The organism is Rhizobium beringeri (assembly GCF_004306515.1).
Classification (GTDB): Bacteria; Pseudomonadota; Alphaproteobacteria; order Rhizobiales; family Rhizobiaceae; genus Rhizobium; species Rhizobium beringeri.
On record NZ_SILG01000001.1, the window covers coordinates 766717 to 819253 of the forward strand.

Here is a 52537-nt window from a genome sequence, read left to right on the forward strand (position 1 = left end):
GCGGGCTGCTGGCAGCAGTTGTCGATCAGATCGACACTGAGATGGCGGTGCGCGCTCAAGAGATTGGCGCGCGCGCAGGGACCGATTGGCAGGGCCTGCTCGCCGAGGGGGCGGCCTATATCGAGATGGCGCTCAATCCGGAAGTCCAGCGCATCGTTCTGCTCGACGGACCTGCCGTGCTGGGCGATCCCTCGCAGTGGCCGAGCCAGAACAATTGTCTGCAGGTGACCAAGAGCACGGTGGAGCGCCTGATCGCCCAAGGCATCCTCAAGCCGCTTGACCCGGAGGCGGCGGCCCGATTGCTGAGCGGCGCGGCTCTCAATGCGGCGCTCTGGATCGCCGCCAGCGAAGATCCGCAGAGCGTGCTGCCAAAGGCGGTCGAGGCTTTTCATGCCTTGGCGGCAGGTCTGCTGGTGCAGCGTGTGTGATCCGCGAGCTGGGCGGCAAGCCTTACGGTGAGGACTTCGATATGGAATGATCCCATACAGGGACGGGCGCGAAATTCGCCGGTATCCCATCCGCTGTTGCTGCGTCAGGGGGCGGCAGCGCCGGGACCGCCTGCAACGCGGGTACCCTTGGTGCAGTTGATGGGAATCGAACGACAAGTGCGGCCACCTGCGCTTCCGCCACATTGGCAGAGTTCTTCGTCGCGCGACCCACATACGGACTCACCGCATAATCCCCTCGCGGGGCATTGGTCACTTGCCGTGCCGAATCCGCCGCGCCACATCACTTTTCGCAGAGCCGTCGGCCGCCGGAATATGGCTGATAGGTGCAATCAGACGGCCGAAAGGAGCGGTAACTGCGCGAGCAGGCGGTGATATTGCAGGATTGCGGTGCGCCTTGATCATCGCTTGAGGCTTCTGTCGATCGCACTCCGTTCAGCGTCGGTTCGGTCGCCGCCTCGCGCATGAAATCCCGCCAGATGTGCGCTGGCAGGGCGCCGCCCGTCACCCCCTTCATCGGCGCTTCATCATCATTGCCAACCCAGACACCAACGACGAGCGCTTCCGTGAAACCGACGAACCAGGCATCGCGATTGTTCTGGCTCGTGCCGGTCTTACCGGCCGCGAACGTGCCGGGATCTGCTCCACGTCCAGTACCGCGCTCGACCACCAACTGCAGGAGGCCGAGGAGATCGGACTGGTAGGGCGAAAGATCGACATTCGGCTTTGATTGTAAGCCAACTCGAAACGTCTTGGGCTGCCCTGCCGCTTGAAAGTCGATAATGCCCCAAGGCTTAACAGGTGCCCTGCCGAGCTGGACGGACGCGTAGGCGCTGGTGAGGTTGAGCAGGTTTACTTCGGATGTGCCAAGCGCCAAAGACGGCGTGTTGGCCAGCGGTGCATCGATGCCGAGTTCGCGCGCTGCGGCAATCACATTGTCTAGACCAACCTCTTCGGCAAGCGCCACAGACGCGGCATTGAGCGATCGCGCGAACGCCTCGGCAAGCGTTACCCAACCGCGATAGTCGCCACCGGAATTTTCTGGCGACCAGCCGTTGATGTCAATGGGCGCGTCCAGAACCCGGTCAGACAAGGTGAGCCCAGCCTTCAATGCCGCGTAATAGACGAATAGCTTGAAGGTGGAACCCGGCTGGCGCATCGCAGTGACGGCGCGGTTGAACTGGCTTACCTTGTAGTCGTGGCCCCCAACCATCGCAACGACCGCGCCGTCGGGCGTCATCGCAACCAACGCGGCCTGCGATGCTCCGACCGTCTTTCCTTCACTGTCGAGGGCTCTTTTCACAACCTTTTCGGCGAGCCGCTGCAACTGCGGCACCAGCGTCGTGCGCACCGTAGTCGAACCTGGGGAGGAGCCGGCGATTTCGCTCGCTTGCGGCGAAATCCAGTCGGCAAACCAGCTTCCGGAGCGCGGCGTGGGCGTCGTGGGTTGCAGCCTGGCAAAGCTCGTCTTGGCCTCCGCCGCTTGTGGTGCGGTGATCTTGCCATTGGCAGCCATCGCGTCGAGAACAACCATCGTGCGCTGCCGGGCGCCATCGAAATTGTCGATGGGATTCCATTGGCTCGGCGCCCGCAGCAACCCCGCCAGCATAGCCGACTCCGGCAGGTTAAGAGCGCCGATGTCCTTATTGAAATAGATGCGCGCGGCGGCGGGCATGCCGGTAGCGCCCGCGCCAAGATAGACGGTATTGAGATAGCGCGTCAGGATTTCCCGCTTGCCGAGCTTCCACTCCAGCCAAACCGCGATGACAACCTCCTGAATCTTTCGTTTTATTGTTCGGTCGCTGTCGAGGTATTGCAGCTTGATGAGTTGCTGGGTGATCGTGCTGCCACCCTCCACCACCGAGCCAGCCTCCAGGTTCCGCAGAAGCGCCCTTCCGATGCCTTTGGGATCGATGCCGAAATGATTCATGAATCGGCGATCCTCGATTGAAAGGACGGCATCGATCAGATTGGTTGGAAACTGGTCGTATCGAGCATAGGGCCCTTGATAAGGGCCCTGTCTTACCAAGGGCGCGCCGTCAGCAGTTTCCAGCACCACGACCGGCTTCAACGTTCCATCGCGGATTTCGCTCCAAGGCACATCCTTGAGTGCCCACACCAGCACGCTTCCCGCGAGAAGGCAGACAAGAAGGGCCAAACCCATGGCGAATTTCCACCAGGCCGCGACGCGCGGCGCGCTCTGGCGACTTTCACGGGTTTTTGAACGCTGATCGCGAATACCGCGCCAGGCTCTGACCAAAGCGGTCGTCATCCGGGGAGCCGACGTGACCCTCAACCGCGTCGACCTCAGCTTCGTCATCGATGACACGGCGGCCGTCTTGATCTTTGCCCAAGCAGAGCTTGCCTGCAAATCTTGGCGCAGCGCACCTAAAAGCGCCCTGGCGGCCCCTCGAGTTTGGCCGAAGGATCCGTGCGGCGGTTGCGAGTCCTCGACCTGGGTGATTCCTGGTGAATCCGAGGCGGCCACTTGCGCTGCCGAATCTGCTGTCTGATTGCCGCCCGTGCTTGAGCTGCCAACGTTTTCGCCTGAGGATTCGCGAGAATTGGGCATCGGTTACCGCTAAAATGCAAACGCAGCATGTTTATAGCCGGGCGATGCAGTGTGTTCTACCGCAAAAGGCGCCCAGGACAGAAGTCCTCGAGCGGATGTAACATGGCGCGGAGATCGACTCGAAAGACGTCACCGCCGCTCAGCTCAGCCAACAACAAGGACGAGGGACTGAAGCAGTACACCGTCTAAGTGCCATTTGGGATGCCGGCGGCGCGCAAGACGCCGCCGGGACATGCCTGTTAGGCCTCGATAACGTAGACAATCGTGAGTGCACCGGGATCGACGATGACGATCCGGCCATCTGCAAGGATGAAGAAGCGGTAGCCTTCATACTGCGGAACGATCTTCACGATGCGTGGCGGCAGTGGTTCAAGGCGAACCTTCTTCGGGATCGTCGTTCCGATAGAGACCGTGAAATTCACTTCCTTCACTGGCTCGACATGGACCTCCTTCACCACTGTGCGAATTTCGGTCTGCTGCTCGACGGAAATGTTGACGTTGGTTTTGGTGTCTGATGTCTGATTTTTCGTTGTAGCGTTGTTGTTGACGTTGGTTTCGGAAGAGCTTTTGTTGGTCGTCGACGAGTTCTGATCGGTCGACTGTTTGGATGCGTCGCCGCTCTGCGTGGTGGTGCCGCCGTTCGTGCCTTCTGTAGGTTTGGCATTTTGCGTGCTGCTCTTCGTGCCTGAGGTGGCGGAGCCGCTTGTATCGGTGCTGCCGGACTTGGCTGCGGGCTTCTGTTCGGTCGTGGTGCCACCGCTCGCGCCTTGCGATCCAGGTTTAGTTTCCGTCGAAGACTTGCCGGAGGCGCTTCCGCTCGTCGAAGACTTATCATCCGAGGGCTGCTCGGCGCTCTTTTTCATGTCTGAACCCTGGCCGGGTTTCTGCTGCGATGACTGGCCCTTGCCTTGAGGGCATGCTCCCGACGCGTCGGGGGTACAGTCGGTTCCGGAGGGATTGGAGCCGGACTGCGAACCGGCGTCCGCGCCCGTCTGAGAACCGGACCGTGCCTGGCCACTGCTCTTGGTGTCCTGCTGGGCTGCTGCGGGCAGTGTGGCAAGTGGCGATACGCTGAGTGACAACGCTGCCAAGAGCATGGTGAGATGGTTGCTTTTCATGATCAATCTCCGAGGTTTCGGGCACGCGATGCCGCCACGCATTCTCATGCGTCGCATGCGCGCCCTGATGGTTGGAAAGGGCGGCTGCAGCCGCCCGTCGGTCACTGGATGACCTGGATGACCTTCCGGGAGGAAGGTTCGACGATCACACGCTGATCGTTGACGATCGCGTATGCATATTTCGGATCGTCGGGAATTGGCGTGACGACCACGGTCTCCGGCAGAGGCTGTCCGACGACGACCTTCTCCTTCACCACGACGCGTTCGGCCGGAGCCGGAGCCTGTTGAACATAGGTCACCACCTTCTGCGGCGGCGGATCGATGACGCTGCCTGCCACGCCGCCGACGATGCCGCCGACAGCCGCACCGACCGGGCCGCCGACGATTGCGCCCGTTGCAGCACCACCTGCTGCTCCTGTCACAGTCGACGATTGCGCGAAGGCTGACGTCGATGCCAACAGGATGCTAGCGGCAATTCCTACTACTTTGATATTCATCTGTTTTCCTCCTTGTGTGCGGTTGGTTCCGCTGCGGAGCCAAACCGAGAGATGGAGGAAGTGTTCCTGACGTGGGACTTCATGCCGGGGCTTAGCCAGACCTTGGTCCTAGCGTAGGATTCGCCTGCCTACTGCGTGGGAAAACGGCTCAGCATCCGGTCCTGGACGTTCTCCTCGCCGACGATCATCGCAGCAAGCGAGATGGCTTTCTCGCGGTCTGCGGCGTTGGTTATAAAGCCTTCGAGCAGGACGACAGGACCGAGCATCCTGATCTCGATGGCACTGCTGTCGATATCCGGATCGGCGGAAAGGGCTGCTTCGATCGTCGCGATGGTGGACGCGGAACTGTGGCCTTGCGAGCAGCACTCTTCGTGATTGTAGTTGTCGGGGCCGAACTTCATAATCTCCTCCTGTTCCGCCCCTCCACGGACCTTCACGTTACCTCGCATTAGATATGAGCAGCGTGTCCTGACGTCGCCAGCCGGACTTAAGTCCGGCTTTCCCTCGGCACGATCCGGCTTAGATTCTCCTGATCCTTGCAAGGACGTCAGGCTCGTAATCCTTGCGAGGACATCAGGGAAGTTTTAGCGATGTTGCTGAATTCCAGTCAGAACCTCCCTGATGATTTACCGACCAATGCCAGCGGATGGAAAACGTGTCTTGCGAGGTAAAAGGGAGGTGATGTGCTGCTCGCACCTTGACGGTAATCTTGTGTTCGGGTCGAGGATCGGGGCACCCTCGCTTTTAGTTAAGCCTGTCTGATATCGATGAATTTGCCGCCTGAGGCGCTTCTGCGGCTCCCTGGATCGCCACCAGCGAAGATCCGCAGAGCGTGCTGCCAAAGGCGGTCGAGGCTTTTCATGCCTTGGCGGCAGGACTGCTGGTGCAGCGTTTGTGATCTGCCAAGGGCGAAAGTCGCGCGAAGGGACGTTCACGGTGTAACGGCAAAGGTATTTCCGCGACGGTATGATGCCGGCTTATTCCCTAAGCATAGGCTAGACACCAGCCGGAAGCGCGAACCCAACATCGTTCGGCCGGCACCTCATCATTGCGGTACAGCCGCGTCACCCTCTTGTGCTCCCCGCTCTCGAACGCCGCCGCAAGCGCTTTTTCCGATTCCGCGTCGCGCATTCCTTCACAGGGGAAGATGGCCACCGGCGAAATCCATTGCGCGTGAAATTCCTCACCGCTGCGCGTCACGAGGAACACCGCTCCGCGAAGGTGCATGTTGCTCCAATTGCTGCTGGTAAACCCAAGATCGGTCGTAAGCGGTAGGACAAGCCTTCCGCCATCATTGAGCCGGTCCAACCAGATATCCGCCGGTCGGGTTGCTCCAGCATTACATAGATCACATCGGCTGCATCGAAAGCCACGGAACTGCCATCGCCCGGAACTACGGAAACATTCCGATAGGCAGTGAGATTTGCTTTTGCCCGCGCAGCAAGCTCCGGCTCGAACTCGATCGCCGTCACCTTGCCGGATGCGGCAACGAGTTTCGCCATGATCGCAGAATAGTAGCCGGCACCAGCCCCAACATGCACGATATGCTCGCCTGCTCGCGGCGCAGCCTGCGAAAGCAGGAAGGCATGAAGTGACGGTTGTCCGTTGTTGATGTGGCGCTCAGGGACGATACCAACAATGTCATCCGTGTAGAGGTAAACCGGGTCGGCGGCCGGGGTCGGAACATAGGCTTTTCGCATTCGGAAGATCGGCCACGGACCGTGACCAAGGAAATCTTCTCGCGGCACTTCGGCAAAAGCTGTTTCAACACGCTCATCGACAACTCTCACAGCCGCCGTGATCTGCTTCGCATAAGCTCGACGCACGATCTTCAATTCGTCCGGTGTCATCAGCAGATCAACTCCGATGAATAGTTCCCTGTCAAAAAACCCGAAACCTGCGACACATTTTGCGACTAAAATCTGTGACCTAACAAGTCTTAGGATTTGTGCGGCGAACCATCCTCGTGGAAGGGCAACACCGGTCTACAGTGGCTTTCGGAAGAACACGACGCGCTGTGTCTCCTCAAATCCTAAAGCTGTATGGAGCGCATGGCTGGCTGAATTCTCAAGCCGCGCGTCAGAGCCAAACTCAACACACCCAAGCGACTTTCCCCAATCGGCAACGGCCTTGCAAAGCAATCGTGCGATACCCTTTCGCCTGTCAACGGGCCTGACATAAATCCCTTCGAGGAATAGAACGGGCGAGCTGCTGCATCCATTCACATAATCATGTCGCAAAGTGGCCTCAGCAAACCCGACAGCTTCATTCTCAGCATTTCGAGCGATGAACGCGACGGCTTCTCCACTTGCTGAAAGAAACACCCGGCCCAACTCAGCTCGATGATCTTCGAGCGAGTGATGCGGCCACAGCGCAACGCGAAGCTCCGCCCACGACTCAACATCTTTTATGGTCCCAATCTCGACAATCGATTCCATATTGTGGCTCTCTTTTGTCGCGAAATTCCCGATTAGAGCGACACTCGTTTTCCTGACTTTTGCAACCTCGCAGAATAGACGGTTTTGCGATGCCGGCAGGCAGATTGAATACCCACCTTGCTCCTCGCTCATGGCCGCTCGATCACAAGCAGTTTAGTCTAACAGAGGGTAGCGGTCGATCCATATGCGACCGTGTATTGGAGTCCTACCAGCACCTTCATCGTTTGAGAGAATCGAAGATCGCTCGGGCGTTGGTCGCGACAGCCACCGATTGTTGCATGAAAAGCTCGGCTGTGGTTCTGAATTTGTACGAGATGGCGAGCCGGTCTGATAGCTCCTCTTTGGCCGTGCAGTAGAGCCAAGGTTGGCTGTTGGAACGATAGTCCCGGCATTGGGCGAAATATCCGTCCGGCCGCTGCAGGTAGAAGTCATTTTGGGAGCGATAGGTTCTAAGACCGTCGGAGGCTACAGCGGGCTGGTTCTTCAACATTGCCTCACGTTCGCGTGCCGAGGGATCGAAACCTACGGCCCTGATGGAAACTGTCATTCCGACAGGCTTGTCCGGAATAGCGTCAGTCGGGATCAGGTGACAGGCCATCTCCGCCCAAGGATATTCGGGATGCGGACGCGAGCAAAACGGGCGTTTAAGCTCCATCTCTCTCCGCGAGGGGCTGCCATCCAGCATGAAGACCACTGACTTCAAGGTCGCGTTGCCTCCATCCGCCTCGCCACAGAAGGCGCGTGCATCTGGATTGCTCCAAAGAATGTAATGGTCGTCGTTCATTCCCTCGCCGTAGAGGAAGATACCAGGCGCGATTGGAATCGCGATGTCGACATCAGCGATCCGGGCCGGATGAAGGTTGTCGAGGCATGCGGCAGAGGGCGGCGCATAGCGCGCCTCCCTGGTTTTCTGCTGGGTCCAGGTGACAGCGAAATAACTTCCGAAGCCTAAAATGAAAACGACGGGAAGCACATATACGGCCCGCAGCGCCTGCAATCGGGTCGTGCGGCCGATCAACACAACTCCACTCGCGATGAAACCACTAGCGGCACCAATCATCGCGAAGATCACGAGGATGATCCCCAATGCTGCGCCAGCCCCGTCCGAGGCATTGACACTCGCGTATTCAATTTTGGCCAGAACTGCAGCCACGATCCCAGCCGGAACAAGCAACCACCACCGCCACCAGAAACACAGGGCGAGGAAGCCAATAGCGTAGGCCGGGCCTACGAAACTGAGAAAGTGCCCGAGGTACTGCATGAAGTCGTCGTGTCCCGCCCTGATAACAGCATCTATCACATCAACCTGAAGATGAATTGTGAAAAACTTCGGTTAAATTGCACGCAAGCGGCGTTGCGCCATTACGCCACCGGCCTATTCCGCGAAGGTGAGACCGGGCCCAATTGCGCCAGAAGATGCCCTCACATCCCCACCCTAAACCTTCGGAGGGTTTTCGGCATGCGAGGCAATCCCAGGAGCAGCCGGAAGCCAAGGTTCTCGGCGGACCGTCCCTGCCACAGAGGCATCCACTCGCCCTGATCTGTGATCGACTCCGCAGCGTTGCTGGCCGGAATTGCAAAACCTGCGCCGGCCCCGGATCGGACAGGCACTATCGGTCAGATTCCAGTTCTGCGGCGCAAAACGATCGTGTATCGTTCCAGCGCTGAAAGGGAGACGTCGATTGGGCAAGCTCGACAGCAAGGTGGACGCCGTCTTCGCAGATATGGACGTGCCACAGCACCCCGGCGCGGCGCTGCTCGTCATCGACCGTGACGAGATTGTCTACAGCAAATGTTATGGCCTCGCTGATCTGGAGACCTTGCGGCCGATTACAACCGACACCTCGTTTTATCTGGCCTCGATCTCCAAGCAGTTCACCGCAATGGCCGCCATGTTGCTGTCTGAGCAGGGGAGGTTGAGCTTCGAGGATCGCCTGCCTGTCTATTTCCCGCAGCTTCCCTCATGGAGTGCGGAAATTTCGCTTCGCCACTTGCTGCATCACACTGCCGGTCTGCCCGATTATTTTCAGCTATTCAGCTCCAGCGCGACGGTCTCCGAATGGACCCGTGACATGACGGGCGTTACCAACGCGGCCGTGCTTGACCGGCTCGTGACGGCTGAACCAGATTTCGCTACGGGGGCAAAGCACGCCTACAGCAACACGGGTTACGTGATGCTCTCGATGATCGTCGCGATGGTCTCCGGTCAGTCCTTTGCCGACTTCCTGAAATCCAATATTTTCGACCCGCTCGGCATGGATCATACCGTCGTCTTTGACGCCTCCCATCCTGCGCGCTACAAGCTGGCTCATGGCTATTGGGATGAAAACGCTCGGTTCGAGCGCTGGGATTATCCCCTGCTGACAACGGGCGACGGCGGCATCTTCTCGACGCTCGACGATTTGTTCCTTTGGGACCGAGCTTTGAATGCCGAACGCCTCGTCTCGAAAGCTACAATGGATGAAGCCTTCACCTCCGGTGCAACTCATGACGGGGAGACTGTAGGCTACGGCTTCGGCTGGATGACGGATGTCTCGTCATATTTGACCGAAGCCGAACCCGAACAACTACTCACGCTTGGCGGGGCTGGTCTGCGCTATGTCGCTCATGGTGGAAACTTGGTTGCCTACAACAACTATGTCGTCCGCTTCCTCGATACTCGGCGCACAATCATCGTGATGACCAATCACCGTGGCGTTCCAGGTCCACGCATCCGGGCGCATCAGGTCGGGCAAATCCTCTTCAGCGAATGAGGACTTGCATATCGCCTCTAGAGGTGAAGGCGAGACAGTTTCACCGACGCAAAGAGTCCAGGCAGGGGCGGAACCGTTGCTGCGGCTATCGGTTAATCCTTCGAGGTCGCGGCGTGCCAATCGGACGCGACGGAGATGGTGAACGCACCGGTTTTTCCGATTTCTCGGTGCGGGCGGAAACGCCAGGAGAGCACCTTACCCGTTCGCCGCGATCTCATCCCGCAGAACAGGATTCGCGAGGATCGAACTGCCAACCAGGCCCCACATCGATCACTGTGTTCTGAGCGCGGAAGCCGCCGGCTGCCCATCAAAGGCGGTGGAACACGCGAGCGGCCATGCTCCGTGTGGACCGATCAGAGGAGGAGAAGATGATGAGTAAAAATAATTGGAAGGCCGGGCTTCGCGCGCAGCTGGAGCATCTCGTCGACGACTGCGTTGTGGCCGGGGCCAGGCAGCAGGACGTCTTCGATACGATCATCAAGGAGATCGGCAATCTGCGCGCAGCCCTCGAGCGCGATCCCGACCCTGCGGACGACGACGCTGCCGTCATAGAGGAACCTGCGAATGATTGGCCCGCGGCCGACAAGTGACCTGAATCAGATCGCGAGGGGCACGTGACCTCCTGGGGACGGGGGCTTGTGGAACCAACTGACGCCGCGGAAGGTTATAGTCTTGTCGCTTGGCAATCGGTTTAGCTCGACCTGCGAGACGTGATTGCCCGCGCCGGCCGCTCATCATTCACAAGGGGGAATTGCTATGGAAAGTGCAGGTATCGGCTGGATCGCCGCAATCATCATCGGCGGCATTGCCGGCTGGCTCGCCGAAATGCTGATGAAGAGCAACATGGGCGTGCTGATGAATATCATTCTCGGCATTGTCGGCGCCATCGTCGCCAACTTTATCCTGTCGCTCTTCGGCGTCGTCCTTGGCGGATGGCTGGGTTATCTGATCGCGGGCTTCATCGGAGCCTGCATCCTCATCGCTGTTGCGAGAATGGTCAGACGTACGGCCTGATCAAACAGGAGGCGGCTTCGCAAACCGGCCGCCTTCATCACGTTCCCGGTTAGCGCTCACGCGTGAGGCGGCGGTTGTCCTATGTCAAAGCGCGCCACGCGAATTGCGTCGTGGCGACCAGCCGTGAACTGAATTCAGAGCAGGCGGTCGACACATCGCTCGGGGGACATTGACCGAATACGTTAAAGTTGTACGCTGCCGCTATCTTAAGTAGTGGGAGTAGAGCCATGAAAGTTCATACCACGCTATTTTTTGCCGTTGCGCTGATGTCCACGGCAACCACTGGGTTGGCGCAGCAGTCCGAAACCAACACCGTGCCAGTGACAGTGACCAACTTCCCTCGCGCCGAGACCGACATGTACTTTGGCGGCATGGTCAAAGATGGCGCTTTGGGGAAGTTCACTCATCGCCGCGAACCAGCAAACGTCGACAAGCAAGACGTTATCCGGATGAACCGCGACACGCTTTATTCGCACGGGGTGTTCGATCTCGATGCGGGACCGGTCACAATCACCATGCCGGACGCAGGGAAGCGGTTCATGTCTTTGATGATCATCGATGAGGACCACTACGTGCCCGCTGTCTTCTACGGTGCGGGCACGCATACCCTGACGAAGGAGAGCATCGGTACGCGCTACGTCGTGGCAGCGGTGCGCACGCTGGTCGACCCTGAAGACCACAAAGACCTCGAAGAAGTCCACGTACTTCAAGATGGACTCAAGGCGAGCCAGAAGGACGTCGGCAAATTCGAAGTACCGAACTGGGATCACGCGAGTCAGAAGAAAGTGCGCGACGCACTTCTCATACTCAACACCACTATCTCCGATTTCAACAATGGTTTCGGGGTGAAAGGTGAGGTCGATCCGATCATGCATCTGATCGGCACCGCTTCCGGCTGGGGTGGCAATCCGGACAAGGATGCGACCTACGCTATGGTGACGCCAGCAAAGAACGACGGAACCACCGTCTACAAGCTCAACGTCAAAGACGTACCCGTTGATGGCTTCTGGTCGGTCAGCGTTTACAACGAGGACGGCTACTTCGTAAAAAACCCGCAGAACGCCTATTCGCTTAACAACATTACCGCCAAGAAAGAAGCCGATGGCTCAATCGCCATTCAATTTGGCGGCTGCGATGGCAAAATTCCCAACTGCATCCCCATCATGAAGGGTTGGAACGCTGCCATACGGATGTACCGCCCACGCCCAGAAATTCTAAGCCGAGAATGGAAATTCCCGGAACCTCAGCCGATCAACTGAGGGCGAAAAGCGATGCAGCGCTATAACGTCGTGAAGCTCGCGTCCCTTGCTGTCGCGCTAAGTGTCTGCCTGGCGAACGCGCAGACAAACGAGGCGGCGAGATATCCCAGTGTGAACTACACGGATGCTACGGGTTGGTACGCGATGGGCGGCTTCGACGTCGTCCGGCGTTCACGGATTGACCCAGCGGGAGGAGGTCAGCGCGCCCAGTTTGTCGTAGGCAAAGACTGCGCGTCGGTTGTCGGCGTGGCGCAGCTGGAACCAGTCCAGCGTCTCGGCCCGGAATAGCAGCACCCCGAAGAAGGCCCGTGCATCCGCGTCTGCGATCTTCCCCTCGCTTGCCGGCCGCTCGCCGATTTCGTCGCCCGGCGGCCCGCCCATATAGGTACTACGCGTCGATCGCGGCAGCAGGCTCCAGGCTTCAGTCGCGCACTCGCTTGCCGGTCCATAAAGTTCGGCCGATCCCTGAAGGCGAAGCTGCACTTTCGGCTGCGGGCCATAGCCGAGAATGGTGACCCAGGGATTGGCCGATATTTCCTGCCATTTCGGGCTTCTGACATCCGTATGGATTTCCAGGATGCGTCGCGCCACATCGACGCGCCTCAGCACCACCATGCGGGCTTGCGGCCGGCCGCCGGCGTCGACCGAACACAGGTTCAGGTAGCGGAAGGCCGACTGCGGATCGGCGGCAGCACCTTCCAGCTCGGCCCAGGCCGATGCATCGACCTCTGCGAGGTTCACTGTCTCGCCTCCGCCTCAGCGTTCTTGATCTCGCCGGCCTTGACGTAGTCGCAGCACATCGCTGTTCTCCTTGGCATTGAAAGCGATCCTGTCAGACGGACCGGGTAAGGCCGCCGTCGATCTTGAGGCTCTGGCCGGTGATATAGCCCGCCCCATCGGAAACGAGGAAGGAAATCGTCGCGGCCACTTCGGCGCTGGTGCCGTAGCGCTTCATCGGCACGCTGTCGCGGCGCTCCTCCGTCGGCGGCAGGCTGTCGATCCAGCCCGGCAGCACATTGTTGATGCGGATGCCGTCGCCCGCATAGGTATCGGCGTAAATCTTGGTGTAGGCGGCGAGCCCGGCGCGGAAGACCGCCGAGGTCGGGAACATCGCCGACGGTTCAGCCACCCAGGCGGTGGAGATATTGGCGATTGCGCCCGACTTCTGCGCCTGCATGATCGGCGTGACCAGCCGGACCGAACGGATGACGTTCATCAGATAGACGTCGAGGCCGGTATGCCACTGTTCGTCGGTGATCTCGGTGATCGGCGCACGCGGACCGTGACCTGCGCTGTTGACGAGAGCGTCGATCCGACCCCACTTTTCCATGCATGCGTCGACCAGGCGCTTGAGGTCGTCGTTGGACTGGTTCGAGCCGGTGACGCCGATGCCGCCCAGTTCGGTGGCAAGCGCCTCGCCCTTGCCTGACGAGGACAGGATGGCGATCTTGAAGCCATCGGCCGCCAGCCGCTTCGCGGCTTCCGCACCCATGCCACTGCCGCCAGCCGTAATGATCGCTACCTTTTCTACTGCCATCGTCGCTATCCCTGTTCGATTTTGCACCCATTGCCGGGCTTAGATCCTTCGAATACCATGGGCTTCAAGCGAGAGCGAACCAGTTTTCGTAAAATGTCCCAGTAGAAAAACTATCGAATGTCCATGTCCATCGGCAATCTTCCATCCCTCAACGGCCTGAAGGCCTTCGACGTGGCGGCGCGTCATCTGAACTTCCGGCTCGCGGCCGAAGAGCTCGGCGTCACCCAGGGGGCCGTCGCCCAGCACGTGCGAGGGCTTGAGGCGGAACTCGGAGTGACATTGTTCGAGCGCCTGCCGAAGTCATTGGCGCTGACGGGCGAGGGGCGAAGCTATGTCGCCGACGTCAGGCGCGCCTTCGAACTGCTCGCAAACGCAACGGCGAACCTGAAGCCTCAGCCGGTCAAACTGGTGGTCAGCACGACACCGACCTTCGCCTCGAGATGGTTGATCCCGCGTCTTCCGGATTTCACCTCGAGGCATCCCGATCTCGATCTCCACATCCTGGCGACCGACCGCATTTCCAGCTTCCAGCTCGACGGCGTCGATCTTGCCGTCCGATATGGCAGCCCTCCCTTCGGTCCCGGCCTCGCCGCCGAACTGCTGTTCGAGCAGGAGATCATTGCCATCTGCAATCCGAGCCTCGTCGCCGAGGGAGCCGAGCCTCAGAACGCGGAAGAACTCTCGAACTACACGCTCCTTCACGATGCCCATAATTCCTGGCCCGAATATATCGATCGCTTCCTCGGCGGCGGCGATCCCACGCTGTTTCGGGGCATCAGCTTTTCACAGACATCGCACGCGATCGAAGCTGCAATCGCCGGACAGGGCATCGCCGTGGCGACCCGCGCTTTCGTCTCGACCGACATCGAGGCGGGCAGGCTGAGGCAAGTCTTCGACGGCGCCCTCAGAGCACGGTCGCACTTCTATCTGGTGAAGCCGCGATATCGGAAGTCCGAAGCGGTCGACAAGCTTCAGGACTGGCTGCGGTCAAAGGTGCAGAGCTGATTGTCGGACAGCCATCGCTCAAGGAATGAACCAACTGCGGCAGGATTGCGCCAGGAGCAGTCGTTGGCCGCGCGTGAAGGAATGGATCTGGGGCCGACAGCAGCCGGGCCGCTATGAAATGGAAAGACGCGAATTGCGGACTTTTCCTACGTTAAAAAGTCCGCAATTCCGAGAGTCAGAAGACTGGGCGGGCGTAGACGCGCCTCGTGTTGACTTGAACTGTCGAGTGGTTCCCGCTACGCGTCCGACGCAGCGGGTAGTGAGGCTTGTCCGTCCCCGACTTACGCCCTGGCGGCATTCCGTGCAGCCTCGAATACATCGCGCGCAGACCTCGTACCCGCTACATGCTCCGTACCCTTGACCCCGAGGTCCATCCATCCCGCATTCACGGCCTCGTACATTTCTTCGGCGGGGCCGCTGTGGCCCTTCGGGATGCCGAATTGCTCTAACGCTTCCGCCCACCCTGCACGCGGGATTGCAAAGGCTTTCACTTCGCGATTCAGGACTTCGCCCAATTGCTCCGCGACTTCATCCGCAGTGACCATTGAACCAATCTCGACGATGCGCTGCCCTGACCACGCTGATCCGGTCAAAAGGGTTGCGACCTCTACGCCGATGTCGTTCGTCGCGACCATGGTCGATTTCCGGTTTGTCGGATTGTAGAAGACCGGTAGCGTTCCGCCCTGCGCGACCTGCAAGCCGAAAAGGAAATTTTCGAAGAATCCGCCTGCGCGCACAAATGCGACTGGCAATATCAGGTCGCGAAAACCTTGCTCCAGAAGCGACAAGGCCGTGATTACCCCGTGCCCGGTGGTTCTGTTCGCACCCATTGACGAAAGCGCAACCACTCGCGGCGGCGCTGCCTTAGTGAGCGCTTCGACATAATTTGCAATCACGCCTTTTGCTTCTTTGTAATCGGGCGACGGCGCCCAGGCAGGGGGCAGCATGACAAACGCGCCTTCGACGCCTTTGAGCGCTCGCTCGATGGCTGCCGAATCGTTCCAATCGCCGTCAACCAGTTCCACGCCCTGGTTCGCCCAGTTAACCGCCTTCTCGCGGTCGCGGACCAGCGCGCGCACCTTCTTGCCTTGCGCTAGCAAATGCCTTGCCGTCGCGCCGCCCACGTTTCCCGTGATTCCCATTACTAAAAACATGCGTTTTTTCCTGATGGTGAGGGACAGAGCACTGTCCCGGTTGGTTCAATGAACGAGCGGTAGAATGGCCCGGATGCGGGGATCGCGCAGATAGAGGCCGCCCCAAGTCATCGCGCCCAGAAGCAGCGAAATGATTTCCGGCGGCGACCCCAACTCACCGATGCGGACATGGGCGCAGATCGCGCCTCCCAAAAAGCCCGTCACCAGGATCGCGCCGAGGACGGCGGTGGCCGGGATGGCGTAAAGGATGGCGCAGGCGAGAATGATCGGACCGACGACTTGGGTTAGATCCATCGCGAACCCTGTTTCCTGCAACATGCTCGCGATCTGCGCCGGCGCGAAAAGCTGAATAGTGCCGTCTGCCACCAGAGCGATAACGACAAACGCGCTCATGATCCGGCCGGCCCACAGGGCGCGATGCAAGGTCACTGCTTTAGGCACCTGATGCAGTTTCATGGTTTCGGACACTTTCTCCGGTGGGGAACCTCATTTTCCGGAGCTTACTGTGCCTCGCACATGTGATGAATACTGCCAAAAAGAACGCATTGTTCTTTCAGGATGAAACAATATCAAGGCGTGAAATGCAAAACCTCGAACCCATCCTCATATTCATAACGGTAGCCGAAATGGGGAGCTTCACCCGCGCGGCCGACAGCCTGGGCATCCATAAGGGGCGGGCCTCCACGGCGGTCCGGAAGCTGGAAGAAGATGTCGGTGTCAGGCTCCTGCATCGGACCACGCGCAGCGTGCAGTTGACGGAGGATGGACGCGCATTTCATTCCCGTGCCCGCGATCTGCTTGCTGAAGTCGATGACTTACACTCGATGTTTGCTGGCGACCGCGTGGCACTCCGCGGGCGTTTACGGGTCGATCTTCCGACCGAGGTGGCGCGCACAACGATCGTGCCGGCCTTGCCTGACTTCATGGCGGCTCACCCCGACTTGGAGCTGGAAATGTCGAGTACGGATCGACAAGTCGATCTGGTTCAAGAGGGGTTCGACTGTGTATTGCGGCTTGGACCCATCAGGGACGAAACGCTGGTTGCTCGCCCGCTTGGCCTGTTGCGCATGGTCAACGCTGCGAGTCCGGCTTATCTGGCGCGCTATGGCATCCCTCGATCGCTGGAAGATCTCCAGCGTCAGGAACATCGGACAATTCATTTTTCGACGATGCTGGGCGCAAGACCCTACGGATGGGAATATCCGGACGGCGACAGCTACGCGACGCTTCAGTTGCCAGGTGCGCTGCACGTCAACAGTGCGCAGACCTACGACGCCGCTGCCCTCGCCGGCCTTGGCTTGATTCAGGCGCCACTCTTGGGGATTGGCCAATACTTTAAGAGCGGAGCGCTTGTGGAGATCATGCCCGATTTTCGTCGCCGGGCGCTCCCCGTGTCCCTCATCGTAGCACATCGGAGCAATCTGTCGCGCCGAGTCCGCGCATTCATGAAGTGGATCGAAGATGTGCTGACGCCGTATCTGGAATAGATGGCCGATTTCGGGACGACCCACTTTGCCCGAGAACGGCGAGGAGAAGGCGCAAAACAACCTTATCCTTCGATAACGAAAAAAGTCCGCTTAGGGCCAACGGGGCCGGTGGCCCCTAAGTGCTGATATCCCCGACAAGTCCCATACATCGACCTTCACGGGCGTCGCTTTACCTGCACCAGGACTGGGCGAAGGTCGAAGCGATTGCCGACTGCGCCGACGCACCGCCGATCCTCCGGCTGCCGAGCAGAGCTGAATTCAGAGCAGCCGATCGATACATCGCTCGGACTCCCACTGCCTAAGGAAATTCGCTTCCCGGGCAATCCAACCGACCGTCTCGCTTCCCCATTCTTGTGCCCGGCTGGCGTACTCGCCCATCAGCCAGATGTGGCGAACGATCACAAAGCGGTGGGCTGCTTCGAAGTCGGCTGGCGTTATCGGCCGGACGGCTCGATAGCCACCGACGAAGGCGTCCCACATGGCGGTCGACCTCCGGCCGAAGGATATTTGTGCCCACAAAAACACCGACAAGTCGTAGGCGAGGTATCCCGGACCTCCGTCATCGAAGTCGAAAAAGACGGCTTCGCCGGCGTCGTTGATCCGCGCATTGAAGCCGTGACAGTCGCCATGGCAATAAGTCCAGCTCAAATTGGCGAAGGCTTCAATCGCCTTTGCGGTCCGCGCCGCGATATCTTCAAGTTCGCTGCGGACGTCGGCGTCTTCCACGACGCCGCTATCGCATATGCGGGCGAGGGGCCGATGCAGCAAGTGTTCGAGATCAAGCCGATAGAGCGCTCCGTCCGGCTGGAATGTCTCGGCTGCGTTGTGCAGCAAAGCAAGGGTCTTGCCGTTGGCCCGTGCATCGCCGGCATCCGTCGCATCCGGCTTGCGGCCGTCGATCGCCCGGAAGAGTACTGCCTGACGCGGACCCTCCGGCGCCTGTCCCTCAACGAACAAGCTGCCCTCGCGGGTCGGGATGGGTGCTGCGACCGGAACGCCCGATTGCGAGAAATGCGCCAGGAACGCCGTCTCGGTCCTGACGTCGGCTGGACCACGCGCGCGGCGATGGGAAAGCCGGAACACATAACGCTCGCCGTTGCTTGCAACGGCAAGATACGCATCATTCAAGCCGCGCTGCAGCATCCGGCAGGAAACCGGCCCTGCAAGCGGATAATGCTGATCGATGAACTGTTCGATAGCCGCAACCTGTGGGGTTGAATAAAGCGGATCGAAGTCGAGCATGGGCGCTATACCACCTGGCTTTGCTGGAAGGCTGCTTCCGTGGAGAGGAGACCATAGAGGCGGGCGCGGCGTACGCCCGTACCTTTGCAATGAGCTGCTGATTGGACAGGGTGAATGACGCTACTAATAAAACTATGAGATGAAAAACAAAATGCTGGGTTCGCGATTTTTTCGCGCACAGGCGAACCCCCGTCGGCAGCGGCCATTGGCGGCTATGCTGCTCTATCTCCTTGTTTTCACGCAATTCCCGGCAAAATCGCTTCGCGCTTTGCCTGGGAAAACCGCTTCGCACTTTTCCTGGAATTCCTCTAGGGGCGATCAGTCCGTCTTCGGCTGCCCGGGAAGCTGGCCGTAAGCCGTCAGAATGGCCTTGATCAGGCCCGGGAAGCGTTCGTCCAGCTCGGTGCAGCGCGTTTGATTGCGCATCTCCACACCCTGGCGCTCGCTCATGATCAGCCCGGACTCGCGCAGCACCTTGAAATGGTTGGACAGCGACGACTTTGGAATGACGCGGTCGCCGAGATCGGCAAGCGCAGAGCACGTCCCGCCACCGCCGGCGCCGGCAAGCTTTGCATAAATGGCAACGCGCTCCGGATCGGACAGCGCATAGAGGATCGCCTCGGGCTTGATGTCCTCCAGGGCTGGGTGAAAGAGCGGTCTCATGAATTTTATATAGCGTCCCTTGACATCGAGATCAACAGTTCCGAATTTCTGAACTATGGAACAAGCCTGCCAATCCCGGCGGCTATCCAGATCTGAAGGAACGAGAAATGGCTAAGCTCACAGGAAAGGTCGCTGTCGTAACGGGCGCCTCCAAAGGCATTGGCGCTGCGATTGCCAAGGCCTTCGCAGCAGAGGGTGCGCAAGTGGTGGTCAACTACGCTTCGAGCAAGGCGGGAGCGGACGCCGTGGTTGAGGCGATCGGTGCGGCCGGTGGCAAAGCCATCGCGGTGCAGGGCGATGTTTCGAAGGCCGGTGAGGCACAGGGACTGGTCGATGCTGCGGTCAAGGAGTTCGGCAAGCTCGACGTGCTGGTCAACAACTCAGGCGTCTATGAATTCGCGCCGATCGGTGAGGTGACCGAGGAACAGTATCGTCGCATGTTCGACGTGAATGTTCTCGGTGTTCTCTTGACCAGCCAGGCAGCAGTCAAGCATCTCGGCGAGGGCGGCAGCATCATCAACGTCTCCTCCGTGGTCACCAGTCTGGCGCCGCCAGACTCCGCCGTCTATACCGGGACGAAGGGAGCCGTCGAGGGCATCAACAGCGTGCTTGCCAAGGAACTCGGCCCGCGCAAGATCCGCGTCAACGCCATCCTGCCAGGGATCGTCGAGACCGAGGGCACGCACTCGGCCGGCGTCATCGGCTCGGATTTCGAACAGACCCTGGTCGCCCAGACGCCGCTCGGCCGCATCGGCCAGCCGGATGATATCGCCGGTGTCGCCGTCTTTCTCGCTTCCGACGATGCCCGCTGGCTGACCGGCGAACGCTTGGCCGCTAGCGGCGGTTTTCGCTAGCGCAGGATGATGTGAGGCCGGGTCGGCCTCAAACCTGAATCCTGTTCTGAATTAAACTGCTAGAAGCAGGTCGCGCAAAACCGCTGCACACTTTTGCGCGACATGCTTCAGTAGGGCGAGACGCACGCCCGTCGCGGACCGTTGTAGGGCTGGAACGTGTCGTCGTAAGCCCTGTAAGACCGGTAGCGCGCATAGCACCAGCTCGTATGTCCGTTGCCGCCATTATAGGCCTGGCGGTAATAGCGCGGACGGTAAAGGGTCGACCCGTAGTAGCGCGGAGCACCGTAATAGGCCGATCCGTAATAGCCCTGGCCGTAGTAGCCCCGATTGTAGTAGCCCTGACCGTAGTAGCCTTGACCGTAGTAGCCTTGGCCGTAATACGGCTGCGCCAGCATTCCGCCGATGATTGCGCCGGCCGCGAGCCCGCCGAGTCCCCAAGCCCAATTGTCGTTGTGGTATCCACCCCCGTGGTAGCCTCGATAGCCGCCTCGATAGCCGCCTCGGTATCCACCTCGGTATCCACCGCGGTAGCCGCCGCCGTGATGTCTGTACTGGACCGGCTGCGCCTGTGCGCCTTCGATCTTCGGCACGGCAATGGTGGGAAACGCCATGGCCGGCGGGACGCTCGTCAGCGCCGTCACCAGCGACAGGGCAACGATTGCTAACCTTTTCATTGCTCATCTTTCCTTCTGCTGCACCGCGCGTCGCATACGGCGCGCAAGGACGTTTCAGCCCTCTAGGTAAACTGATCGATTTTACTCTAAAATCGACTTTGATTCGAGGAATTATGCAGGAAAGCTTTTCTTCGACGGCGGGCTCCCGGCGAAAGCACGCCCCCACGCTCGCGTAAACTCCACTAAGCGGCGAACATTTGCCCACTACAGATCCAATCCAACGATTGGTGCGGAACCGCACAGGAACTTTTCCGCTTATCTATCGTTAGGCCAGAAGGATCGCACAGGTGCCCCTTTGTGACGGGGCCGTACGCCAATTCTTCGTTCCTGTGCGATCCGTCCTTTCCAGAACTGCCCCGTTTCGGCGGGGCTCCTTTTTGATCCTCGGCGAGCAATGACGGGAACCTAACCGGTCCCTTTTTTGTTATATCAGCAGGAAAGCACAGGTGTTCCTCCTGTGCGATCCATGGACTTGCCCCGTTTCGGCGGGGCTTTTTTTGGATCGACCGCCGCGGAAGCAAATGCAATACCAGTCAGTTGATCTTGAACCAGTGCCTCAACGCTGCAACGGCAAGAGCGCGCGCCTGCACGAGACGCCGGCAAAGCGCGGTCATCACCTGCCGATATAGGCGGCCAGTTCGTCAGCCGTCCCATTGGGGAAGGCCTGTTTTAGAAAGTCCAGGAACGCCGATACGCGCGCGCTGAGCAGCCGCCGCGATGGGTAGAGCGTCCAGAGAGCGATTTCGGGGCCGTCGATATCGCCCCAATTGACCAGAGTGCCGTCAGCCAGGTCGTGGCTCACCAGCGAAATGGGAAGACGTCCTGCACCGACGCCGGCGCGCACCGCGTCCCGGATCGTGATGAGCGTCGCCAGGGTGAGCACCGGTTCGATCTTGATCGTCGCCCGGCCGCCGGCTGTCTTCACGTGCCATGTTCGCGCTTCGCCTACCCCGCGCGCAACGCCGGGAGCGGCCTGTCCACCGGTCGGGCGGGGAAGATCGGGGCTTGCGACCACCACCAGCCGGTCGCGGAGAAACGCCCGCCCGACCAGGCTTTCGTCGGGATCTGGATTGACCCGGATGACGAGATCGTAGCCTTCCTCGATCATATCGACGGGCCGGTCCTCACTCGTCACCTCAAGCCTCACCTCCGGATATTTGAGGGCAAAGCCCGCAGCGATCCTGCCCATGGCGGTCTGGGAAAAATGCAAGGGTGCGCTGATCCGCAATCTGCCCTTGGGTTTTTGACCGCCGGAGGCAATCGCCGCAGCCGTCTCGTCCAGTTCGGCGAGCAATGCCCCGGTTCGCTCGAAGAGCGCCCGTCCTTCTTCGGTGAGCTTCAGATTGCGCGCACCGCGCTCAAACAGCCGCAGAGCGAGGCTGCTTTCCAATTCGGCGACACGCCGCGACAGGGTTGCTTTCGGCCGGCCTGTCGCCCGTGCCGCTTTGCCGAAACCACCGTGGCGGGCGACGAGATTGAAATCGGCAAGCGCGAGAAGGTCCATGAGTGTTCCACCAGCGAGACGGTGCGTCTAAAATTGCTGTCTATCGGACTGCCAGTGAACCACACATATTCGACGTGTCAAGCAACTCAACACGGAGAAACACCATGACCATTCTCGTTACCGGCGCCACAGGCAATGTTGGCCGCCAAGTCGTCGAACACCTCGTCAAGCGCGGCGCCGATGTCCGTGCTCTTGTCCGCGACCCGTCGAAAGCCGAATTCCCGGCTGGCGTCAGCGTCGTGCAGGGCGACTTCCTCGACGTCGACTCCCTGCGCAACGCCATGTCGGGCGTGTCGACCCTGTTCCTGCTCAATGCCGTGGTGCCGGACGAATTCACCCAGGCTCTGATTGCGCTGAACGTCGCCCGATCGGCCGGCATCGAGCGGATCGTCTATCTCTCGGTGATCCACGCCGATGTCTATGTGAACGTGCCGCATTTCGCCGGCAAGTTCGGGGTCGAGCGGATGATCGAGCAGATGGACTTCAAGGCGACGATCCTGCGCCCGGCCTACTTCATCCAGAACGATCTGACGGTCAAAGACGTCATCACCGGCTACGGCGCCTACCCGATGCCGATCGGGCCCAAGGGTCTCGCCATGATCGACGTCCGTGATATCGCCGAGATCGCCGCCCTTGAGCTGCTGCGCCGCGAACAGGCTGCAGAGCCGCTGGCGCTCGAGCGGATCAACCTCGTCGGTCCGGAGACACTGACCGGAACCGATATCGCTGCCATCTGGTCAGACGTGCTCGCCCGCCCGATCCACTACGGCGGCGACAATACCGAGGGCTTTGAGCAAAATCTCAAGCAGTTCATGCCTGCCTGGATGGCCTACGACATGCGCCTGATGGGCGAGCGCTTCCTGACCGACGGCATGCTGCCTGAGGCGGGCGACGTCGAGCGCCTGACGGCCCTGCTCGGACGCCCGCTGCGCCCCTATCGCGCCTTCGCCTCCGAAACTGTTGCTTCCGCCTGACGCAAGCAACAGATCTCAAAAGGACGATCACCATGATTTATTCCACAGCCACCGTTCCGGTGAACCCGGAAGGCGAAACCCCTTTGACGCGCGCTGAGGCCTGGCAAGGTCTCGAACGCAAGGCACGCGACGCCCGGCTCTTTCTTCCCGCCGGTCTCTGCACCCGTTGCGATGTCGTGGAGGAAAGCCCGACCCACTTCGTGCGCGAGGCGACGATTGCCGGGCAGGCTCTGCGTGAGATCATCACCCTGGAACGGCAAAGCAAGGTCACCTTCTTTCAGGCGGCAGGGCCACGCGAGGGAGCGATCATCAACGAGCTCTTCGAGGATGAAGAAGGTGCCTTGCAACTGCGCTTCTACTGCTATCTCGGCCTGCGCGGCAAACAGCCGAACGGCCCGGAAGAGCGGGCCGAGCAGGCACAATTCGATGGCGAAACGGGCTACAAGGCCGCCCTGCTATCGACACTGAAGCGGACCCGCGAACTGCTGGCAGAGGGAAAGCTCTAAACATCAAAAGAAACAAACAACAGGGCGGCCTCTTAACGAGGCGCCCTGCCTTGCGGGGGGCACAAGTGACAAGGTGTCGAATACCGGACAGAGCCCGAGGCCGACGCTCGCGAAGGCGCGAAAACCGGTTCAGGGAGGATTATCGCGAGTTTCCAGACGGCGATCGCAGAAGGTTCATCCAGGCCCGCGACACTTTCTCCGCGCCTGTGCCCCCGATATGGCAATCGTCGTAGCGGTCATCTGCATCGAGTAACGCGTCAGAATTTACGCCCTCTCGGATACCATGGCCGCTTTTTGACAGGGCCAGTTGCGCCCGTACTATCGCATTGTCTGGAATATGCTCCTTGAAGCCGCCGTTGCTCGGTTCGAGGCATTTCGATGCGATCGAAATGTAAACGGGTGCTTCGACGCCGTGCTGACGCAACGTGTCAACCATCGACATGAAATGTTCCTGATAGGTCTCCACAGTGGTGCCGATAACGAGGTCCTTCTCTCCTTGCACCCAGAGGACGCCCGTTAACCGGTAACCGGAATCCTGAAGCTGTTTCATTGTATCGACCAGCACAGGATTGAGGTCACCGCCTGTCGCCCATCGTGCCACCTCAGATCCGGAATATGCGAGAGGTGCGAGGATGACGCTGTCATTTTGTCCGGACGCGATCAAATTGTTCCCAAGAAGCGTCCAGTACTCTCCCTTGGTATCGGTCGATCCAAGAAGTGGCGACGCCGCGATGAAGCACCGTTTGTCAAAGACGTTTACAACGCGCGCGTCATAATTTGACCTGTACCGTTGTCCACCGTCGTTGGCCGCGTTCGATTGGCCAAGAATTAGTAAGACAGCAGTTCGGTCAGTCTGAATCGGGCAGGTCACAGGCGTTTTTGATTCATCCCCGATGAGTCTTTCCTTGTCGTCGAAAGTATAACGACTTGGAGCCGCCGCCTTCTCTCCGCCAGCCATTTTCCTCAGCGCGGAAAGTTGTGGCCAAGGAAAGATCTCGTGTCTCGCGCTCATGCCGCCGAGAAAGTACATGGCGATCAAGGCGGCCAGGCCGACTGCCATTGTTTTGCGCATGTCGTTAACCTACAAACATCATCCGATGACAAGGAGCCTATTGGACCGATCAAGGCTGTGCGCCAGCCATGAAGGTTCCTTTACACCAGCCACATCTGCTTGCTTCGGGCATGATCTTTAAAAAGAGAGTTCGTCGCGAAGATCGAGCCCCAATCGACGACTATCTCGCGTGGACCCGCCGGAAACCTGCTTTAAACTATAAACCGGACCAGTGATTGCAATCATCCGGTTGGGTTAGAGATCGTGCCTGCTATGCAGCATGCAGTTCCATGGAGAACGCTCCCGATGCTCGTCCCCAATAGGGCGGGTCCAGATAAAGCAGCGGGCCGGGCCGATCGTACGCGCGAAAAATCGCCGCCGGGGCAGGTCTCCGGCGGACCCGCGAACTGCCGGCAGAGGGAAAGTCTGAGTATCGCCACAACATAAATAACAGAGCGGCTGGTCCTGGGTTTATCCCCGACCAGCCGCTCTGTGTCAGATACTGGAGACCCTGAAGGGAAGCGTTCGAAACGCTTCCGCGGGGTGGGGCCATGGCGCCGGATGTCCACCGGCGCCCTTGGCTTTATCACAAGGAATGTTGATCAAGCGGCCTTTGCCGCCGTCACGGCGGCCAGCAGAATGCCGGCGGTCTCCACCGATGAACCGGGGTTCTGCCCGGTGATCAGCAGGCCGTCCTGGACAGCATAGGACGACCAGTCATCGCCGCTGGAATAGATGCCGCCGTTCTCCTTCAACATGTCCTCGACGAGGAACGGCACCACCTGGGTCAGGCCGACGCCGTCTTCCTCGGAGTTCTTGAAGCCGGTGACTTGTCTGCCCTGAACCAGCGGCGTACCGTCGGCAGTCTTGACGTGGCTCAGCACACCCGGTGCGTGGCAGACAAAGGCGACGGGCTTGCCGGCCTGATAGAGCGATTGGATGAGGGCGATAGAGTTCTTGTCTTCCGCCAGATCCCAAAGCGGGCCATGGCCGCCCGGATAAAACACGGCGTCGTAATCGTCGTGGGAGACCGAGGCGAGCGTTACGGTCGAGGCGAGCACGGCCTGGCCATCCGGGTCGGCATGGAAGCGACGGGTCTGGTCGGTCTGGAAGCTCGGTTCGTCGCTCTTCGGGTCGAGAGGCGGCTGTCCGCCCTTGGGCGATGCGACGGTGATATCGGCGCCGGCTTCGAGGAAGGCATAATAGGGGGCGGCGAACTCTTCGAGCCAGAAGCCGGTCTTCCGGCCGGTGTCGCCCAGTTGGTCGTGCGAGGTGAGAACCATGAGGATTTTCATCTGGAGATCCTTTCGAGACAGATGTGATCGGTTGCTTTCGATGAGGGGATCATGCCTCGGCCATTCTCATTCCTGAAATTTATTTCTTTGATTTCAGATATGCGTTCGGCAATATATCTGGATGAAGTATGACCTCAACCTTCTCCCTGTCTTCCTGGCGCTCATGGAAGAGCGCAATGTCACGCGCGCAGCCGAACAACTGGGCATGACGCAGCCAGCCGTCTCCAACGCCTTGAACCGCCTTCGCGAGACGCTGCGCGATCCGCTGTTCATCCGCGAGCGCTACGGCATGAAGCCGACTGAAATGGCGCAGGCACTTGCTCCAGTGATCCGCGGGGCCTTGGCGAGCCTCGATGACGTCATTCTCGGTCAGCAGGCGTTCGATCCGGCGCGAGCGACACGGCAGTTCACCATCGCCCCGAACAGCTACGTCGAGTTTGTCCTGATGCCGGTGATCGTGGCGCGGCTGCGTGAATGCGCTCCCGGGATCAGGCTGCGCCTGACGCCATTCGGCAATGATCTGGCCGAGACCGGCGCGATATCCGGGGCGACCGAAATGGTGCTCGGCAGGATCGTCGAGCCGCCGGATAACATGGTCGTGCAGCATCTCATGGATGATGGATTGGCCTGCGTCGTGCGCAGAGATCATCCCGAGATCGCCGAAAGCATCTCCGAGGAACAGTATCAGCGGATGCGGCATGTGAACGTGCTTCCGCCCGGCCGGATGCGCGTCGGCCTGTTCCAGATGCTGCAGCAGGCCGGTCTCAGGCGCGACGTCTCGGTCTCCGTCACCCATTTTCTGGCGGTGCCGGAAATGGTGGCCGTCACCGACTACTGTGCCACACTGCCCCGGCTGATCTGCCATCGCCTTGCCCGCGACCCGCGTCTCAAAGTCCTGCCCGCACCGGTCGATCTCGGCAGCTTTCCGGTCGAGCTGGCATGGCATGTACGTTATCGAAACGATCCCGCTCATCGGTGGCTGAGGTCATTGATCGCCGAACTTGCAAAGGAAATCTCCGACGCTGCGGTGGCAGAAGCGATGGCTGGAAATTGAGAGCGCGAGTTCGAACCTCGGCGAGGCCTTCATGGGCGAAATCGCGGGGCAAAAGTCGCTGTTGATGGGCGCCCAGTCATGTCAGGATACGTCGCTGTTCGAGCGACATCGTCTACATGCCGAAGGGCGAGAGCATGACGATCCGCTCGCATGAGGATGGCGCGCTCACCGCCTATGTCACCTATCCTCATTGGCGTCTGGCGCATGCTTGAAGCGACGGTGCATTGCTGATTACCGGTCGCGGCCGAACCTCAGGGCATCGGCGGCATCTTTTCGAAGTTCGCCATGTCCGGGTCGAGCCGGTCCCTGGCATTGCCTCCCACTACGACCGGCAAACCGCTCCCGTCCGTGAAGGGATTTAGGGCCGGTTTCCTTTCAGCGCTTCCACAAAACTGATGACGTCACCGACCATTCTGTCGTTCAAGATATCGTTGTGACCGGCACCGTCATAGATCAACATCCGCTTGGGCTCGGGTGCGATGCGGTACAACGCCTGCCCTGAAGAAAGCGGGATGCTATCATCAAGCCGGCCGTGGAGGAACAACTTCGGTTGTCTTACTTTGCCTATGTTGAGGTCCGAGCGAAAGGGATCCTTGAGAAGAACCTCGACCGGGAGGAACGGATAATGCGTCTGCGCAACCGACAGTACCGACAGGTACGGAGACACAAGAATGACGCCCGCGGCCGGCCTCTTCGCGGCGGTATTCACGGCGACGCCAGTGCCAAGTGACCGGCCCAGCACAATGATCTCGCTTCCGCCGTGTGCCGAAAGCCAGTCGAACGCCGCGATCCCGTCTGTCAGCAGGCCTTGCTCGCTGGGTGAGCCGGTCGATCCGGGATAGCCGCGATAGGAAATCGCCAGCAATCCAATCCTCCGCGCGGTCAGCGCCTGGGCGAGAAACGCGTAATTGTCGAGGCGGTCACCGTTTCCGAAAAAGAGGAGCACGCAGGGCCTGTCGCTGTCGCCCTGGCTGTACAGTCCCTGAAGCATCTCTCCGTCGGGCGTCTTGATGTGGACCGTCTCGCCCCAACTCGCGTGCTCCGGAGCAGGTGTGGCGCTGGCTCCGGGGTAAAGCAGGGCTCGCTGAGACAGATAGATCAGACCCACGAGCGCCACGTAGGCGACGACCGCCATCAGCGGCAAGATCAGCAAGTACCGTGTAGCGCTCACGACAGACTGTACCCACCGGTTTGGCAATGACCAGAACGCTTTGCGGCAACCGCGGCCCGTTGCGGCGTGGTGTGCTCAGCGCAGCGGCAATATAGGCACAAAGCGTTCCTATGGAGAAGAGGCTCGAGAAACGACGATCGTGCTCGACGAAACCTCGGCGTTCCTGCCTGCAAAAGGGTCCTTCGCCCGTGCCCTCTTAGGCCGGGAAAGGGTTTCGCCACGCATCCAGTTCTTCAAGCCGTCCGTACCACGTTTGGATATGCCGAAATTCGGCGACTGGAATCCCGGCGGCGGTTGCAAAAGGAAGTGCAGCGGCCAATGCGAAGTCTGCCACAGTCAGTGTCTTCCCGACGGCGACGCTGTTGTTGGCCAAATGATCGTCGAGCACGCGAGCATGGACTCGAAAACTCGTCTTCGCATCTTCGATCACGGCGACGTCAGGCTCCCCGCCGAACAACGGCTTGATCAAGGTTTCAAACCACAGCGTTGCCCCGTGCCGGGTGAAGTGACTGGCATCCCAACTCAACCAGCGCAGCACGTCGATCTGCCGGTGGTCATGCGGCCAGAAATCCGAGGCAACACTGTCAGATAGCCTGCACATGATGGCGTTCGCTTCCCATAAAGTTCCGGCATCATCCTGCAGCACCGGGACTTTCCCGTTCGGGTTAAGCGCCAGGAATTTTGCGGTGCGCTGTTCTCCGCTTGCCAGGTCAACCCTGACGAACTCGACGTCGGCTTTGAGAAAACGAGCGGCGGCGCAGGCCTTCCGGGGATTGAGCGTCTCGCAATAATAGAGCTTCATCGCCGCCTTAGACATGATTTGGCCCTTCGGATTCAGTCCCGAGAAAGACGCTCAATCGCTCGAGACTTTGGGACCAGCCGGCTTCATGACCCTCAAGTGACGATGCGCTATCAAATCCACTCTGCCGAAAAGTCATTTCCGTACCCCCGTCGCTTTCCCTGAACGTGATGGTGACGACTGTTTCCGGGCTATTTTCGCCGGTTGCGAGTTCCCAGGCATGTGTGAAGACAAGCCTGTGCGGCGGCTCGACCTCCAGATATTTTCCGCCGACCCAATGCTCTTCTCCATCTGGCGCGATCAGACAGGCGCGGTGCCTGCCGCCGGGCCAGGCTTCAAGTCGGTCGCCCACCGCCTTGAAACCGTGAGGACCGCACCACTGTGCTAACGCTTTCGGGTCGGTCCATGCCCTGAAAACCAGATCGCATGGGGCATCAAACCTTCGTACAAGAACCAGGTCGCGGGTGTTGTCGGTGTCGGTCTCTGGATTAGTCATTTTCGTATCCTTGTACCTTGGACAGATAGTCATCGAGACGATCAAAGCTTTGATCCCAGAAGCGTCTGTAATCGGCGATCCAATCAGCAATTGTCTTCAACGCAGCCGGCTCGAGGACGCGGGGACGCGAATTCGCTTCACGGCCGGAGCGGATCAATCCGGCCTGTTCCAGGACCTTGAGATGCTTTGATATGGCAGGCTGAGACAACTCGAAGGGATCAGCGAGCTCGGCCACCGTCGCCTTGCCGTTCGCAAGCCGCCCAAGAATTGCTCGCCTTGTGGGATCGGCGAGTGCGGAGAAAATCGCATCGAGCTTGTCGTCCATATATCACCATCTAGCTATATAACCGTATGGATATATTCTACGCAGCGTAATGTCAACGGTTTTGCATGGGCGAAATCACGGGACAAAAATCGGTGTTGATGGCTCCCGATCATGTCGGGATACGCCGCTGTTCCTGCTGCAGACGCCACCCCGCGCTCCGTCCTCCTCGGGCTTGACCCGAGGATCCACTCTGGCCGCCTCGATCAGCAGCGGGCATGGATCCCAGGCTCAGGGCCTGGGATGAAGGAGGGTGGGGGCGGGTTTGCGATAACCAAAGCGGTATAGGGTGAGGCTTGAGGCTGATTACCGCGACAATCAGGTGGCGCCAGGAACCACATGATAGTGCTTCGCCCACGCCTGTCGGTGAAAGCGGCCGATCGTGCTCAAGATGAGATCGCGGCAAGAGCAATCAAGGTGACAAAGACGCTGAGCGGCGCAAGGTGCGCATGGTCGCGGTGGCGCAGAACAGTGAAAACCGCAGCCGCGATGATGACCGCCGCAAGCGCCACGCCGACAATGCGGCTGACGGGAAGCGCAATCAGGGCGGCGCTCAATATCTCCAGTCCGCCCGTCACGATACCCCACCAGCGCGGATAGCCCCACCGGGCGAAATCGCTTCGCGTCCCCGACGTGCTGATGGCGTTGACGAGGCCTGCGCCGGAGAAGGCGACAACCAGGAACCAGATTGAAAGAAGGTGAACCATTTCAGTCAGCCCAGATCATCATGGGGATGGCAACCAGGACCATGATCACCGCCGTCAGGCCGTGAACGCCGAAGGCGCTTTTGGTCGAGCCTTTCGCTGCAAGAATGAGCAGCATGTCGCCTGCGGGGATCATCGCTTCGATCAAAAGCACGATGCCGACCTCGCGTTCTGCGCCCCACACCAGGAACGCCAGCACGAGCAATCCCGCGACGATATCGCGAATCCCCTTGAGGCGAAGCCACCAAGCGACGTTTGGGCCATCTTCGGGAAGCGGCAGGCCGAAACTGCGCATCATGGTCGTTGGGCTGGCAATATAGCCGGTGCCGATTGCGATAATAGCGAGGGCTAGCAGCAAGCCGGCTCCGTTCGCAAACCAAAGCATGAGGTGATCCTTCTATCGTGGATACAAAAACTAGCACTGCTAGGTAAAATGCATTAGCATTGCTAGTTAGTCAAGCGTTGGTATAATCTTTGACGTGCTGAGCCTGCAGGGCATGGAGATTGAGCAATGGGGATCGCAGAGCGAAAAAGTCGGGAAAGGGCCGGGCGCGAAGAGCGCATTGTCGCGGCAGCACGTGCCGTCGCGGAGAGCGAAGGATGGGATGCCGTGACGATCCGCCGCCTGGCCAAGGAAATCGAATACAGCCAGCCAATCCTCTATTCGCATTTCGCCAACAGGGACGCCATCGTTGCCGCGGTTGCAGTCGAGGGCTTCAAGGAGCTCGCAACCGTTCTTGGGGAAGCGGCAGGCGCGGCGAACGGGAAACGAGAGTCCCTCATGGACGTCGCCATGGCCTATTTTGCCTTCGCACTCAGTCGCCCGGCACTCTACGAGGCCATGTTTATCCTGCCGACCCAACTGCAGTTCGCCGAGGCTGAAACGAGATCGGAACTTCGGGCCGGTTTCGACGCCATTGCAGCCGCCGTGTCTCCGTTCTGTGCCGATGTGGAGATCGTGACCGAGACCTTCTGGGCAGCCCTTCATGGGCTTGCCGAGCTCGAACGTTCAGGCCGCATCAGGCCCGGCATGCGGGACAAACGCATCGCGCTTGTTGTTCAGGCGATCGTGGATGCGGGGAGCAACGCGCCTATGCGGGGCTGATGACATTCAGTCGGTTGGCGCATCGGCTACCGGATGTGGACCGCGCATCTTCAACGGAGAGCCGTCGCCGAACATGTCCGGATACGTCGCTGTCCTTGCTCCAAACGCCACCCCACGCTCCGTCTTCCTCGGGCTTGACCCGAGGATCCACACTGGCCTCCATCAACAGCCGGCATGGATCCCAGGCTCACGCCCGCTTCCGCCGCATCTGCGTGACGCTCCGCCAGACGGCCGAGACCAGGAAATAGAAGGCGCCGAGGCCGGCATATCCGGCGATGTTGGCAATGGAGGGCGGTTCCGGCATTTGCGCCTGGGCGATGAAGAACGCGCCTGCCACCGCGGATTGGCCGCCGCTGAGGATCATCGCCCACTGGCCGCCATTGGTCTTCCAACGCCGGACAGCGGTTCCAAGCTGCAGCAGGCCGGAAAAGATCGCCCACAGGCCAAAGACGCCGAGAACCCAGTTCATGCTCATGGTCAGGGCGACGATCACCGCAGCGGTCGTCACCGCGCTGACGGCGACGTTGATTGCCTGGCTGCGGTTGTTTGCCAGGCCGCCACTGCGCCCTGCGTCGACCAGGTTGGCGGCGGCATCCCAGGCCGGGTAGAGGATCAGCAAGGCGGCCGCGACGGCAAGCGACTGCTGGCCGGCCGTCAAGGCGGTTGCGACCCAGATGGCGGAAAAGGCTGCGCGGGTGAAGTAGTAGCGCGTCAGCCACTGTTCCCTGTCGTCAGACGCGGCGGTGGTTGAATAATCGGTCATCAAGATCTCTTTCCTGAATGTGATGGTGTTGGTCTGATAGGGGCGGTCACCGTCATCTGCGGTGTCGTCCGTCATCGAGAGTGGGTTTCCTGGGCTTGCCGGAACTGCCCGAGCATTGCCGGGCGGCTGTCGAGACGGTGTTCTCCGTCGTTCGGGTCCATCGGCTGCCGGTCAGGCGGCATTCCCTGGTAAATCGCCGGTCGAACCGGGGGCGGCCCGGCCGACCGGCGACGACGTGGTCACATGGGCGGGACCACGCCATTTTTCCCGACGAGCACCTGATGGGCGAGGGTGCCCGAGGCAGCCTTTTCGGCGGGGATGAAGACGACGGCGCCGGGAACGAGATCGTCATTGGTGGCCGGAGCGATGGTCACGACGGGCGTGCCGTCCGGAATGGCGATCTTCTTTTCCTTGCCGTGATAGGAGACGGTGACGGTGCGGCCGTCGACGCCCTTGACGGCATCGGCCACGGTCGCGTTGGTCATGCTGCTGTTGGGCTTGAGGTCCCAACCATAGCTGCCTTCACCGGCCCCTTTCATCGCCGGCGGGAAGATCAGCACCTCAAGCGCGCCGTCGCCGCCGCCTGCGCTCGGCAGCGATGCGATGCCGACGAAGTCGCCCGGCTTGATGTCGGTGACCGCAGCATTTGCAACGCTCGCCACTTTCCAGCCGTCGGCGAGGGTGACATCGACGGTCTCTCCTTCGCGGGTCTTCACCTTGAGAACCGAGCCGCCGTAGCTGACGATGCTGCCCCTGACATGGACCTGCTCGGGCTTCTGGTCTTCGGCATGGACCGGGGTCACGGGAAGTGCCGCCGACGCGATAACGGTGAGCCCCAGCACGAGGGCGGGGAGAATAGTCTTGATCATGTCGTTCTTCCTACTAGTTGGTAGTTTAATCGAACGTCGTTGTTGCCCCGGGCTTTATTCCGCCCGGAACTTTATCGAGCGGCGGTCGGAGAGAGCCGCTGCAAGGTGGGGGCCAGAATGGTGGCAAAGACCTCCGGGGTCCCGTAGGCCCGGGCTGAAAGCATGGCGCCATGGACGGAAGCCATGAAGGCTTCGGCCTCGACGCGCGGTTCGCTCGACAGTTTCAAACTCCCGTCCTGAGCGCCTCTCTCCATCACCGAAGTCAGCCATGTCGACGCAAAGCGGAAGAAAGCCTTGACCTCGGCCGCGACCTCCGGCGGCAACGCCGGCAGTTCGCTCGCCAGCAGGGCGCACACGCAAAAGGGCCGGCTGGCGTCCTCGATGCACTGGGCCCAGTGGCCCGCATAGGCTTGGAGAAGCGCCAGCGGATTCCGCACCTGCTGCTCCAGGCCCGCGATACCCGCCTCGGCATCTTCGCGATATCGCACGACAAGCGTGCGCACCAGATCGGTCTTGCTCGGAAAGTGGTGATGGATGCTGGCCTTGCGGATGCCGACGACGGCAGCGATATCGGCATAGCTGAAGCCGTTATAACCTCCGGTCATGATCAGCGCTCGGGCGGAGGCCAGGATTTCGTCGGAGGTCGTCAAAAGATTGCTCATGGGCTGTATCTACCTTCCAGTAGGAAGGCTGTCAAGCGCAAAGCAGATTTTCTACCGTCAGCGGTGGTGGAGACGGTGACAGGCTTCACCTTGACTCTGCGAAAAGGGATGGCCGCATCGGTTGTAGCGACCGGCCTTGACTCGCCTCGAACACCCAGAACATAATCAGAACATCTAATATGCGGGATGGAGTTCTCAATGTGCGGCCGCGTCTATATCAAGACATCGCTTGAGGAGCTGGTGCGCAATTTCGCCTTCGCAGAGCGAGGTGCGATCGATGCGCTCGGGAACCGATTTCCGCGCTATAACGGCGCGCCGACGCTGGATTATCCGATCATCATTCGCGACATGGTCCGCGAGCCTGATATCATGGGGCCGGTGTTCGCCTCGGCGCGCTGGGGCCTGATGCCGGCATGGATGAAGCCGGGTGGCCGGCCGCCGCCGATCAATGCGCGCTGCGAGGGCATTGCCACCAACGGCCTATTCCGCTCGGCCTACAGGTCGCGCCGGTGCCTGGTGCCGATCAACGGCTTCTTCGAGTGGAAGGATATCTTCGGCACCGGCAAGAACAAGCAGCCCTATGCGATCGCCATGGCTGACGGCTCGCCCTTTGCGCTCGCCGGCATCTGGGAGATTTGGCGCAGCCCGGAAGGCGTAGACGTCAGAAACTTCGCAATCGTGACCTGTGAGCCGAATGCGATGATGGCGCAGATCCATGACCGCATGCCGGTCGTCCTGCACCGCGAAGATTACGAGCGCTGGCTGTCGCCGGAGCCTGATCCGACCGACTTGATGAAGCCGTTTCCGGCGGAACTGATGACCATGTGGCCGATCGGCCGCAATGTGGGTTCGCCCAAGAATGACACGGCTGACATCATCGATCCGATCGACCCCGATCCGGAACCGACGCTGATCTGAATTCACCGGCTCGGGCGGGAGCCATCCATCAACCATGCGGTCAAAAGGATACCTCGCGAGAGGACAGGACGACGCATGCCAGAACAAATCACATGGAAGTCGTGGGAACATGTCAGCGGCCGGGAAATCAAATACAAATGGCGGCACGCCTGGAAAGAGAAACCCGGCGACGATTACGTCGCTTTTGACGGCGATACCCAGATCGGAAGGATATTCCGGTCACAGGCAGGCGGAGGGATCGATAATCGATGGTTCTGGATCGTGGCGACAGACGGCAGCCATCGATTGGATTGGCCATCGGCCGGATACGAGGACAGTGCCTATGTCGCCTCAAGGCGGCTCGAAATGATCTATGAGAGCATCAGGAGCGGGAAACGGAGGACGCACCCATGAGCATCGAAGGCCATTCGAGTGCGCCGGGCGCCAATGTGATCGTTGAGCATTATTGCGAACACCAGGATGCAGACGGTTCGCGCTGCAAGGAGTGGGGAGGCTGGGGAAACAGCCCATCCCCGGCCGTGCCGACGCGCTGGTGGTGTTGGGAACACTTCCCGCACAAGACATTTGAACAGGAACAGGCGCTGAGGCGAAAGCTGGCGGCCGGGGGTGGGAAAAGCATCCAATAAGAGCTGGCTGATTATCTCGTTGAAGCGGAAAGCAGAGCTTCTGCCCGTCAGCCGTCGGTCGAGACGGTGACGGATTTCCACGCTTCGATCTCCTGCTGGAGGCGAACGATCCTGTCCGACACGTGTTTGAGGGCGTCGCTGCCGAGCAGAAGCTGCGGTGGAGGATTATCGGATTCGATGAGATCTAGAACCGCGGCTGCCAGTTTGGCGGGATCGCCGCGCTGCTTGCCGCTGATGGCCTGTCGCGCCTCGCGGATCGGATCGAAAAGGGCATCATAATCGGCGATCGACCGTTCGGTGCGGACCATCGATCGTCCGGCCCAGTCCGTCCGGAAGGAGCCGGGGCAAAGGGTCGTCACATGCACTCCGAACGGGGCCATTTCCGCGCGCATCACTTCCGATATGCCCTGAAGCGCAAATTTGCTGCCGCAGTAATAGGCGATGCCGGGCATGGTGATGATGCCGCCCATCGAGGTGACGTTGACGATGAAGCCGCGGCGTCGCGCGCGAAACCTCGGCAGAAATGCTTTGGCAACGGCGACGGCGCCGAAGACGTTGACGTCGAACTGCCGCCGCATCTCGTCGATCGGCGACTCCTCGAGCACGCCCTCGTGGCCGTAACCGGCATTGTTGATCAGCACGTCGACGGGGCCATGCTCGTCTTCCACCTGCCGGACGACATCATCGATCCGGTCGAACGCGGTGACGTCGCAGACGACCGGTCGCAGGCCAGGCAGGGTTTTGGCGAGCGCTGTGCGCGACGCTTGCGAGCGCACGGTGCCGATCACCCTGTGGCCCGCCTGAAGAGCCGCAGACGCAATGGCGAGCCCGAAGCCGGAATTCGATCCGGTAATGAAAAAGGTCTTTCCTGACATCAGCAATATTCCTTGATCGAGGATAGGATTTGACAAATAGTATGAAGAAACCGGTGCTTCGATGGCGGATTCTCTGAATATGTTGCCAAATCCTATGAAGGGTGATCGCCGCCTCTCCGGGCGAGGGGAGATAGTCGCGCTGGCCGGACGTCTCGCCCCCCGTCACGGATACAATCCGACCGGGCTTAATTCCGTCCGCATCTTGCGCACCGAAGCCGTGCTCCACGACATCCCGGTGCTCTATAAGCCGGGCGCGGTTTTCGTCTTGCAGGGCAGCAAGCAGGGCATCCTCGAAGGCGAAGTCTTTCTCTATGATGAGGAGCATTATCTGGCGGTGTCGCTGCCCGTCCCATTCCGGATGACGTCGACGGCCAGCCCCGAGCGGCCATTGCTTGCGGTCTATGTCGAGTTCGATATGCAGATGGCAGCCGAGATCGCACTGCAGGTGGAAAAGCATGGCGACTTGCCAGGCGACGAGCCGAGAAGTCTCGTGTCGAGCAGGATGTCTGCTGATATCGAGGATGTCCTGCTGCGCCTGCTGACGGCGCTACGCAGCAGCGTTGAGACGGATGTGCTTGGTGCCGGCCTTCTGCGCGAGCTGCACTATCGGGTCCTGGTCGGTCCGCAAGGCGGCGCGATGATCGCCGCCCTCAAGCAGAAAGGCAGATCCGGAAAGATCATTCAGAGCCTGGCCTGGTTGCGGGAAAACTATGGCCTGGAGATCGCGGTCACCGATCTGGCGAGAGACGTGGGCATGAGCGTTCCGTCCTACCATGTCCATTTCAAGGGTCTGACCGGCAACAGTCCGATGCAATACGTCAAAGCGATGCGCCTTCACGAAGCAAGATTGATGATCGCCCGCCAGACGAGAACGATCGCCGAGGTCGCGGCTTCGGTCGGCTACGCAAGCCCGGCGCAGTTCAGCCGCGACTTCAAACGGCATTTCGGGCGCACGGCGTCGGAGGAGATCAAGTGGTTCCAGCGCCACCTTGGCGAACTGGGCGACGATCACGGCTAAAGCACGTCTCGCAAAAGTGTGCAGCGGTTTTGCGGCAAAGACATGCGGAAAAACAAAGACCTAAAGCGCGGCACGCGAATCTGAAAGATCGCGACGCGCTTTAGGCCGTTTGGTCGGCCGCCTGCGCAGCGCCGGTCGCGATTAGCTACATGCGCGGCGGTGAGCAGGCAGGCGGGATGTCGGCTTCGCCCATCGCGACGTGAGGGTCTCACGCGCCCGACGGTGCAACGGCCCGCAACGCGGTCCTGACGATCGCATCGCCGAACTCCGGCGAGACCGGGCGATGGCCGACCAGCAGCCGGAAGAAGACCGGTCCGTAGATCATGTCGAGCAGCGCCTCCATATCAAGCGGCGGAACGATCTCTCCCCGAGCCAGAGCCTCCTCCAGGATAACACGACCCGCGTTGCGGCTCGACAGGATCACCTGATTGCGGAAGGCCTTGGTGAATTCGCTTTCCGGGTCGGCGGCGGCAAGTGCCATAGTGATCTGTCGCCCGCGCGTGCTCGCAAAGGCAGTCACCAGTCCGCTCATCTGCGCGCCGAGAGCCGCCTGCGCCGTACCCCCTCCAACCTCCGCTTCCGGTAGCCGGTTGACCAGAAGAGCGGCCATCGCCAGTTCCTGCGCGTTGGCCCAGGAGCGGTAGATCGTCGGCTTGCCGACACCGGACCGCGCCGCCACGGCTTCAATCGTCATGCGGCCAAAACCTTCGGCCATCAGGATTTCATGGGCGGCCTCCAAGGCGCGCCTCTGCGCGGCCGCGCTTGGCGGCCGTCCTCGTTTCTTCTGTGTTGCGTTACTCTCTTGACTCATATCTTTACGATACGTAACGTTAATAAATAACCCAGTCAAGGAGGATCATCCATGCCGAGTTTTGCCCGAAAAGTGAGCGCCTACTTCATCGTCAAGGATGCGGCACGGGCCATCGACTTCTACAAGGAGGCTTTCGGCGCCACGGAAGTCTTCCGCATGACCGATCCTTCGGATGGGCGGATCGGCCATGCAGAGCTGCGTTTCGGAGAGACGCTGATGATGTTGGCAGACGAATATCCTGATTTCGGCGCCCTGTCCCCCGATGCCGTCGGAGGCTCGCCGGTGACCTTCCACATGGACACGGTGTCGACCGACGAAGCACTGGCGCAGGCGCTGTCGGCCGGGGCGACGATGTTGCGCCCGGCGACCGACCAGAGTTTTGGCGAGCGGGTGGCGCAGGTGCTTGATCCCTTCGGTCATCGCTGGATGTTGTCGCAAACCATTGAGCAGGTCACGCCTGAGGAGATGCAACGCCGCTGGAACGAGGACATGTCGGCTTGAGTGCCGCAGCGACGAGATGAGAGAAAATGACGGTTGTGGCGATACAGATCGCCGACTTGAATCTGATTTGCAGCCCTTGGAAACCCCTCCGATTCAAGACAAACTCATTCCGCTCTAGCTGGGGGGACTCTGATGGAAAACCACGAGCCGTTTTTACGCGAGGCGATTGCGCTCTCGAAATCCGCGATGGAACACGGCGACGAACCGTTTGGCTCGGTGCTGGTGAAGGACGGCGAAGTCATCCTGCGCGCCGAAAACAGCGTCTTCACCGGCCACGACATGACGAACCATGCCGAGATGAACCTGGTTAAACTGGCGGCGCAGCATTACGACACCGCTTTTCTCGCTGAATGCACGCTCTACACCAGCACGGAGCCGTGCGCGATGTGCTCCGGGGCGATTTACTGGTCGGGCATCGGGCGCATGGTGTTTGCCTGCTCCGAAACGCGGCTTGGCGAGATCGCCGGGATCGGGTTGAACGTGCCGAGCCGGGCGGTGTTGCAAACCGGCGCGCGCAACGTCACTGTGGTTGGCCCGACGAACCTCGAAGACGAAGCCGCCGAAGTCCATCAGCAATTCTGGCCGAAGCATCTGGGCAAGGTTTAGAGCGCCGTGCGTCCTTTGGGACGCACAAAGGACGCTCTAACACTTTCAATCCTCGCATCGGCTCACATCAATAGGTCCCGGGCCTAGAACAGGATGATTTTAGGCCGGGTCGGCCTAAAATCTGAATCCTGTTCTACATTATAGAGTGAGAGCATGATGTCGTCCGAAAACCGCTCACACTTTTCGGCATCATGCTCTAGCTGGTTATCCGCGGTGCGCTGACGATCTTCAGGAACAAGGCCTCCATGGCCTCTTCAATACCGTCGGTGGGGCTGACCGCGAAGTAGAAGCCGGGGGTCGCACATTCTTCCATTTTCGCGGCGATTTTGGTCTCGAAAGGCTTTACCCAGTCATTGTAGAAGTCGTTGTCGGGCAGGGGCAGATAGGTCGTATAAAGGACGGCGACTTTGATGCCGCGATCTTTGAGCTTCTGGCAATTGCTCGTGTCAATCGGTTCGATGCATCGTCCGCCGTTTACTCCTTTCGGGCTGGTGCAGCCGGCCGGCTTATAGCTATCCGCGACACCGTCGGCGACAAAAAATACGATCTTCTGGCGATCGGCATTGCTGGTGCCCATGCCGGCGTTGCCCTTGATTTCGGTGTCGATCCCTTTCAGCGCTTCGTCAAAGCTCGTCTGCTGGTCGTTGTAGTAGTTCTGAGATGGAATGCTCATAAGATTTATCATGTCGGTCGCGACTGCGACGGCGCCAAGATTATAGTCCAGGTCGGAGACCTTGAAGAGCTTCGCGGCCTTGGCGTCCTGGGCAGTCTTGCCGAACGTATAGGCAGCGACCCGGAATTGGCTTGCCATGGACTGCGTGTCCTTTGCCTTGGCCATCAAGGCTTTGACGGCAGCGGCGACCACGTCGATACGGATGGTCACACCATTATTGCGTGCGACATTGTAGTAGCTATTCTTATCCTCGACGCCCTTTTCAGAAACGATGTGGCATGCGAATGCGCAGTTTTTATCTTTGCCTTTATCGTGGCCGTTTGCTGTCGCTTTTTTCATGGCGGTGATGTCATCAGGGGTGGCCCCAACGCCCATCGATGGCGTGTTATCCAGCAGCATGAAGAAATCCATGTAGGACGGGGTCTCATACTGGGCGGTTGCCGTCCCGGAAACGGTGATCTGATGAAATCCCATCACCTGCATGAATGTCGTGGGCATCGTCGCGTTAAAGGATACGGTCGAGCTGAGAATACCGGCCTTTTTTTGAACGCTGATGTCGACGGTGACGGGCACGTCGCCCTGTTTTTTGGACGTCTGCGAAAAGAAGATCTTCTGGGCTTCGGATTTTCCAAGCGTCAGCGATCCATCACCGGACATCGTGTTTGCTTGCGTTGCCGCATCTGACTTAGGTGTAATGGATCCCACCGCTGCCGCGTCCGCAGCGGCATAGAGTTCGGTGCGAAGCGAGAGCGCGCTGCCAAAATCAATCGCTGTACCTGCAGCCCCGAGCAGGGGGACGACGAGCAGCGCCGTCATGATTCCGAAGTTGCCGGATCGGTCAAGAATGAAACGACGCAACATACAATGGCTGCCTTCCCGGGATCTGTGGTGGTGATTGTGTCACAATAAAATTGCTACAATGGCGATCACTAACAGCGGAACTTAAACCAAAAGCAAAAACGTATGGTTGTGTTCTAATTAAATCGCTGAAGACTTGCAGTGGCAATCATCACCGCCATCGAAGCCCACAAAGCATCCACCTGCATGTTCGTCATTGATAAACGAGCGCTCTTGGCGCGCGGGATTTCCGCGCTACCTCTGCACGCGGCAATGGAGGAAGACGATGAAAGTCCGTAAGTTCACGATTACCGACGTGGCGTTGGAGCGTTCCCCCGGGCAGGAGGCAGACATCTTCGTCGGCAATCTGGTCGACGAGCGGCAGGGAGGGCCGATCACCATCGGCTATGGACGCTACGCGCCCGGCCAGAGCCTCACCGAGACGATTGATGTCGACGACGTCATGATCGTTCTGGAAGGGCGGCTATCGGTCTCGACAGATTTGGGGACAGTCACGGCGGGGCCAGGTGAGATCGTCTACATGCCCAAGGGCGAAGCGGTGACCATCCGCTCTTACGAGGAGGGCGCGCTCACCGCCTATGTCACCTATCCCCATTGGCGGCCGGCGCACGCGTAGAGCGCCGTGCGTCCTTTCGGACGCACTAAGGACGCTCTAACACTTTCAATCCTCGCATCGTGCTTTCCGAAAATCGATTCCGATTTTCGGGCCGATGCTAAGCCGCGGTCTGCGGCTCAGCGCTTGTATTCGGGCTCGCTGCGATCAAGCGCGCGCTTCACGGACTCCAGATGGAGCCGGGCCGACTCCGGGTCTCCCTCGCGCATTTGTCGATACGCCGCTTCGGCGATCTCAGGCGCGACGGCAAGGACTTCGCGTCCTGTCGACAGGGCGAGCGTCTGCACTTCGCAGGCGCGCTCGAGGTAATAGAGGTCGTCCCAGGCCTCGGCGATATTGGGTGCGCAGACCATCACGCCGTGGTGCTTCATGAAGACGATGTCGGCATCGCCGATCGCTGCAGCGATCCGATCGCCCTCGCGCGCGTCGAGCGCCAGGCCGTTATAGTTGCGGTCGACGGCCGTGCGCCCATAGAATTTCAAGGCGGTCTGCCCGGCAAAGATGAGAGGATCGCCCTCCGTCATCGAAAGAGCGGTGGCATAAGGCATATGGGTGTGGAACGCCGCCTTGGCGCGCGGGACGTTCTTGTGAATCCTGGCGTGGATGTAAAAAGCGGTGGCCTCAGGCTGCCCGCTGCCCGACACGACGTTGCCGTGAAAGTCGCAGATCAACAGCATCGAGGCCGTCAGTTCGGCGAAAGCGTAGCCGTACGGGTTGACGATGAACAGGTCGTCATATCCAGGGACGACGGCCGAGAAGTGGTTGCAGATCCCTTCCTCCATGCCGAGCCTTGCCGCCATCCGGAAGCAGGCCGCAAGATCGACACGGGCCTGCCAGATGTCGTCCGTATCAAGTTTCGGCTGGTTGGGGCCGCCGGCCGGCGATGGGGCTGTATTGAGGGAGTGCGCCATGGGGTCGTTTCAAATTGGTGTCGAAGGAGAGGGTGGCTGCGTTCTGGATTACGCCCGGATCAGCCTCGCATCAAGCCGGCTGGAGACAAACATGGTTCGGTTCATCTGCATATTTTGGGTGAATACACTGCTCGGCGGCTGCGCCTTTCCGTAACTGCGAGCCATGAGTTATCGGGGCGGGCATGGATCCCGGGCTCAAGGCCATTGCTGTCCGGTTCGTGCCGATGGCTGCCCCTCACCCTAACCCTCTCCCCGTAAACGGGGAGAGGGGACATGCCAAACGCAGCGTGGAGGTTGAGGGAGCCGGTGCGGCATATCCCCTTCTCCCCGCATGCGGGGAGAAGGTGCCGGCAGGCGGATGAGGGGCCGGTGTCGGCAATCTCCCGAGCCGAGATGTCGCCTGGCATTGAACCTCCTGCTCGTGTCTCAAACGCCGTGAAACGTCTAAAGCCGAGCAGAATCAATGCCATGCACCTCGTCCGCATTTATTTACCGGATGGCCGTGGCTCAAGACCTCGGATGACGGAGGGTGGGGACGTGCTTTTGCATTTTACGCTCCGTTCTCTGGCGATTGCACTGCAAGGTAGTTCATAGGAACGAGGTGGCTATGCAGATCGGGGCCATCGGGTTGTCCCGGATCATAGAAGACGCAGTTATCGGCGTCATAGAGGATGAAGTGGTCTCCTTCGACATGGACGACCGCGACCCCGCAAACATCGTCCCAGCTCTCTGCCTTGCGCAATCCGCCCGTCTGCCAGCCCAACGCGGTCAGGACGCCGCGCAGTTCTTTCCACGTTGTGTAATGATTGGTCTGAACGCCCCAATCGATCATGCCGGCAATCTGGTCGTAGGGTTTGCCCGTCACCATCTGCAAGACGAAAACGCCGCAGCCATCATCCCTTGGACATTGCGTAACAAATTTGAAACGGACCTTATCGGCTGCGGGTTGTGTCAATGTTCAGTTCCTGCGGTTACGTGTCAGACGGCGCGCCGTACTCCTTGGAGAAGGACGCTCGCGCCCAGAGCCCCACAGTCGAGAAACCCTTAGCTTAGCAGCCAGTCGAGTTCCCGATCGACAGCAGATGAGCCATTGCATCGGTAATAGCGTGGTTGTCGTAGGGTTTCGAGAAGAACCGGCTTCCCGTGGGGAGATTGCTCTCTTCTAGGATTGCTTCGCCGGAGGCAACAATCAACCTGACTGGCGGCCACCGGTCCCTGATGTAATGCGATAGTTTGATGCCATCCATCGTGCCAGGCATCTGAACATCGGTGAAAACCAGGTCGATGTCGTTTCGCGACTCAAGGATGCGAATTGCCTCGTCTGCATCACACGCCTCAAGCGCTTCGTAGCCCGCAGAGAATACCAGATCGACGGCACTCATCCGAATGATCGTGCTGTCTTCGACAACCAGGACGACCGCTTTGCCATATCTCATCGCTCACTCGGTCAATTTGGAGTGTGAACCTCGCGGGCTCCGATAGTGTAGCGCTTGGGAAGCCAATCGGTTCCTATGCGGCCGTAGAAATGTCGGTTCGCAAACCGGCGCTTTCCCAGTGGCGGATTGTGACGGCGGTGCCGGGACCCGCATCGCTCAACTGAATGTCGCCATTCAGGCTCTTTGCCAGCGCCTCCACTATGCCGGTCCCCAGTCCCGCCTTTAGTGCATCGCGACCCGCAGGCATGCCGATGCCGTTGTCGGTAACGGAGAGAGTCCAGACCTTGCCGGATGAGTGATAGTCGATGACGATTGCGCCCGGTCGTTCATCGGGAAAGGCGTGCTTGAGGGCGTTGATCACAAGCTCGGTCACGACAAGCCCCAAGCGAACGGAAACGTCCGCTGCCACGGCGCTATCGTCGACCGCCACCTGAATCGAAAGCCTGTCTGGGTCAGCGATCATCGACGCGCCGAGGCTTTGGCAAAGCTGAGTGAAATAGTGACGGAGTTCAACCTTGCCGCTGTTGGACATGGAGAGTTGGCGTTGCAGGGCCGCAATCGACATGACCCGGTGATGGGCGTTGTGGAGATGCCCGCGCGCTTCCTCCGACTGGACCCGCCGGGCGCTCTGCATGAGAACGCTGGCAATGATCTGGAGGCTGTTGGCGACCCTGTGCTGGACCTCCTGCAGCAGGATGGCATTATCGCGAACGAGATCATCTTTCAGCCGAGCCTCGGCGCGCACATCGGTCACGTCGGTGATGGCCAGAAGCAGGCGAATATGGTCGATGTCGCCGTCATCGAGCGTCCGTGCATTGACGACCAAATGCCGTGTTTTCTCGTTTGGCCGTTGAAAGTCGATTTCGTAGGCCTCGATGGTCGCACTTCCCAAGGCGGTGGCCTTCAGCAGCGACGCAAGCCGGGGCAGCGCCCATTCGCCGTTTCCAATTTCGCTGAGGCTTTGGCCGCAAATCGTCTTGGGGTCGATGTCGAAGGCCCGGCAGAAGGATGCGCTCGCTGCGATGACCTTCTGGTCGTCGGACAGGAAAAGCAGCGGTTCATTGGACGATACCACCACGGCAAGAGTGCTCGCCGCTTCGAAATGCACTGTGGGAATCTTTTGCATGGAGAGGCCCTCATGGGCCGGAGACTCGCGGAGCAAGTCATCACTCGGCAACAATGCCAACCGGCCGGAAGGCTCAGCTGGACTAAAGAGACTATAACACGCGTGACGCGTAATACTTTCATACTAAATATCGCGGGCTGCCATACCGTGCGATGGGCCGATTGCTGCGAGCGTCAGAATATCTGTGGCGAGCGCAGGACGAGAAAATCGATGAAGGTGCGGACTTTGGCGGAAAGGTATTTCCGGCTCGGGTAGACGGCATGAAGCGTGTTGCTGATGCCGAGCGTCCCGGCAAGCACCACCTCCAGCCGGCCTGCTTTCAAATCCTCCTCCACCAGCCATTCCGGCAGGAAGACCAGGCCCATTCCCCGCAAAGCCGCCAGGTGCAGCAGCGTCTCGTTGGCACTCAGCAGCACATTGCGGAAGGTGACCTTATGCCGGTCGTTTTGGCGGCCCAACAGCAGGCTTTCGCTGATATTAATGCCATTGTAGCGAAGCAGCGCATGGCCGTTCAGCTCGGCGATGCTCTGGGGTCGCCCGGCGCGCTTGAGATAATCCGGCGATGCCATCAGGCGGAATTCTATCTTCGCCAATGGGCGGGCAACCAGACCCGGATCGAGCCGCTCGGACGACATTGCCCGCAGCGCAAGGTCAAAGCCTTCCTCGACCAGATTGGCGATCCGGCCGCTCAGATCCATATCCAGGCTGACGTCAGGATAACGCTGGTTGTATTCGGCCAGAATATCGACAAAGCCTGAACTGGCCGCCCACACCGGAGCACTGAATTTAAGCGTCCCGCGCGGCGCGACCGTGACATTGCCGATCGACGCTTCCAGCTCGTCGAGGCCTTCGAGCATCTGCCTGGTCTGGTTGAAATAAAGCGCGCCGGCTTCGGTAAGCGTGACACTCCGGCTGGTCCGGTTCAAGAGCCGGCTTCCCAGGCGCGTCTCCAGATGCATCACATGTTTGCTCACCATCGCCGGCGACAGATTCAAACGGCCCGCTGCCGCGGTGAAGCTCTTGAGCTCCGCGACCAAGCAAAACACCCGCAGGCTCAACATCGTATCCATGATCATCAACCTAGAGGAAATGATGCATGTTGGCAAAGCCGATTGATCAATCCAGGGAAAACCAAGACAGTCGCTGACAAGAGCGGCGGACTGAGGCGATCGACCCGCCGGACGTTCAGCCGCAGCGGCGGTGCCGAAAAGGAATGGCGACGTGACGAAATCAAGACTGCCCACCTATTTCCTCAGCCATGGCGGCGGCCCCTGGCCCTATATGACCGGCGGTTTTCGCAGCAATTTCGACAAGCTCGAGCAGTCCCTGATCGAGATGCGGGCCGAACTTCAAGATCTGCCCAAGGCGGTGCTGGTCGTTTCGGGCCACTGGGAGGAGAGGGGCTTTGCCGTCTCTTCGGGCAGCAACCCGGGAATGGTCTACGACTATAGCGGCTTCCCCGACTATCTCTATCAGATCAAATATGGCGCGCCGGGCTCCCCCGAACTGGCGCGTCACGTGCAGGATCTGCTGCATTCCGCCGGCATCGACGCCAGGCCCGACCCCACCCGCGGCTTCGATCACGGCACGTTCAGCCTGATGAAGCCGCTCTATCCCGACGAAGACATCCCGGTGGTCCAGCTGTCGATGGATGCCGGCTACGATCCGGCGCTGCATCTCAAGGTCGGCCGGGCGCTCGCGCCGCTGCGCGACGAAGGCGTGCTGATCATCGGCAGCGGCCTCAGCTACCACAACCTGTCGGCCATACAGGGCACGGCCGGACACGTGCCGTCCCGTCATTTTGACGCCTGGCTGCAGGAGACGCTGATCCGGTCGCCGTTCGACAAGCGCAGCGAGCGGCTTGTCGAATGGGAGAAGGCGCCGGCCGCCCGCGCGGCGCATCCGCGTGAGGACCACCTGATCCCCTTGATGGTGGCGGTGGGTGCAGCCGAGGACGAACCGGGCGCCGTCACCTATCACCAGAAAGACTTCGCCGGCGGCCTGACCGCATCGAGCTTCCGCTTCGGCGATATTCCCTCAGCCTCTTAGTCAAAGGAGATGCGCCATGACCAGCGCAACGTTCAAACCGATCGTCTATCTCAAGGAAAACTGCCCCTTCTGCCTCAAGGTTCGCCTGTTCCTTCTGGAATCGGGACTGGCCTCGGACGTTGAAACCCGCGACTTCGTTCCCGACAGCGAGCACGAAAAGAAGATCCGCGCCGAGCTTCAGCCGCATCTCGACAAGGTGAGCTTTCCCTCTGCGCAGCTTGAGCCCGGCCGATACGTCACGGAATCCGACGACATCGTTGCGTTCTTGGCAGCCAAGGCAGGCCGCGATCCGGCCGGCATGACGGTCTACCGGAACTATGTCGACGGCGTCTTCGCCATGTCGATGAAGCTCTGGAAAGAAAACCAGGAACTGAAGAAGGCGGCATCCGCCGCCTGATCTCTCCCACAACCCACATTGGAAAGTCTCGATGACCGATACCAGCAAATGGACGCCATACGTCCTCGCAATCCTGCGCATCATCACCGCGCTTCTCTTCCTCGAACACGCGACCATGAAATTCCTGCAGTTTCCGGGTCCGATTCAGGGCGTGCCCTATCCGCTTCCGACGATCATGATCATCGCCGGCGCCATCGAGGTGATCACCTCGGCTCTGATGCTCGTCGGATTTCAAACGCGCATCGCCGCTTTCATCGCCTCGGGCGAAATGGCGGCCGCCTACTTCATGGGCCACATGCCCTATGGCTTCTGGCCGGCGGTGAACATGGGCGAAGTCGCCATCCTGTTCTGCTTCATCTTCCTCTACATCGCCTTTGCCGGTGGTGGCGCATGGACGCTCGACACCGCGCGTCGTCCGGCCACGGCTTAAACGGCGGGAACCGGCCTATACCAGGCTGCCGGCCGGCAGCCCGGTCTCACGCCCGAACGCGATGACAAAATCTGGAGACCACAATGAAAGCGGCCCTTCTCAAATCCTACGGCGATGTCGATCAGTTCGAAATCGGCGATATCCCGACGCCGAAGCCTGGACCGGGCGAGATCCTGATCAAGATCGAAGCATCCGCTGTCAATCCATTCGATCTCATTCTCCGCCAGGGCTTCATGGCCAAGTTCATCCCGCTTCCGCTGCCGGCCGTGCTCGGCGGCGACGCTGCCGGCACCATCTCGGCACTCGGCGACGGCGTCACCGGCTTTGCGGTCGGTGACCGGGTTGTCGCCGATTTCGCGGCAAACGGCAAAGGCGCCCATGCCGAGTATGGTGTGCTGCCCGCCACATCGGTCGCCAAGCTGCCGGCTGGCCTGACCTTCGAACAGGGTGCGTCGCTGGTCAAGGCCGGGCTGACCGGGCGCCAGGCCGTCGAGGCGCTTGGCGTCACGGCCGGCGACCGGGTTCTGGTCTCCGGCGGCCTCGGCTCCGTTGGCCGTTCGGCCATCCAATATCTCAAGCAGATCGGCGCCCAGCCGGTGGCCGGCGTCCGTCCCGAGCGGCTGAGCGAAGGCCGGGAGTTGGCCGGCGAAGCGCTCGACATCACGCTCCCCACCGCAAGCCCGGGCTTTGCCTATGCGATCAGCACAGCCGGGCCGGTGGCAGCCAATCTCATCGGCCATATCCGTGATGGCGGCACGGTCGCCAGCATCGTTCCGATGCCGGAAGGCGCCAATGCCGGAGACCGTCTCACCATCCATGAACTCTTCCACCGCACCGACGCGGCGACGCTCGACGCCGTGCTGGATGCCGCCGTGCGCGGCCTCCTGGTCATCCCGATTTCCCATAGCTTCACGCTGGAGGAGATCGGTGCGGCGCAGACAGCGGTCGCAGCCGGAGCCCCGGGCAAGGTCGTGCTCAAACATTGAGGGTTCAAGACAGGGCCGGAGAATGGTGCAGATCTCTTGATCATGCACCATTCTCCGGCGGGTGCAGTGAAAGGTTGCTCACAGCAAAACATCCGTCTTGACACTCTTCGCTATCAGAACATAATAAGAACATCGGCGCGGCGGCCGCCATCTGAAAACCGAAGATGTGGAGAGCGGATATGCGTGAGCAGCTGATCGGCGAAGCCGTGGACGATGATGCGTGGCCTGCAAGTGATGTGATGTGGCCGCCGGAGAAGGAGATTGAGGTCTCCGAGGCGCATGCAAGCCTAGTCAAGGCCGTGGCGGGGAGCCGCGGCGTGAGATTTTTCACGGCCTTCATCATCGACATCCCCAGCGATACCTATCTTGGCGATGTTCAGATGGCGATCGACGAGGCCGCCGGCGAGGCCTGCGGCATCCTACTGACCAAGCATGTCACCGGCCGTGACGCCGCAACAGGCGAGCCGGTTCTGACCGAGGAAGCCACGCGACCGTTCAAGTTTCCCTGCAGCAAGGGCGTCGCGAAAGCCATATCGGTATTCTGCGGCAAACTCAAAATGGCGGGCATCTTCCCTTGAGCGCCGCCATGCAACGCTTCCAGCCGGACCTCTCGAAAACGCCGATGCGTCGTCGCCGCGAAGATGGTGGAGCTCCATCCGGTCATGCTTTGTCGCATGCGAGGGCCTTGGCAAATTTTAATGGACCGTTTCGATCCCGGCGCCGTAAGATCGACAACCGTGAGTAAAGCGCGGAATGAGCCCCCATGCCCATCTTTCATGCGAAGTGTACCTGCGGCGCCCTTGCCCTGGAGGTCGATGGCGATCCAGTGCACAACCACGTCTGCACGTGCACGCGTTGTCAGCGTGCATCCGGCGGCGCACTTGCACATAATGTGTGGTTCCGTGAGGAAAATGTCCGGATCGTCTCTGGAGAATATTCCGTATGGTATCCGCAAGGCGAAACCACACCTGATGTGATGAAAGCCTTTTGCCCGATCTGCGGTGGGGGCGGGTTTTCGAAATCCGGAACATACTTTCCCGGCACCGTCATCATCGCCGGCGGCACATTCGCCGATCCGTCCTTTCCCGCGCCGGATCATGTTCATTGGTGGGACAATCGCCCGCATTGGATTGACCTGGCCGAACCGATCAAGCGTCTTGCCGGAAATTGAACTCTCCTGGCATCGCCTGCATCACCGCTTGAGCGGGCGCTCGAAATCGCCGGCGCGCAGCAGCCGCTCTTCTGAGTTTCGAGCGGCCGCGAACCGGCGTCACATCGGCGGCATCATCTCGAATTTCGGCACGGCCGGATCGACCCGGTCCCAGGCGAGGCCGCGCACGGTGTAGGTCACCATCTGGGGCTGGTATTGGGTGGGATCGTCGAGGCTGGCGGCGTGAATGGTGAAGAGATCGGGCATGGCAGAGAAGGTCAGATAGACCGGCGCGCCGCAGGTGGGGCAGAAGCCGCGCGTCTTGACGTTGCCGCTGTCGGCGACCATCTCCCAATGCGTCGCCTGGCCGTCGAGCTTCACCGCCTGCCGGCTCGGGAAGGTCAGGTAGGATCCGTGCCCGGTGCCGCTGGTCGCCTGGCAATCGCGGCACTGGCAGTCGTTCATCGCAATCGGCTCGGCCGAGATTTCATAGTGGATCGCACCGCAGGCGCATCCGCCGGTGTAAGGCTTGCTCATGTCTCTCTCCTGATGAAGCGTTGCCGAATAAAACGTTGCGTCGGCAAGCGCGATGTCGGTCGCCTCAGTCCGTCTCGTCGACGATGGCGCCGATGTTCTTCACGACCTTCTTCCAGCCTTCGCCCATCTTCTGGAAGGCCGTTTCATTCCTAGGCAGGACGAAGCCGGAATGGATGAGGCGAAGCCGCGTGCCGGCTTCGACCTCGGACAGGATGAAGGTGACCACGGTGTTGAGCGGGGAGCCGTAGCCGGCGTTTCCCTCATGCCCGCCTTTCCAGGCATAGGAGAGACGCTCGTTCGGCTTCACCTCCAGCACCTGGCAGTGAATGGTGCCGTCCCAGGCGCCGGCCGGCGTCGTCTGGTAGCTGAAGCGTTTGCCTTCCACCGGCTCGAAGCCGGCCGGCATCATCAGCCAGCGGCCCATCAGATTGGCCGTGGTCAGCGTTTTCCAGATCGTCTCCGGCCGATGCGGGAAAACCTCGTCGACCACGATCTCTTGCGTGTCGGGCTTCAATGCGGCGTCGCTCATGGATCGATTTCCTTCAGCAATGTTCTGAGATTGGCAAAGCGGTCGCGCCAGAAGACGCCGTAATGGCTCATCCAGTCGACAAGCGGCTCCAGGCCTTCCGGCTCGGCGCGGTAATAGACCTTCCGCCCTTCGGGGCGCTCTGCCACCAGCCCCGCCTGTTTCAGCGCCTTGAGATGTTGCGAAATGGCGCCCTGCGTAACGCTGCTTGCCCGCGTCAGTTCGACGACGGTGATCTCGTCGGAATTGACGATCTGCTCAAACACGGCTCGCCGTGTGGGATCGGCAAGGGCGCGCATGACGGCGGTGATGGAGGCGGCTTCGATCATGGACAAATAAATAGCGCGGGCTAATTGATGAGTCAAGACTAATTTGTTTGGTGGGTTAGTCGACAGTCACGCCGTCGGTGGCGCGTTCGCACAATTCCCGCCGTACGTCGCTGTATTTTCCGCAGAATTCGCCCCTTGCTCTGTCTTCCCAGGGCTTGACCCGAGGATCCACGTCGGCCTCCATCAGCCTTGGGCATGGATCCCAGGCTCGAGGCCTGGGATGACGGAGGTTGGGGTGCGTTTTCGCCAAACTCGCCGCCGGCGCGGGAACCCTGCGCAAGCCAATGCAACGATTGAACCCGCGTGCCTCATGCCTCGGCAATGGTTTACCTAGGACCCTTCGTTACCGGTGTCCGTGATATTGGCATCATACGGATCTACGGAGTTCCCGCTCGGTTGCGGGAGCCATGATTTTCGGTCGGATAGTGACGGGGAGGTGCCGACCCAGATCGCGAGGCCGATCAATAGCGCGCCGCTCAAGACGCCGATGACAGAGTAGATCCAGATCATCCGCTCGCTCCTCTTGCGAGCACCCACCATAACACCGGGCGCCCTGTTTCAACAATATCAGCGCTCAAGCGGACAAACCTCGGACTTTAGTTCGAGAGGTGCGTTTGAAGGAATGTGCGAACGCTGCGGATGGACTTTCCTGCGGCGTCCGGATTGTATTTTTCGATGTGACCCAACACCCTCCTTCCCACCTTAAACTCCGGGGCGTCAAAATCGTGGTAGGTACCCTTGTAGATATTGAGCTCGATGGGCGGGCTATCGTCACTCAGCTTGGCAAGCCTCTTCCGGCATCGGTCAGCCGGGCTCCAATTGTCTCGTTCGCCAGTTAAAATCAAGATCGGCACTGTCGCATCGCCCTGAGTTGCCGCGCAGAGGGGATAGTAGGCAACCGCTGCGTTGAATTTGCGGTCCATCAGCTGTTCGTTGCCTTCGATTTTTGTTCCCTCCAGCGTCGCGGTGCCGCCCGTTGAAAAGCCCATCAAGGCAACGCGCCTGATATCGACAAAGCTTTGTTTCGATAAAAAATTCAGAGCGCCATAGGCGTCGAAGACGCGATCGGGGAGAGTGCTTTGACACGTGTCCTTGATGTTGCGGGTGGTGAAGCTATCGACGACGAGCACGACGTAGCCCCATGCGACCAGCCGTTTCGGCCAAAGATCTTTG

Annotated in this window: 66 protein-coding genes and 1 pseudogene (2 of these 67 running past the window's edge); 28 read left to right on the forward strand and 39 right to left on the reverse strand. The window is 60.0% G+C overall.

Going from position 1 to position 52537, the window contains the following annotated elements; translation table 11 throughout:
* Positions 1-428, forward strand: the 3' portion of a protein-coding gene (locus ELH03_RS03960) for a TetR/AcrR family transcriptional regulator (RefSeq protein WP_128409868.1). It extends 166 nt beyond the left edge of the window; only the last 428 of its 594 coding nucleotides appear in the window; its start codon lies off the left edge, out of view; it ends in the stop codon at positions 426-428.
* Between the two features lie 301 nt (positions 429-729).
* Here ELH03_RS03960 and ELH03_RS03965 read toward each other — a convergent pair whose 3' ends face one another.
* Complete coding sequence (locus ELH03_RS03965; protein ID WP_245462540.1) at positions 730-2610, reverse strand: PBP1A family penicillin-binding protein; 1881 nt, start codon at positions 2608-2610, stop codon at positions 730-732.
* Between the two features lie 121 nt (positions 2611-2731).
* Between ELH03_RS03965 and ELH03_RS37835 the strand changes: the two genes are divergently transcribed.
* On the forward strand, positions 2732-2959 hold the full coding sequence (locus ELH03_RS37835; protein ID WP_233942041.1) for a hypothetical protein: 228 nt from the start codon (positions 2732-2734) through the stop codon (positions 2957-2959).
* 298 nt (positions 2960-3257) lie between these two features.
* Here ELH03_RS37835 and ELH03_RS03970 read toward each other — a convergent pair whose 3' ends face one another.
* From ELH03_RS03970 to ELH03_RS03980, 3 genes are all read right to left on the reverse strand, one after another.
* Positions 3258-4136: a DUF1236 domain-containing protein gene (locus ELH03_RS03970; RefSeq protein ID WP_130766055.1), complete on the reverse strand. Its 879-nt coding sequence runs from the start codon at positions 4134-4136 to the stop codon at positions 3258-3260.
* Between the two features lie 101 nt (positions 4137-4237).
* Positions 4238-4633 carry a DUF1236 domain-containing protein gene (locus ELH03_RS03975; protein WP_130766056.1) on the reverse strand — a complete coding sequence of 132 codons (396 nt, stop codon included), beginning with the start codon at positions 4631-4633 and terminating at the stop codon, positions 4238-4240.
* A gap of 128 nt (positions 4634-4761) precedes the next feature.
* Entirely contained in the window at positions 4762-5034 is a 273-nt protein-coding gene (locus tag ELH03_RS03980) for a BON domain-containing protein (protein WP_128403200.1), read from the reverse strand.
* A gap of 389 nt (positions 5035-5423) precedes the next feature.
* Here ELH03_RS03980 and ELH03_RS37840 point away from each other — a divergent pair.
* Positions 5424-5531, forward strand: a pseudogene (locus tag ELH03_RS37840) (TetR/AcrR family transcriptional regulator); the annotation flags it as partial.
* Positions 5532-5617: 86 nt separating this feature from the next.
* On the opposite strand, the gene ELH03_RS37845 reads toward ELH03_RS37840, so the two are convergent.
* The 4 genes from ELH03_RS37845 to ELH03_RS04000 all read right to left on the reverse strand — a co-directional run bounded on the left by ELH03_RS37845 (position 5618) and on the right by ELH03_RS04000 (position 8332).
* Complete coding sequence (locus ELH03_RS37845; RefSeq protein WP_245511815.1) at positions 5618-5833, reverse strand: hypothetical protein; 216 nt, start codon at positions 5831-5833, stop codon at positions 5618-5620.
* On the reverse strand, positions 5830-6483 hold the full coding sequence (locus tag ELH03_RS03990; RefSeq protein ID WP_245511817.1) for a protein-L-isoaspartate O-methyltransferase family protein: 654 nt from the start codon (positions 6481-6483) through the stop codon (positions 5830-5832). Before ELH03_RS03990 ends, ELH03_RS37845 begins: the two co-directional genes overlap by 4 nt.
* 135 nt (positions 6484-6618) lie before the next feature.
* Positions 6619-7071: an aminoglycoside 6'-N-acetyltransferase gene (aac(6'), locus tag ELH03_RS03995; protein WP_130766707.1), complete on the reverse strand. Its 453-nt coding sequence runs from the start codon at positions 7069-7071 to the stop codon at positions 6619-6621.
* A 217-nt stretch (positions 7072-7288) separates the two neighbouring features.
* On the reverse strand, positions 7289-8332 hold the full coding sequence (locus ELH03_RS04000; protein WP_130766058.1) for an MFS transporter: 1044 nt from the start codon (positions 8330-8332) through the stop codon (positions 7289-7291).
* Positions 8333-8753: 421 nt separating this feature from the next.
* Here ELH03_RS04000 and ELH03_RS04005 point away from each other — a divergent pair, with 421 nt between their 5' ends.
* The 4 genes from ELH03_RS04005 (at position 8754) to ELH03_RS04020 (ending at position 12097) form a co-directional block, all read left to right on the forward strand.
* On the forward strand, positions 8754-9824 hold the full coding sequence (locus tag ELH03_RS04005) for a serine hydrolase domain-containing protein (protein ID WP_130766059.1): 1071 nt from the start codon (positions 8754-8756) through the stop codon (positions 9822-9824).
* Positions 9825-10195: 371 nt separating this feature from the next.
* Positions 10196-10414 (forward strand): hypothetical protein, encoded by a 219-nt coding sequence (locus ELH03_RS04010; RefSeq protein ID WP_128403202.1) that lies wholly within the window; start codon positions 10196-10198, stop codon positions 10412-10414.
* 166 nt (positions 10415-10580) lie between these two features.
* The gene (locus tag ELH03_RS04015; RefSeq protein ID WP_128403203.1) at positions 10581-10838 is read left to right on the forward strand and encodes a GlsB/YeaQ/YmgE family stress response membrane protein; all 258 of its coding nucleotides are present in this window, start codon (positions 10581-10583) and stop codon (positions 10836-10838) included.
* 227 nt (positions 10839-11065) lie between these two features.
* The gene (locus ELH03_RS04020) at positions 11066-12097 is read left to right on the forward strand and encodes a DUF1254 domain-containing protein (protein WP_130766060.1); all 1032 of its coding nucleotides are present in this window, start codon (positions 11066-11068) and stop codon (positions 12095-12097) included.
* A 171-nt stretch (positions 12098-12268) separates the two neighbouring features.
* Here ELH03_RS04020 and ELH03_RS04025 read toward each other — a convergent pair whose 3' ends face one another.
* On the reverse strand, positions 12269-12838 hold the full coding sequence (locus tag ELH03_RS04025) for a pyridoxamine 5'-phosphate oxidase family protein (RefSeq protein WP_128403205.1): 570 nt from the start codon (positions 12836-12838) through the stop codon (positions 12269-12271).
* Positions 12839-12929: 91 nt separating this feature from the next.
* Positions 12930-13634: an SDR family oxidoreductase gene (locus tag ELH03_RS04030; RefSeq protein WP_130766061.1), complete on the reverse strand. Its 705-nt coding sequence runs from the start codon at positions 13632-13634 to the stop codon at positions 12930-12932.
* Between the two features lie 117 nt (positions 13635-13751).
* Between ELH03_RS04030 and ELH03_RS04035 the strand changes: the two genes are divergently transcribed.
* Positions 13752-14639, forward strand: coding sequence for a LysR substrate-binding domain-containing protein (locus ELH03_RS04035; protein ID WP_128412280.1), 888 nt, complete (start codon positions 13752-13754; stop codon positions 14637-14639).
* Between the two features lie 281 nt (positions 14640-14920).
* Here ELH03_RS04035 and ELH03_RS04040 read toward each other — a convergent pair whose 3' ends face one another.
* Entirely contained in the window at positions 14921-15793 is an 873-nt protein-coding gene (locus tag ELH03_RS04040) for an NmrA family NAD(P)-binding protein (protein ID WP_130766062.1), read from the reverse strand.
* A gap of 45 nt (positions 15794-15838) precedes the next feature.
* Positions 15839-16261: a DoxX family protein gene (locus tag ELH03_RS04045; protein WP_062944112.1), complete on the reverse strand. Its 423-nt coding sequence runs from the start codon at positions 16259-16261 to the stop codon at positions 15839-15841.
* Positions 16262-16314: 53 nt separating this feature from the next.
* On the opposite strand from ELH03_RS04045, the gene ELH03_RS04050 reads away from it, so the two are divergent.
* Positions 16315-17280 carry a LysR family transcriptional regulator gene (locus tag ELH03_RS04050; protein ID WP_245504872.1) on the forward strand — a complete coding sequence of 322 codons (966 nt, stop codon included), beginning with the start codon at positions 16315-16317 and terminating at the stop codon, positions 17278-17280.
* A 258-nt stretch (positions 17281-17538) separates the two neighbouring features.
* On the opposite strand, the gene ELH03_RS04055 is transcribed toward ELH03_RS04050, so the two are convergent.
* Both ELH03_RS04055 and ELH03_RS04060 read right to left on the reverse strand, forming a co-directional pair.
* The gene (locus ELH03_RS04055) at positions 17539-18522 is read right to left on the reverse strand and encodes a phosphotransferase enzyme family protein (RefSeq protein ID WP_130766063.1); all 984 of its coding nucleotides are present in this window, start codon (positions 18520-18522) and stop codon (positions 17539-17541) included.
* A 318-nt stretch (positions 18523-18840) separates the two neighbouring features.
* Complete coding sequence (locus tag ELH03_RS04060) at positions 18841-19185, reverse strand: ArsR/SmtB family transcription factor (RefSeq protein WP_130766064.1); 345 nt, start codon at positions 19183-19185, stop codon at positions 18841-18843.
* Positions 19186-19292: 107 nt separating this feature from the next.
* Between ELH03_RS04060 and ELH03_RS04065 the strand changes: the two genes are divergently transcribed.
* Complete coding sequence (locus ELH03_RS04065; protein ID WP_130766065.1) at positions 19293-20039, forward strand: glucose 1-dehydrogenase; 747 nt, start codon at positions 19293-19295, stop codon at positions 20037-20039.
* Between the two features lie 107 nt (positions 20040-20146).
* On the opposite strand, the gene ELH03_RS04070 is transcribed toward ELH03_RS04065, so the two are convergent.
* Together ELH03_RS04070 and ELH03_RS04075 are read right to left on the reverse strand one after the other, a co-directional pair.
* On the reverse strand, positions 20147-20713 hold the full coding sequence (locus ELH03_RS04070) for a BA14K family protein (protein ID WP_130658526.1): 567 nt from the start codon (positions 20711-20713) through the stop codon (positions 20147-20149).
* A gap of 613 nt (positions 20714-21326) precedes the next feature.
* Positions 21327-22217: a LysR family transcriptional regulator gene (locus ELH03_RS04075; protein ID WP_130766066.1), complete on the reverse strand. Its 891-nt coding sequence runs from the start codon at positions 22215-22217 to the stop codon at positions 21327-21329.
* A 104-nt stretch (positions 22218-22321) separates the two neighbouring features.
* On the opposite strand from ELH03_RS04075, the gene ELH03_RS04080 reads away from it, so the two are divergent.
* Positions 22322-23191, forward strand: coding sequence for an SDR family oxidoreductase (locus tag ELH03_RS04080; protein ID WP_130766067.1), 870 nt, complete (start codon positions 22322-22324; stop codon positions 23189-23191).
* Positions 23192-23223: 32 nt separating this feature from the next.
* Positions 23224-23697: an AtaL-like protein gene (locus tag ELH03_RS04085; RefSeq protein WP_130766068.1), complete on the forward strand. Its 474-nt coding sequence runs from the start codon at positions 23224-23226 to the stop codon at positions 23695-23697.
* Between the two features lie 139 nt (positions 23698-23836).
* Here the strand turns inward: ELH03_RS04085 and ELH03_RS04090 are convergent, their stop codons facing one another.
* Together ELH03_RS04090 and ELH03_RS04095 are read right to left on the reverse strand one after the other, a co-directional pair.
* The gene (locus ELH03_RS04090; protein ID WP_130766069.1) at positions 23837-24769 is read right to left on the reverse strand and encodes a sialate O-acetylesterase; all 933 of its coding nucleotides are present in this window, start codon (positions 24767-24769) and stop codon (positions 23837-23839) included.
* Between the two features lie 581 nt (positions 24770-25350).
* Positions 25351-26043 (reverse strand): type 1 glutamine amidotransferase domain-containing protein, encoded by a 693-nt coding sequence (locus ELH03_RS04095; protein ID WP_130766070.1) that lies wholly within the window; start codon positions 26041-26043, stop codon positions 25351-25353.
* A gap of 121 nt (positions 26044-26164) precedes the next feature.
* On the opposite strand from ELH03_RS04095, the gene ELH03_RS04100 reads away from it, so the two are divergent.
* On the forward strand, positions 26165-27097 hold the full coding sequence (locus ELH03_RS04100; RefSeq protein ID WP_130766071.1) for a LysR family transcriptional regulator: 933 nt from the start codon (positions 26165-26167) through the stop codon (positions 27095-27097).
* A gap of 358 nt (positions 27098-27455) precedes the next feature.
* Here the strand turns inward: ELH03_RS04100 and ELH03_RS04110 are convergent, their stop codons facing one another.
* From ELH03_RS04110 to ELH03_RS04135, 6 genes are all read right to left on the reverse strand, one after another.
* Complete coding sequence (locus ELH03_RS04110; protein WP_128403217.1) at positions 27456-28268, reverse strand: alpha/beta hydrolase; 813 nt, start codon at positions 28266-28268, stop codon at positions 27456-27458.
* A 196-nt stretch (positions 28269-28464) separates the two neighbouring features.
* A complete protein-coding gene (locus ELH03_RS04115; RefSeq protein WP_197727707.1) occupies positions 28465-29085 on the reverse strand; it encodes a glutathione S-transferase family protein in 621 nt (206 codons plus the stop codon).
* Positions 29078-29563: an SRPBCC family protein gene (locus ELH03_RS04120; protein WP_130658530.1), complete on the reverse strand. Its 486-nt coding sequence runs from the start codon at positions 29561-29563 to the stop codon at positions 29078-29080. The genes ELH03_RS04115 and ELH03_RS04120 overlap by 8 nt, the downstream gene beginning before the upstream one ends.
* The gene (locus ELH03_RS04125) at positions 29556-29888 is read right to left on the reverse strand and encodes an ArsR/SmtB family transcription factor (protein WP_018241069.1); all 333 of its coding nucleotides are present in this window, start codon (positions 29886-29888) and stop codon (positions 29556-29558) included. Before ELH03_RS04125 ends, ELH03_RS04120 begins: the two co-directional genes overlap by 8 nt.
* A gap of 383 nt (positions 29889-30271) precedes the next feature.
* Positions 30272-30592, reverse strand: coding sequence for a DoxX family protein (locus tag ELH03_RS04130; protein ID WP_130658531.1), 321 nt, complete (start codon positions 30590-30592; stop codon positions 30272-30274).
* Position 30593: 1 nt separating this feature from the next.
* The gene (locus ELH03_RS04135) at positions 30594-30974 is read right to left on the reverse strand and encodes a DUF4267 domain-containing protein (protein WP_130658532.1); all 381 of its coding nucleotides are present in this window, start codon (positions 30972-30974) and stop codon (positions 30594-30596) included.
* Positions 30975-31100: 126 nt separating this feature from the next.
* Here ELH03_RS04135 and ELH03_RS04140 point away from each other — a divergent pair, with 126 nt between their 5' ends.
* Entirely contained in the window at positions 31101-31694 is a 594-nt protein-coding gene (locus ELH03_RS04140) for a TetR/AcrR family transcriptional regulator (RefSeq protein WP_130658533.1), read from the forward strand.
* 187 nt (positions 31695-31881) lie between these two features.
* Here the strand turns inward: ELH03_RS04140 and ELH03_RS04145 are convergent, their stop codons facing one another.
* The 3 genes from ELH03_RS04145 to ELH03_RS04155 form a co-directional block, all read right to left on the reverse strand.
* A complete protein-coding gene (locus ELH03_RS04145; protein ID WP_130659553.1) occupies positions 31882-32457 on the reverse strand; it encodes a DUF308 domain-containing protein in 576 nt (191 codons plus the stop codon).
* Positions 32458-32696: 239 nt separating this feature from the next.
* Positions 32697-33326 (reverse strand): hypothetical protein, encoded by a 630-nt coding sequence (locus ELH03_RS04150; protein WP_128403223.1) that lies wholly within the window; start codon positions 33324-33326, stop codon positions 32697-32699.
* A 71-nt stretch (positions 33327-33397) separates the two neighbouring features.
* Complete coding sequence (locus tag ELH03_RS04155; RefSeq protein ID WP_128403224.1) at positions 33398-33988, reverse strand: TetR/AcrR family transcriptional regulator; 591 nt, start codon at positions 33986-33988, stop codon at positions 33398-33400.
* A 198-nt stretch (positions 33989-34186) separates the two neighbouring features.
* Between ELH03_RS04155 and ELH03_RS04160 the strand changes: the two genes are divergently transcribed.
* From ELH03_RS04160 to ELH03_RS04170, 3 genes are all read left to right on the forward strand, one after another.
* Positions 34187-34906, forward strand: coding sequence for an SOS response-associated peptidase (locus tag ELH03_RS04160; protein WP_128411576.1), 720 nt, complete (start codon positions 34187-34189; stop codon positions 34904-34906).
* 75 nt (positions 34907-34981) lie between these two features.
* Positions 34982-35299, forward strand: coding sequence for a hypothetical protein (locus ELH03_RS37850; RefSeq protein WP_128403226.1), 318 nt, complete (start codon positions 34982-34984; stop codon positions 35297-35299).
* Positions 35296-35532 (forward strand): hypothetical protein, encoded by a 237-nt coding sequence (locus ELH03_RS04170; RefSeq protein WP_130658534.1) that lies wholly within the window; start codon positions 35296-35298, stop codon positions 35530-35532. The genes ELH03_RS37850 and ELH03_RS04170 overlap by 4 nt, the downstream gene beginning before the upstream one ends.
* 47 nt (positions 35533-35579) lie before the next feature.
* Here the strand turns inward: ELH03_RS04170 and ELH03_RS04175 are convergent, their stop codons facing one another.
* A complete protein-coding gene (locus tag ELH03_RS04175; protein WP_130658535.1) occupies positions 35580-36407 on the reverse strand; it encodes an oxidoreductase in 828 nt (275 codons plus the stop codon).
* 79 nt (positions 36408-36486) lie between these two features.
* Here ELH03_RS04175 and ELH03_RS04180 point away from each other — a divergent pair, with 79 nt between their 5' ends.
* A complete protein-coding gene (locus ELH03_RS04180; protein WP_130658536.1) occupies positions 36487-37425 on the forward strand; it encodes an AraC family transcriptional regulator in 939 nt (312 codons plus the stop codon).
* Between the two features lie 208 nt (positions 37426-37633).
* Here the strand turns inward: ELH03_RS04180 and ELH03_RS04185 are convergent, their stop codons facing one another.
* Positions 37634-38236: a TetR/AcrR family transcriptional regulator gene (locus ELH03_RS04185; protein WP_029874412.1), complete on the reverse strand. Its 603-nt coding sequence runs from the start codon at positions 38234-38236 to the stop codon at positions 37634-37636.
* Positions 38237-38287: 51 nt separating this feature from the next.
* On the opposite strand from ELH03_RS04185, the gene ELH03_RS04190 reads away from it, so the two are divergent.
* Positions 38288-38737 carry a VOC family protein gene (locus ELH03_RS04190; protein ID WP_018068872.1) on the forward strand — a complete coding sequence of 150 codons (450 nt, stop codon included), beginning with the start codon at positions 38288-38290 and terminating at the stop codon, positions 38735-38737.
* Between the two features lie 132 nt (positions 38738-38869).
* Positions 38870-39343, forward strand: coding sequence for a nucleoside deaminase (locus ELH03_RS04195; RefSeq protein WP_128411579.1), 474 nt, complete (start codon positions 38870-38872; stop codon positions 39341-39343).
* A 196-nt stretch (positions 39344-39539) separates the two neighbouring features.
* Here the strand turns inward: ELH03_RS04195 and ELH03_RS04200 are convergent, their stop codons facing one another.
* Complete coding sequence (locus ELH03_RS04200; protein WP_130658537.1) at positions 39540-40877, reverse strand: TadE/TadG family type IV pilus assembly protein; 1338 nt, start codon at positions 40875-40877, stop codon at positions 39540-39542.
* Between the two features lie 138 nt (positions 40878-41015).
* Here ELH03_RS04200 and ELH03_RS37235 point away from each other — a divergent pair, with 138 nt between their 5' ends.
* Together ELH03_RS37235 and ELH03_RS04205 are read left to right on the forward strand one after the other, a co-directional pair.
* Entirely contained in the window at positions 41016-41153 is a 138-nt protein-coding gene (locus ELH03_RS37235; protein WP_165420516.1) for a hypothetical protein, read from the forward strand.
* A complete protein-coding gene (locus ELH03_RS04205; protein ID WP_128411581.1) occupies positions 41140-41490 on the forward strand; it encodes a EutQ-related cupin domain-containing protein in 351 nt (116 codons plus the stop codon). Before ELH03_RS37235 ends, ELH03_RS04205 begins: the two co-directional genes overlap by 14 nt.
* A 116-nt stretch (positions 41491-41606) precedes the next feature.
* Here ELH03_RS04205 and ELH03_RS04210 read toward each other — a convergent pair whose 3' ends face one another.
* The 5 genes from ELH03_RS04210 to ELH03_RS04235 all read right to left on the reverse strand — a co-directional run bounded on the left by ELH03_RS04210 (position 41607) and on the right by ELH03_RS04235 (position 46030).
* On the reverse strand, positions 41607-42398 hold the full coding sequence (locus ELH03_RS04210; RefSeq protein WP_105005312.1) for an aldolase: 792 nt from the start codon (positions 42396-42398) through the stop codon (positions 41607-41609).
* Between the two features lie 550 nt (positions 42399-42948).
* Positions 42949-43266, reverse strand: a complete 318-nt coding sequence (locus ELH03_RS04220) for a hypothetical protein (RefSeq protein WP_130766708.1) — start codon at positions 43264-43266, stop codon at positions 42949-42951.
* 181 nt (positions 43267-43447) lie between these two features.
* On the reverse strand, positions 43448-43834 hold the full coding sequence (locus tag ELH03_RS04225; protein WP_128411583.1) for a response regulator: 387 nt from the start codon (positions 43832-43834) through the stop codon (positions 43448-43450).
* Positions 43835-43907: 73 nt separating this feature from the next.
* Complete coding sequence (locus ELH03_RS04230) at positions 43908-44960, reverse strand: sensor histidine kinase (protein ID WP_130766074.1); 1053 nt, start codon at positions 44958-44960, stop codon at positions 43908-43910.
* A gap of 173 nt (positions 44961-45133) precedes the next feature.
* The gene (locus ELH03_RS04235; RefSeq protein WP_197729745.1) at positions 45134-46030 is read right to left on the reverse strand and encodes a LysR family transcriptional regulator; all 897 of its coding nucleotides are present in this window, start codon (positions 46028-46030) and stop codon (positions 45134-45136) included.
* Positions 46031-46181: 151 nt separating this feature from the next.
* On the opposite strand from ELH03_RS04235, the gene ELH03_RS04240 reads away from it, so the two are divergent.
* The 6 genes from ELH03_RS04240 (at position 46182) to ELH03_RS04265 (ending at position 49993) form a co-directional block, all read left to right on the forward strand.
* A complete protein-coding gene (locus ELH03_RS04240) occupies positions 46182-47009 on the forward strand; it encodes a DODA-type extradiol aromatic ring-opening family dioxygenase (protein ID WP_130766075.1) in 828 nt (275 codons plus the stop codon).
* A 16-nt stretch (positions 47010-47025) separates the two neighbouring features.
* Complete coding sequence (locus ELH03_RS04245; RefSeq protein WP_128411587.1) at positions 47026-47406, forward strand: glutathione S-transferase N-terminal domain-containing protein; 381 nt, start codon at positions 47026-47028, stop codon at positions 47404-47406.
* Positions 47407-47437: 31 nt separating this feature from the next.
* Positions 47438-47836 (forward strand): DoxX family protein, encoded by a 399-nt coding sequence (locus tag ELH03_RS04250; protein ID WP_130766076.1) that lies wholly within the window; start codon positions 47438-47440, stop codon positions 47834-47836.
* Between the two features lie 83 nt (positions 47837-47919).
* The gene (locus ELH03_RS04255; protein WP_128411588.1) at positions 47920-48822 is read left to right on the forward strand and encodes an NADP-dependent oxidoreductase; all 903 of its coding nucleotides are present in this window, start codon (positions 47920-47922) and stop codon (positions 48820-48822) included.
* Between the two features lie 179 nt (positions 48823-49001).
* Positions 49002-49400, forward strand: coding sequence for a hypothetical protein (locus ELH03_RS04260; protein WP_130766077.1), 399 nt, complete (start codon positions 49002-49004; stop codon positions 49398-49400).
* Positions 49401-49585: 185 nt separating this feature from the next.
* Positions 49586-49993 carry a GFA family protein gene (locus ELH03_RS04265; RefSeq protein WP_128411590.1) on the forward strand — a complete coding sequence of 136 codons (408 nt, stop codon included), beginning with the start codon at positions 49586-49588 and terminating at the stop codon, positions 49991-49993.
* Between the two features lie 99 nt (positions 49994-50092).
* On the opposite strand, the gene ELH03_RS04270 is transcribed toward ELH03_RS04265, so the two are convergent.
* The 4 genes from ELH03_RS04270 to ELH03_RS04290 all read right to left on the reverse strand — a co-directional run.
* Entirely contained in the window at positions 50093-50509 is a 417-nt protein-coding gene (locus tag ELH03_RS04270; protein WP_128411591.1) for a GFA family protein, read from the reverse strand.
* A 64-nt stretch (positions 50510-50573) separates the two neighbouring features.
* A complete protein-coding gene (locus ELH03_RS04275; RefSeq protein ID WP_128411592.1) occupies positions 50574-51038 on the reverse strand; it encodes an SRPBCC family protein in 465 nt (154 codons plus the stop codon).
* On the reverse strand, positions 51035-51364 hold the full coding sequence (locus tag ELH03_RS04280) for an ArsR/SmtB family transcription factor (protein ID WP_018449519.1): 330 nt from the start codon (positions 51362-51364) through the stop codon (positions 51035-51037). Before ELH03_RS04280 ends, ELH03_RS04275 begins: the two co-directional genes overlap by 4 nt.
* Positions 51365-51960: 596 nt before the next feature.
* Positions 51961-52537, reverse strand: the 3' portion of a protein-coding gene (locus tag ELH03_RS04290; RefSeq protein ID WP_128411594.1) for a dienelactone hydrolase family protein. Its footprint extends 269 nt past the window's final position; only the last 577 of its 846 coding nucleotides appear in the window; the start codon falls outside the window, past its right edge; its stop codon occupies positions 51961-51963.

Coding starts and splice junctions, on each gene's coding strand:
- ELH03_RS03965 (WP_245462540.1), bottom strand. CDS start 2,610: ATGGGTTTGGCCCTTCTTGTCTGCCTTCTCGCGGGAAGCGTGCTGGTG.
- ELH03_RS03970 (WP_130766055.1), bottom strand. CDS start 4,136: ATGAAAAGCAACCATCTCACCATGCTCTTGGCAGCGTTGTCACTCAGC.
- ELH03_RS03975 (WP_130766056.1), bottom strand. CDS start 4,633: ATGAATATCAAAGTAGTAGGAATTGCCGCTAGCATCCTGTTGGCATCG.
- ELH03_RS03980 (WP_128403200.1), bottom strand. CDS start 5,034: ATGAAGTTCGGCCCCGACAACTACAATCACGAAGAGTGCTGCTCGCAA.
- ELH03_RS03990 (WP_245511817.1), bottom strand. CDS start 6,483: ATGACACCGGACGAATTGAAGATCGTGCGTCGAGCTTATGCGAAGCAG.
- ELH03_RS04000 (WP_130766058.1), bottom strand. CDS start 8,332: ATGCAGTACCTCGGGCACTTTCTCAGTTTCGTAGGCCCGGCCTACGCT.
- ELH03_RS04010 (WP_128403202.1), top strand. CDS start 10,196: ATGAGTAAAAATAATTGGAAGGCCGGGCTTCGCGCGCAGCTGGAGCAT.
- ELH03_RS04015 (WP_128403203.1), top strand. CDS start 10,581: ATGGAAAGTGCAGGTATCGGCTGGATCGCCGCAATCATCATCGGCGGC.
- ELH03_RS04020 (WP_130766060.1), top strand. CDS start 11,066: ATGAAAGTTCATACCACGCTATTTTTTGCCGTTGCGCTGATGTCCACG.
- ELH03_RS04030 (WP_130766061.1), bottom strand. CDS start 13,634: ATGGCAGTAGAAAAGGTAGCGATCATTACGGCTGGCGGCAGTGGCATG.
- ELH03_RS04035 (WP_128412280.1), top strand. CDS start 13,752: ATGTCCATGTCCATCGGCAATCTTCCATCCCTCAACGGCCTGAAGGCC.
- ELH03_RS04040 (WP_130766062.1), bottom strand. CDS start 15,793: ATGTTTTTAGTAATGGGAATCACGGGAAACGTGGGCGGCGCGACGGCA.
- ELH03_RS04050 (WP_245504872.1), top strand. CDS start 16,315: ATGAATACTGCCAAAAAGAACGCATTGTTCTTTCAGGATGAAACAATA.
- ELH03_RS04055 (WP_130766063.1), bottom strand. CDS start 18,522: ATGCTCGACTTCGATCCGCTTTATTCAACCCCACAGGTTGCGGCTATC.
- ELH03_RS04060 (WP_130766064.1), bottom strand. CDS start 19,185: ATGAGACCGCTCTTTCACCCAGCCCTGGAGGACATCAAGCCCGAGGCG.
- ELH03_RS04065 (WP_130766065.1), top strand. CDS start 19,293: ATGGCTAAGCTCACAGGAAAGGTCGCTGTCGTAACGGGCGCCTCCAAA.
- ELH03_RS04070 (WP_130658526.1), bottom strand. CDS start 20,713: ATGAAAAGGTTAGCAATCGTTGCCCTGTCGCTGGTGACGGCGCTGACG.
- ELH03_RS04075 (WP_130766066.1), bottom strand. CDS start 22,217: ATGGACCTTCTCGCGCTTGCCGATTTCAATCTCGTCGCCCGCCACGGT.
- ELH03_RS04080 (WP_130766067.1), top strand. CDS start 22,322: ATGACCATTCTCGTTACCGGCGCCACAGGCAATGTTGGCCGCCAAGTC.
- ELH03_RS04085 (WP_130766068.1), top strand. CDS start 23,224: ATGATTTATTCCACAGCCACCGTTCCGGTGAACCCGGAAGGCGAAACC.
- ELH03_RS04090 (WP_130766069.1), bottom strand. CDS start 24,769: ATGCGCAAAACAATGGCAGTCGGCCTGGCCGCCTTGATCGCCATGTAC.
- ELH03_RS04095 (WP_130766070.1), bottom strand. CDS start 26,043: ATGAAAATCCTCATGGTTCTCACCTCGCACGACCAACTGGGCGACACC.
- ELH03_RS04100 (WP_130766071.1), top strand. CDS start 26,165: ATGAAGTATGACCTCAACCTTCTCCCTGTCTTCCTGGCGCTCATGGAA.
- ELH03_RS04115 (WP_197727707.1), bottom strand. CDS start 29,085: ATGTCTAAGGCGGCGATGAAGCTCTATTATTGCGAGACGCTCAATCCC.
- ELH03_RS04120 (WP_130658530.1), bottom strand. CDS start 29,563: ATGACTAATCCAGAGACCGACACCGACAACACCCGCGACCTGGTTCTT.
- ELH03_RS04125 (WP_018241069.1), bottom strand. CDS start 29,888: ATGGACGACAAGCTCGATGCGATTTTCTCCGCACTCGCCGATCCCACA.
- ELH03_RS04130 (WP_130658531.1), bottom strand. CDS start 30,592: ATGGTTCACCTTCTTTCAATCTGGTTCCTGGTTGTCGCCTTCTCCGGC.
- ELH03_RS04135 (WP_130658532.1), bottom strand. CDS start 30,974: ATGCTTTGGTTTGCGAACGGAGCCGGCTTGCTGCTAGCCCTCGCTATT.
- ELH03_RS04140 (WP_130658533.1), top strand. CDS start 31,101: ATGGGGATCGCAGAGCGAAAAAGTCGGGAAAGGGCCGGGCGCGAAGAG.
- ELH03_RS04145 (WP_130659553.1), bottom strand. CDS start 32,457: ATGACCGATTATTCAACCACCGCCGCGTCTGACGACAGGGAACAGTGG.
- ELH03_RS04150 (WP_128403223.1), bottom strand. CDS start 33,326: ATGATCAAGACTATTCTCCCCGCCCTCGTGCTGGGGCTCACCGTTATC.
- ELH03_RS04155 (WP_128403224.1), bottom strand. CDS start 33,988: ATGAGCAATCTTTTGACGACCTCCGACGAAATCCTGGCCTCCGCCCGA.
- ELH03_RS04160 (WP_128411576.1), top strand. CDS start 34,187: ATGTGCGGCCGCGTCTATATCAAGACATCGCTTGAGGAGCTGGTGCGC.
- ELH03_RS37850 (WP_128403226.1), top strand. CDS start 34,982: ATGCCAGAACAAATCACATGGAAGTCGTGGGAACATGTCAGCGGCCGG.
- ELH03_RS04170 (WP_130658534.1), top strand. CDS start 35,296: ATGAGCATCGAAGGCCATTCGAGTGCGCCGGGCGCCAATGTGATCGTT.
- ELH03_RS04175 (WP_130658535.1), bottom strand. CDS start 36,407: ATGTCAGGAAAGACCTTTTTCATTACCGGATCGAATTCCGGCTTCGGG.
- ELH03_RS04180 (WP_130658536.1), top strand. CDS start 36,487: ATGTTGCCAAATCCTATGAAGGGTGATCGCCGCCTCTCCGGGCGAGGG.
- ELH03_RS04185 (WP_029874412.1), bottom strand. CDS start 38,236: ATGAGTCAAGAGAGTAACGCAACACAGAAGAAACGAGGACGGCCGCCA.
- ELH03_RS04190 (WP_018068872.1), top strand. CDS start 38,288: ATGCCGAGTTTTGCCCGAAAAGTGAGCGCCTACTTCATCGTCAAGGAT.
- ELH03_RS04195 (WP_128411579.1), top strand. CDS start 38,870: ATGGAAAACCACGAGCCGTTTTTACGCGAGGCGATTGCGCTCTCGAAA.
- ELH03_RS04200 (WP_130658537.1), bottom strand. CDS start 40,877: ATGTTGCGTCGTTTCATTCTTGACCGATCCGGCAACTTCGGAATCATG.
- ELH03_RS04205 (WP_128411581.1), top strand. CDS start 41,140: ATGAAAGTCCGTAAGTTCACGATTACCGACGTGGCGTTGGAGCGTTCC.
- ELH03_RS04210 (WP_105005312.1), bottom strand. CDS start 42,398: ATGGCGCACTCCCTCAATACAGCCCCATCGCCGGCCGGCGGCCCCAAC.
- ELH03_RS04220 (WP_130766708.1), bottom strand. CDS start 43,266: ATGGTGACGGGCAAACCCTACGACCAGATTGCCGGCATGATCGATTGG.
- ELH03_RS04225 (WP_128411583.1), bottom strand. CDS start 43,834: ATGAGATATGGCAAAGCGGTCGTCCTGGTTGTCGAAGACAGCACGATC.
- ELH03_RS04230 (WP_130766074.1), bottom strand. CDS start 44,960: ATGCAAAAGATTCCCACAGTGCATTTCGAAGCGGCGAGCACTCTTGCC.
- ELH03_RS04235 (WP_197729745.1), bottom strand. CDS start 46,030: ATGGATACGATGTTGAGCCTGCGGGTGTTTTGCTTGGTCGCGGAGCTC.
- ELH03_RS04245 (WP_128411587.1), top strand. CDS start 47,026: ATGACCAGCGCAACGTTCAAACCGATCGTCTATCTCAAGGAAAACTGC.
- ELH03_RS04250 (WP_130766076.1), top strand. CDS start 47,438: ATGACCGATACCAGCAAATGGACGCCATACGTCCTCGCAATCCTGCGC.
- ELH03_RS04255 (WP_128411588.1), top strand. CDS start 47,920: ATGAAAGCGGCCCTTCTCAAATCCTACGGCGATGTCGATCAGTTCGAA.
- ELH03_RS04260 (WP_130766077.1), top strand. CDS start 49,002: ATGCGTGAGCAGCTGATCGGCGAAGCCGTGGACGATGATGCGTGGCCT.
- ELH03_RS04265 (WP_128411590.1), top strand. CDS start 49,586: ATGCCCATCTTTCATGCGAAGTGTACCTGCGGCGCCCTTGCCCTGGAG.
- ELH03_RS04270 (WP_128411591.1), bottom strand. CDS start 50,509: ATGAGCAAGCCTTACACCGGCGGATGCGCCTGCGGTGCGATCCACTAT.
- ELH03_RS04275 (WP_128411592.1), bottom strand. CDS start 51,038: ATGAGCGACGCCGCATTGAAGCCCGACACGCAAGAGATCGTGGTCGAC.
- ELH03_RS04280 (WP_018449519.1), bottom strand. CDS start 51,364: ATGATCGAAGCCGCCTCCATCACCGCCGTCATGCGCGCCCTTGCCGAT.